53 protein-coding genes, 2 pseudogenes and 1 riboswitch (1 of these 56 cut by a window edge) are annotated in these 57,205 nt (G+C 53.5%); of the genes and pseudogenes, 36 read left to right on the forward strand and 19 right to left on the reverse strand.

Going from position 1 to position 57,205, the window contains the following annotated elements; all coding sequences use genetic code 11:
* Together QJ48_RS07850 and QJ48_RS07855 are read left to right on the forward strand one after the other, a co-directional pair.
* A partial coding sequence (locus tag QJ48_RS07850) for a cell wall metabolism sensor histidine kinase WalK (protein ID WP_054973084.1) occupies positions 1–1,753 on the forward strand: 1,753 nt, incomplete at its 5' end.
* 158 nt (positions 1,754–1,911) lie between these two features.
* Complete coding sequence (locus tag QJ48_RS07855) at positions 1,912–3,300, forward strand: family 16 glycosylhydrolase (protein WP_054973085.1); 1,389 nt, start codon at positions 1,912–1,914, stop codon at positions 3,298–3,300.
* A gap of 104 nt (positions 3,301–3,404) precedes the next feature.
* Here QJ48_RS07855 and QJ48_RS07860 read toward each other — a convergent pair whose 3' ends face one another.
* Together QJ48_RS07860 and QJ48_RS07865 are read right to left on the reverse strand one after the other, a co-directional pair.
* Positions 3,405–5,363: a glycoside hydrolase family 15 protein gene (locus QJ48_RS07860; protein ID WP_054973086.1), complete on the reverse strand. Its 1,959-nt coding sequence runs from the start codon at positions 5,361–5,363 to the stop codon at positions 3,405–3,407.
* Between the two features lie 14 nt (positions 5,364–5,377).
* Complete coding sequence (locus QJ48_RS07865; RefSeq protein ID WP_054973087.1) at positions 5,378–6,403, reverse strand: LacI family DNA-binding transcriptional regulator; 1,026 nt, start codon at positions 6,401–6,403, stop codon at positions 5,378–5,380.
* A 559-nt stretch (positions 6,404–6,962) separates the two neighbouring features.
* Here QJ48_RS07865 and QJ48_RS07870 point away from each other — a divergent pair.
* From QJ48_RS07870 to QJ48_RS07880, 3 genes are all read left to right on the forward strand, one after another.
* Complete coding sequence (locus QJ48_RS07870) at positions 6,963–8,270, forward strand: maltose ABC transporter substrate-binding protein (RefSeq protein WP_054973088.1); 1,308 nt, start codon at positions 6,963–6,965, stop codon at positions 8,268–8,270.
* An 88-nt stretch (positions 8,271–8,358) separates the two neighbouring features.
* Positions 8,359–9,672 (forward strand): carbohydrate ABC transporter permease, encoded by a 1,314-nt coding sequence (locus QJ48_RS07875; protein ID WP_054973089.1) that lies wholly within the window; start codon positions 8,359–8,361, stop codon positions 9,670–9,672.
* Positions 9,669–10,514: a sugar ABC transporter permease gene (locus QJ48_RS07880; RefSeq protein WP_193394410.1), complete on the forward strand. Its 846-nt coding sequence runs from the start codon at positions 9,669–9,671 to the stop codon at positions 10,512–10,514. Before QJ48_RS07875 ends, QJ48_RS07880 begins: the two co-directional genes overlap by 4 nt.
* A 108-nt stretch (positions 10,515–10,622) precedes the next feature.
* On the opposite strand, the gene QJ48_RS07885 is transcribed toward QJ48_RS07880, so the two are convergent.
* The 3 genes from QJ48_RS07885 to QJ48_RS07895 all read right to left on the reverse strand — a co-directional run bounded on the left by QJ48_RS07885 (position 10,623) and on the right by QJ48_RS07895 (position 15,708).
* A complete protein-coding gene (locus tag QJ48_RS07885) occupies positions 10,623–12,365 on the reverse strand; it encodes a glycoside hydrolase family 13 protein (protein WP_054973090.1) in 1,743 nt (580 codons plus the stop codon).
* Positions 12,366–12,543: 178 nt separating this feature from the next.
* A complete protein-coding gene (locus tag QJ48_RS07890; protein WP_157261558.1) occupies positions 12,544–14,700 on the reverse strand; it encodes an alpha-amylase family glycosyl hydrolase in 2,157 nt (718 codons plus the stop codon).
* Positions 14,701–14,973: 273 nt separating this feature from the next.
* On the reverse strand, positions 14,974–15,708 hold the full coding sequence (locus QJ48_RS07895; RefSeq protein WP_054973092.1) for a TylF/MycF family methyltransferase: 735 nt from the start codon (positions 15,706–15,708) through the stop codon (positions 14,974–14,976).
* A 287-nt stretch (positions 15,709–15,995) separates the two neighbouring features.
* On the opposite strand from QJ48_RS07895, the gene QJ48_RS07900 reads away from it, so the two are divergent.
* The 3 genes from QJ48_RS07900 (at position 15,996) to QJ48_RS07910 (ending at position 19,047) form a co-directional block, all read left to right on the forward strand.
* The gene (locus QJ48_RS07900; RefSeq protein WP_237762846.1) at positions 15,996–16,955 is read left to right on the forward strand and encodes an ABC transporter substrate-binding protein; all 960 of its coding nucleotides are present in this window, start codon (positions 15,996–15,998) and stop codon (positions 16,953–16,955) included.
* 189 nt (positions 16,956–17,144) lie between these two features.
* On the forward strand, positions 17,145–17,735 hold the full coding sequence (locus QJ48_RS07905) for a TetR/AcrR family transcriptional regulator (RefSeq protein ID WP_054973094.1): 591 nt from the start codon (positions 17,145–17,147) through the stop codon (positions 17,733–17,735).
* 61 nt (positions 17,736–17,796) lie between these two features.
* A complete protein-coding gene (locus tag QJ48_RS07910) occupies positions 17,797–19,047 on the forward strand; it encodes an FAD-dependent oxidoreductase (RefSeq protein WP_237762842.1) in 1,251 nt (416 codons plus the stop codon).
* A 129-nt stretch (positions 19,048–19,176) separates the two neighbouring features.
* Here QJ48_RS07910 and QJ48_RS07915 read toward each other — a convergent pair whose 3' ends face one another.
* Positions 19,177–20,094 (reverse strand): class I SAM-dependent methyltransferase, encoded by a 918-nt coding sequence (locus QJ48_RS07915; RefSeq protein ID WP_054973095.1) that lies wholly within the window; start codon positions 20,092–20,094, stop codon positions 19,177–19,179.
* A gap of 153 nt (positions 20,095–20,247) precedes the next feature.
* On the opposite strand from QJ48_RS07915, the gene QJ48_RS07920 reads away from it, so the two are divergent.
* The 3 genes from QJ48_RS07920 to QJ48_RS07930 are packed head-to-tail and all read left to right on the forward strand — an operon-like array spanning position 20,248 to position 22,132.
* Positions 20,248–21,072, forward strand: a complete 825-nt coding sequence (locus tag QJ48_RS07920; protein WP_054973096.1) for a TrmB family transcriptional regulator — start codon at positions 20,248–20,250, stop codon at positions 21,070–21,072.
* A complete protein-coding gene (locus QJ48_RS07925) occupies positions 21,069–21,803 on the forward strand; it encodes an AzlC family ABC transporter permease (protein WP_063858041.1) in 735 nt (244 codons plus the stop codon). The genes QJ48_RS07920 and QJ48_RS07925 overlap by 4 nt, the downstream gene beginning before the upstream one ends.
* Positions 21,794–22,132 carry an AzlD domain-containing protein gene (locus tag QJ48_RS07930; RefSeq protein WP_054973097.1) on the forward strand — a complete coding sequence of 113 codons (339 nt, stop codon included), beginning with the start codon at positions 21,794–21,796 and terminating at the stop codon, positions 22,130–22,132. Before QJ48_RS07925 ends, QJ48_RS07930 begins: the two co-directional genes overlap by 10 nt.
* 115 nt (positions 22,133–22,247) lie before the next feature.
* On the opposite strand, the gene cysC is transcribed toward QJ48_RS07930, so the two are convergent.
* A complete protein-coding gene (gene cysC, locus QJ48_RS07935; RefSeq protein WP_157261559.1) occupies positions 22,248–22,784 on the reverse strand; it encodes an adenylyl-sulfate kinase in 537 nt (178 codons plus the stop codon).
* Positions 22,785–22,912: 128 nt separating this feature from the next.
* Between cysC and QJ48_RS07940 the strand changes: the two genes are divergently transcribed.
* Positions 22,913–23,653, forward strand: a complete 741-nt coding sequence (locus QJ48_RS07940) for a sulfotransferase (protein WP_054973099.1) — start codon at positions 22,913–22,915, stop codon at positions 23,651–23,653.
* Positions 23,654–23,721: 68 nt separating this feature from the next.
* Here QJ48_RS07940 and QJ48_RS07945 read toward each other — a convergent pair whose 3' ends face one another.
* Entirely contained in the window at positions 23,722–24,690 is a 969-nt protein-coding gene (locus QJ48_RS07945; protein ID WP_054973100.1) for a class I SAM-dependent methyltransferase, read from the reverse strand.
* Between the two features lie 213 nt (positions 24,691–24,903).
* On the opposite strand from QJ48_RS07945, the gene QJ48_RS07950 reads away from it, so the two are divergent.
* The gene (locus QJ48_RS07950; protein WP_054973101.1) at positions 24,904–25,356 is read left to right on the forward strand and encodes a MarR family winged helix-turn-helix transcriptional regulator; all 453 of its coding nucleotides are present in this window, start codon (positions 24,904–24,906) and stop codon (positions 25,354–25,356) included.
* A 91-nt stretch (positions 25,357–25,447) separates the two neighbouring features.
* Positions 25,448–26,482 carry a serine hydrolase gene (locus QJ48_RS07955; protein ID WP_054973102.1) on the forward strand — a complete coding sequence of 345 codons (1,035 nt, stop codon included), beginning with the start codon at positions 25,448–25,450 and terminating at the stop codon, positions 26,480–26,482.
* A gap of 6 nt (positions 26,483–26,488) precedes the next feature.
* Here the strand turns inward: QJ48_RS07955 and QJ48_RS07960 are convergent, their stop codons facing one another.
* From QJ48_RS07960 to QJ48_RS07970, 3 genes are read right to left on the reverse strand one after another with little or no spacing between them, the layout of a single operon-like run.
* Positions 26,489–27,715, reverse strand: coding sequence for an adenosylhomocysteinase (locus QJ48_RS07960; RefSeq protein WP_054973103.1), 1,227 nt, complete (start codon positions 27,713–27,715; stop codon positions 26,489–26,491).
* Complete coding sequence (locus QJ48_RS07965) at positions 27,703–27,903, reverse strand: hypothetical protein (protein WP_054973104.1); 201 nt, start codon at positions 27,901–27,903, stop codon at positions 27,703–27,705. Before QJ48_RS07965 ends, QJ48_RS07960 begins: the two co-directional genes overlap by 13 nt.
* A 2-nt stretch (positions 27,904–27,905) precedes the next feature.
* A complete protein-coding gene (locus QJ48_RS07970) occupies positions 27,906–28,493 on the reverse strand; it encodes a class I SAM-dependent methyltransferase (RefSeq protein WP_237762843.1) in 588 nt (195 codons plus the stop codon).
* A gap of 183 nt (positions 28,494–28,676) precedes the next feature.
* Here QJ48_RS07970 and QJ48_RS07975 point away from each other — a divergent pair, with 183 nt between their 5' ends.
* Together QJ48_RS07975 and QJ48_RS07980 are read left to right on the forward strand one after the other, a co-directional pair.
* Positions 28,677–29,333, forward strand: a complete 657-nt coding sequence (locus tag QJ48_RS07975; RefSeq protein WP_054973105.1) for a hypothetical protein — start codon at positions 28,677–28,679, stop codon at positions 29,331–29,333.
* A 2-nt stretch (positions 29,334–29,335) separates the two neighbouring features.
* Positions 29,336–30,130, forward strand: a complete 795-nt coding sequence (locus QJ48_RS07980) for a metallophosphoesterase (RefSeq protein WP_063858042.1) — start codon at positions 29,336–29,338, stop codon at positions 30,128–30,130.
* 69 nt (positions 30,131–30,199) lie between these two features.
* Here the strand turns inward: QJ48_RS07980 and QJ48_RS07985 are convergent, their stop codons facing one another.
* Complete coding sequence (locus QJ48_RS07985; RefSeq protein ID WP_054973107.1) at positions 30,200–31,480, reverse strand: zf-HC2 domain-containing protein; 1,281 nt, start codon at positions 31,478–31,480, stop codon at positions 30,200–30,202.
* A complete protein-coding gene (locus tag QJ48_RS07990) occupies positions 31,467–31,955 on the reverse strand; it encodes an RNA polymerase sigma factor (protein WP_054973108.1) in 489 nt (162 codons plus the stop codon). The genes QJ48_RS07985 and QJ48_RS07990 overlap by 14 nt, the downstream gene beginning before the upstream one ends.
* A 206-nt stretch (positions 31,956–32,161) precedes the next feature.
* Between QJ48_RS07990 and QJ48_RS07995 the strand changes: the two genes are divergently transcribed.
* The 9 genes from QJ48_RS07995 to QJ48_RS08035 all read left to right on the forward strand — a co-directional run bounded on the left by QJ48_RS07995 (position 32,162) and on the right by QJ48_RS08035 (position 41,592).
* Positions 32,162–32,857 (forward strand): response regulator transcription factor, encoded by a 696-nt coding sequence (locus tag QJ48_RS07995; protein WP_054973109.1) that lies wholly within the window; start codon positions 32,162–32,164, stop codon positions 32,855–32,857.
* Between the two features lie 4 nt (positions 32,858–32,861).
* The gene (locus QJ48_RS08000; RefSeq protein WP_054973110.1) at positions 32,862–34,334 is read left to right on the forward strand and encodes a HAMP domain-containing sensor histidine kinase; all 1,473 of its coding nucleotides are present in this window, start codon (positions 32,862–32,864) and stop codon (positions 34,332–34,334) included.
* Entirely contained in the window at positions 34,331–35,458 is a 1,128-nt protein-coding gene (locus QJ48_RS08005; RefSeq protein WP_054973111.1) for a hypothetical protein, read from the forward strand. Before QJ48_RS08000 ends, QJ48_RS08005 begins: the two co-directional genes overlap by 4 nt.
* Before the next feature lie 288 nt (positions 35,459–35,746).
* The gene (locus QJ48_RS08010) at positions 35,747–36,502 is read left to right on the forward strand and encodes a polysaccharide deacetylase family protein (protein WP_054973112.1); all 756 of its coding nucleotides are present in this window, start codon (positions 35,747–35,749) and stop codon (positions 36,500–36,502) included.
* A gap of 15 nt (positions 36,503–36,517) precedes the next feature.
* Positions 36,518–37,897 (forward strand): ABC transporter substrate-binding protein, encoded by a 1,380-nt coding sequence (locus QJ48_RS08015; RefSeq protein ID WP_054973113.1) that lies wholly within the window; start codon positions 36,518–36,520, stop codon positions 37,895–37,897.
* Between the two features lie 103 nt (positions 37,898–38,000).
* Entirely contained in the window at positions 38,001–38,597 is a 597-nt protein-coding gene (locus QJ48_RS08020; protein ID WP_054973114.1) for a hypothetical protein, read from the forward strand.
* A 66-nt stretch (positions 38,598–38,663) separates the two neighbouring features.
* A complete protein-coding gene (locus QJ48_RS08025) occupies positions 38,664–39,545 on the forward strand; it encodes a carbohydrate ABC transporter permease (protein WP_237762844.1) in 882 nt (293 codons plus the stop codon).
* Positions 39,542–40,432, forward strand: a complete 891-nt coding sequence (locus QJ48_RS08030) for a carbohydrate ABC transporter permease (RefSeq protein ID WP_054973116.1) — start codon at positions 39,542–39,544, stop codon at positions 40,430–40,432. Before QJ48_RS08025 ends, QJ48_RS08030 begins: the two co-directional genes overlap by 4 nt.
* A gap of 14 nt (positions 40,433–40,446) precedes the next feature.
* Positions 40,447–41,592, forward strand: a complete 1,146-nt coding sequence (locus QJ48_RS08035; RefSeq protein ID WP_162238459.1) for an efflux RND transporter periplasmic adaptor subunit — start codon at positions 40,447–40,449, stop codon at positions 41,590–41,592.
* A 67-nt stretch (positions 41,593–41,659) separates the two neighbouring features.
* On the opposite strand, the gene QJ48_RS08040 is transcribed toward QJ48_RS08035, so the two are convergent.
* Positions 41,660–43,372: a methyl-accepting chemotaxis protein gene (locus QJ48_RS08040; protein ID WP_054973118.1), complete on the reverse strand. Its 1,713-nt coding sequence runs from the start codon at positions 43,370–43,372 to the stop codon at positions 41,660–41,662.
* A gap of 79 nt (positions 43,373–43,451) precedes the next feature.
* Positions 43,452–43,539, reverse strand: a riboswitch (cyclic di-GMP riboswitch).
* A 284-nt stretch (positions 43,540–43,823) separates the two neighbouring features.
* On the opposite strand from QJ48_RS08040, the gene QJ48_RS08045 reads away from it, so the two are divergent.
* The 5 genes from QJ48_RS08045 (at position 43,824) to QJ48_RS08065 (ending at position 49,910) form a co-directional block, all read left to right on the forward strand.
* The gene (locus QJ48_RS08045) at positions 43,824–44,855 is read left to right on the forward strand and encodes a BMP family protein (RefSeq protein ID WP_202813829.1); all 1,032 of its coding nucleotides are present in this window, start codon (positions 43,824–43,826) and stop codon (positions 44,853–44,855) included.
* A 170-nt stretch (positions 44,856–45,025) separates the two neighbouring features.
* On the forward strand, positions 45,026–45,832 hold the full coding sequence (locus QJ48_RS08050; RefSeq protein WP_054973120.1) for a hypothetical protein: 807 nt from the start codon (positions 45,026–45,028) through the stop codon (positions 45,830–45,832).
* An 11-nt stretch (positions 45,833–45,843) separates the two neighbouring features.
* Positions 45,844–47,634: a tetratricopeptide repeat protein gene (locus QJ48_RS08055; RefSeq protein ID WP_054973121.1), complete on the forward strand. Its 1,791-nt coding sequence runs from the start codon at positions 45,844–45,846 to the stop codon at positions 47,632–47,634.
* Between the two features lie 118 nt (positions 47,635–47,752).
* Positions 47,753–48,271, forward strand: coding sequence for an RNA polymerase sigma factor (locus QJ48_RS08060; RefSeq protein WP_054973122.1), 519 nt, complete (start codon positions 47,753–47,755; stop codon positions 48,269–48,271).
* Positions 48,264–49,910 carry a DUF4179 domain-containing protein gene (locus tag QJ48_RS08065; protein ID WP_054973123.1) on the forward strand — a complete coding sequence of 549 codons (1,647 nt, stop codon included), beginning with the start codon at positions 48,264–48,266 and terminating at the stop codon, positions 49,908–49,910. Before QJ48_RS08060 ends, QJ48_RS08065 begins: the two co-directional genes overlap by 8 nt.
* 28 nt (positions 49,911–49,938) lie before the next feature.
* On the opposite strand, the gene QJ48_RS08070 is transcribed toward QJ48_RS08065, so the two are convergent.
* The gene (locus QJ48_RS08070; RefSeq protein ID WP_054973124.1) at positions 49,939–50,511 is read right to left on the reverse strand and encodes a GNAT family N-acetyltransferase; all 573 of its coding nucleotides are present in this window, start codon (positions 50,509–50,511) and stop codon (positions 49,939–49,941) included.
* 30 nt (positions 50,512–50,541) lie between these two features.
* Positions 50,542–51,165: a TetR family transcriptional regulator gene (locus QJ48_RS08075; RefSeq protein ID WP_054973138.1), complete on the reverse strand. Its 624-nt coding sequence runs from the start codon at positions 51,163–51,165 to the stop codon at positions 50,542–50,544.
* A 191-nt stretch (positions 51,166–51,356) separates the two neighbouring features.
* Between QJ48_RS08075 and QJ48_RS08080 the strand changes: the two genes are divergently transcribed.
* From QJ48_RS08080 to QJ48_RS08090, 3 genes are read left to right on the forward strand one after another with little or no spacing between them, the layout of a single operon-like run.
* Positions 51,357–51,809, forward strand: coding sequence for a VOC family protein (locus QJ48_RS08080; protein ID WP_054973125.1), 453 nt, complete (start codon positions 51,357–51,359; stop codon positions 51,807–51,809).
* Positions 51,806–52,588, forward strand: coding sequence for a DNA alkylation repair protein (locus QJ48_RS08085; protein WP_054973126.1), 783 nt, complete (start codon positions 51,806–51,808; stop codon positions 52,586–52,588). Before QJ48_RS08080 ends, QJ48_RS08085 begins: the two co-directional genes overlap by 4 nt.
* Positions 52,589–52,624: 36 nt before the next feature.
* Positions 52,625–53,209 (forward strand): TetR/AcrR family transcriptional regulator, encoded by a 585-nt coding sequence (locus tag QJ48_RS08090; protein ID WP_054973127.1) that lies wholly within the window; start codon positions 52,625–52,627, stop codon positions 53,207–53,209.
* Between the two features lie 55 nt (positions 53,210–53,264).
* Here the strand turns inward: QJ48_RS08090 and QJ48_RS08095 are convergent, their stop codons facing one another.
* Positions 53,265–54,278 carry an iron-hydroxamate ABC transporter substrate-binding protein gene (locus QJ48_RS08095; protein WP_054973128.1) on the reverse strand — a complete coding sequence of 338 codons (1,014 nt, stop codon included), beginning with the start codon at positions 54,276–54,278 and terminating at the stop codon, positions 53,265–53,267.
* Positions 54,279–54,977: 699 nt separating this feature from the next.
* Positions 54,978–55,519 (reverse strand): annotated as a pseudogene (locus QJ48_RS08100) (SMI1/KNR4 family protein).
* Between the two features lie 227 nt (positions 55,520–55,746).
* Here QJ48_RS08100 and QJ48_RS38580 point away from each other — a divergent pair.
* Positions 55,747–55,938 (forward strand): hypothetical protein, encoded by a 192-nt coding sequence (locus QJ48_RS38580; protein WP_157261560.1) that lies wholly within the window; start codon positions 55,747–55,749, stop codon positions 55,936–55,938.
* A gap of 109 nt (positions 55,939–56,047) precedes the next feature.
* Positions 56,048–56,359: a hypothetical protein gene (locus QJ48_RS38035; RefSeq protein ID WP_054973130.1), complete on the forward strand. Its 312-nt coding sequence runs from the start codon at positions 56,048–56,050 to the stop codon at positions 56,357–56,359.
* Here the strand turns inward: QJ48_RS38035 and QJ48_RS08115 are convergent.
* Positions 56,302–56,715, reverse strand: a complete 414-nt coding sequence (locus QJ48_RS08115) for a VOC family protein (protein WP_054973131.1) — start codon at positions 56,713–56,715, stop codon at positions 56,302–56,304. The two genes, QJ48_RS38035 and QJ48_RS08115, sit on opposite strands and share 58 nt — an antisense overlap.
* A 228-nt stretch (positions 56,716–56,943) precedes the next feature.
* Between QJ48_RS08115 and QJ48_RS08120 the strand changes: the two are divergent.
* Positions 56,944–57,205 (forward strand): annotated as a pseudogene (locus tag QJ48_RS08120) (hypothetical protein) (its annotated part continues 59 nt past the right edge of the window); the annotation flags it as partial.

Raw genomic sequence — 57,205 nt, forward strand, 5'->3', positions numbered from 1 at the left:
GATGAAAAGAGGCGGCGTTACTTTCAAGCTGTTCGCGATCACGGCGTCTTTTTTCATGTTGTTCTACGCGATCGTTCTGCTCGGGCAGCTGCTGTTTTTTGAGAAGTTTTACCAGAACCAGCGATTGGCCGGATTGGAAAAAAAGCTGGAGTCCTTCAGCGAGCAGTATGCGTCGAACCGCTGGGACGAGCCGCGCATTACCCGCGAGATGGGACTGTTTATCAGCCAAAATAAAGCCCAGCTCGCGATCTTGAATCCGGAAGGAAAAGTGAAATACGACAATTTTTTTCGCATCGTCATCCGTGACGATAAAGGCGTTCAAGTCAAAGTTTCCTTGATGCTGATGTCCGATTCCGACCAGAAGGAGTTGCTGGCGGCCCATTTGCAGCGCGGCGACCTGGTTCAGGTGGAGGGCGTATTTGAGGACCCGGCCAAAGATTTGATCTTTCCGATCGTTATTCGAAAAGCGGGGATGAAGGATATCGGCAGCGTGGAAACCAGCTCGATCGAAGGTCAGCTGGAGCAAGTGTCCGGCGTCATCACCGACGCGCTGCTGCCCAGCCCGAATCTGTGGAATTTGCGCCAAGGCTTAATGTACCTTGCCATTGAGGAGTGGTTCCCGCTTACCGACGAGCAGAAGGCCGATTTGCAGAGCGGCAGGATGATCGAAAGAGAATGGACGGAGACGCTTACCGGCGTGCGCAGCTTTATCGCGGTTCAGCCCGTGATGCGGGATGGCAAAGTGAGCGAGCTGCTCTTCGCGGTCACGTCGCTGCAGCAGATTAGCGAGGCTTACGACGCGCTGCGGCTGTTCTACCTGTATATCGGAGTCGGGGGCATTGTGCTGATCCTGCTGCTCTCGCTGATTTTTTCCAAATTCGTGACCAAGCCGCTGCTTACGCTTAATAAAATCGCGCTGCGCATGGCCAAATTGGACTTCTCCGCCAAATCGCCCATCCGGAGCACCGACGAGTTCGGCAGCTTGTCCCACAGCTTGAACAGCTTGTCCGAAACGCTGGATCATACGCTCAAGGAGCTGCATCAGGCCAACGAGCAGCTTCGGGCGGATATGGAGCAGAAGCAGCGGATGGAGCAGCGGCAGAAGGAGTTCGTCTCCAACGCCTCCCATGAATTGAAAACGCCGCTCAGCATTGTCAAAGGCTTCGCCGAAGGGCTGCGGGATGGCATCAGCGAAAGCAAGCGCGAGAGATATCTGGAAGTGATACTGGACGAAACGGGAAAAATGGAAGATCTCGTCAAAGATATGCTGGAGCTGACCAAGCTGGAATCGAAGACCATCAAGCTGAAGAAGAGCCGGTTTATGGTGAGCGAGCTGATCGAGGATATCGTCGACAAGCTGTCGCATCATTTGAACGAAAAGGGCTTGAAGGTCGTTCATATGGCAGCGGGCGAGCATCCCGTCTATGCGGATCAATCCAAAATCGAGCAGGTGTTGTTCAACATTTTGATCAATGCGATCCGTCATGCCGTACCCGGCAGCGAAATTACCGTCCGCATCGAGAGCGACGGGGAGCGGCTCAAAGTCTCCATCGATAATGAGGGAGAGAACATTCCCAAGGATCAATTGGATGACATCTGGGAACGATTTTACCGTGCGGAACGCTCCCGTAACCGGAAAACCGGCGGAACGGGGCTGGGGCTGGCGATCGTCAAGCATATTTTGGAGCTGCACGAAAGCCGGTACGGGGTAACGAATACCGAGAAGGGCGTCAGTTTTTATTTTATGTTGTAAGCAGGAAAGCAAATCACGAGGGAAAAGCATCGGTTGACTCGACTCCGGGTTCGGAGCTCGACGAGGCCGGTGTTTTTCATTTTAATTACAGAAAAGGTTGACGCATTCCTGGGGGCTCGTTTATGATAATCCAAATGATGGAAGGGAGGGATTGGGTTATGAATAAAAAGACCAATCGAAGTTTTCGCTTCGTTGTAAGCGCTATTCTGGGTTTATCCATGCTCTCATCCTTGATTTATTCCGTTCCGGCGCCGTCACTTGCCGCAGGGCCGCTTCCGGCCGATATGAATCTGGTGAAAAACGGAGGCTTCGAGCAGGACAAGGCCGACTGGGAGGATTGGGGATCGGCGACAGTGGTAACTACCGACGTTCAAAGCGGTGCCAAGGCACTAAAGCTTGGTCCCACCGAAGGCGGCATGGGGCAAAAGATTGACGGGATAGGCGAAAATACGATCGTTACGTTAAGCGGCGCGGGCAAAGCCGGCACCCCGGGCGAAAAGGCCTGGATCGGAGCGGACTGCCTTGATGCCTCCGACAAGAAGCTGGCAGGCGGCAAATTTGTGCTGGGCTTCGAATCGGCGGCTTACGAGCAGAAGGCGCTCTCGTTCCGGACGGTTCCCGGCACCCGGAAAGTGCAGGTTTACGTTTACAAAAATCCGGATAACGGCAAATTTGCCTATGTCGATGACGTCGCTCTCAAGATTGGCGGCAGCTTGCCCGACGATGATCCGCCGATCAAGTCGGTAGGTCCGCTCCCGCCGCCGCATCCCCCTGGCGTGTTCTTTGACGACTTCAAGAACGGCATCGATCCTGAAAAATGGCTGATCGCGAAGCAGCAATGGGGCGGTCAAGACGTGAACGGCGGCGTGCTTCCGGCCAATGTGGCCGTCACCCGGGACGGCATCGTGGAGCTAACCGGCAACGGAGATCTTTACAGCGGACCGGTCCGGGGAATCAATCGGGACGGCTCGGTGCGGGCGGACGGCAAACGAACCGGAGCGTCTATTGTGACAAAATATGCCTATGCGTCGGGAAGCTATGAAGTGAGAGCCAAAATATTGCCGAAGCTCGGCGCGGTGTCCGCCTTGTGGACCTTTTTCAACAATGGTGAGGTCAATCATGAGATCGACTTCGAAGCGCCCGGTGACAAGAGTCTCCGGAAGATCATGACGACGACCTGGGTCGTCGAAGCGCGGAATACTTCGCAAGTGACGGACTTTCCGGAGCAGATCGACGGCAATTGGCATGTGTACCGGTTCGATTGGCATACCGATCCGAAGCGAGTCGATTTTTACGTCGACAATAAGCTGATTTATACGAGTTATACGAACGTTCCGCGGGCGGCCTCGAAATTTTGGCTTGGCGTCTGGTTTCCTAAGGAATGGGCAGGTACGCCTAACTTTACTACCGACAAGATGTACATCGATTGGGTAAAAATTACGCCGTTTCTGGAGAAGGGGGATGTCCGGGCAGGGAACGGGGAAACCGGCGAAATCGGTCCGGGCACCGGCTGGGCCGGATTGAACGAATATCCCGCTCCGAGGTAAACGCGTCAGGCAACCAATCGGCCGTACTCGCAGCGAAACGTCACCGAACATAAATCAAGCCCTTGGCCGCTCCCGTCGGGAGAGAAGCCAAGGGCTTGTATATTTTAATCCAATTGTCCATGCTCCGCCAGCAGGGTGACGGCTAAAATAAACATCGCGTGCGACCAAGTCAACGGAACGACCCAAGCGGTTTCTCCCGTTTGCTTATCGACCTGTTCGGGCAGCAGCCCTGCCGCCGTCCGGTGATCGAGCGCCCATTGCAGGAGCGACTTGGCTTCGGCGTATTGTCCGCGATGAATGCGGTAATGGCACAGCCACAGCGTCGTTAAAATCCATGGATTGCCGCCAATGTAATGGTCGTTCTCGTAACGCTTGATGCCGCCGACCGAGGGAGACGTCAAATATTGCTCGATCGTATCGGCTGTGCGGGCCATGCGCGGATCATCGGCCGGGAAGACTCCGAACGGAACGGAAATGCCGATCAGGCTGATGTCGACGATCGGGTCGTGCTCCAGAAAGTAAGTCGTATAGCCTTTCGCATTGACGCTTACGGAGGTGCCGAGTCCTTGCTGCTGGGCTTCGCGATATACCGCGTCCGGCACCGCCAGCTTTAAAGCGCGGTAGAAGGCGCCTTTCTCCTCGTTCCAGCACAGCTCGCCGATCGACTGGCGGATGCGCTCCGCCGCGAGACTCCATTCAGTTGCCAGCTCCGGTTTGCCGAGCCGTTCGGCAAAAGAGGCTGCCGCCGTCAAGCCGCCAAAAACCGCGCCCGCCGAATACGTGTGCTCGGCGAATCGCTCTTCCCATAGGTCCATGCTGCAAGCGGGCAATCCGGTTTCCGCATCGATGTAGCCGGTAAGGAAGCGGGCGCCCCGTTCGACGGCCGGCCATACGTTTTGCAGGAAAGCTTCATCTTGCACTTGCAGATAATGCTGCCACATGCCCCAAATAATCGAGGCGCCTTCGTCGATCTGCAATCCCCAGGACGGAGCCAGCCGGCCGTCGTGGTAATGCCGCTGCTGCCAGGAGCCGTCCGGGTCCTGGGCCGTGAGGGTCCATTCGTAAAACTTCGCGGACAACTCCGTCAGGCCGACGCGGTCCAGCGCCGTCGTAATAAACGCGGCGTCGCGGCCCCAGCAGTAAGAATAGCCCCCGCAGCGGGAAAATTGCTCGTCGAACTCGGGAGCGGCCACGACGCTGCCGGACTTCTCGTCGCTCATCAGCTTCATTGCCAGCAGCGAACGCTCGTACAGCTCGCGGATGTCGCTTCGCGATCCGGGGGCAGGCACGGCATCGCTCAGGAACCGGTGCCAGTAGCTCTCCGTGAAGTCGTACCAGTACGTATGCGGCCGGCTTTTGGCTTTGGCCAGCGATTGCTGGGAGGCAGAGCGCGTCTGGCCCGCGGCAATGTATACGGGCACCTCGACTGCCGCGCCCGGCTCCAGCTTTTCAATATGCCAGCACAGCGCGCCGTCCGGTTTCATGTCGATCCCGTTCCCGTTTAAATCGCCGGTCTGCGCGTTTTCCCACACGGCGGCTCCGGCTTGGTATCCTGTGCAAACGTTTGAACTGGAGACCGAAAAAATATACTCGTGCCGCAGGTGCATGAGCGAATCGTGGGTTTCATCGAACTGGGTCGTATGGTAAAAAGGCGTTTCCATCGAGCGGAACGACGAGTAATACATAAAGCGGAACGATACCGGCGCCTCGCCGCGGTTCGTGAACGTATATTGGCGGACGATGAAATCTTCGCCCGGAACGGCGTAATCGACCGTCTCCGCAGACAGCGGGAAGCGATCGGAAACGGCCGTTGTCTTAAACATGTTCGTCCGGGGCACGTAGGAGGCTTCGTGCCGCCAGCCGTCTTCCTCGCCGTCGAACCAAGTCGTCCCCGGTGTGGTCCCCTCGATGTACAGGCCGCTGCGGATTTCGTCCACATGCTGAGGGTAGTCGATATGCGGCCACCACAGGCGGTACATCCGGCCGGTGCGGCCCAGGGAGGCGAGAAAACGGGAATTACCGACGATCGCGTCGATCAAGTAAGGCTTTTTCGTTGTGTACATGTGCTGTATCTCTCCTAGTCTTTTGCTTGAATGAGGGACGATTCCCGCACGATCAGTCGGTGGGGAATGATCACGCGCTTTTGGGGCATAGCTTCGCCTTTTACGGCCCGAATGAGCGTTTGCGAAGCGGTGTAGCCGATCTGGTAAATCCCGATATCCATGGAACTGATCGGCGGCGTCGACAGCTCGGACAACGAGATGTTGTTGAAGCCGACCAGGCTGAGATCGTCCGGAACCTTGTAGCCGAGCTCCGTCAGTCCGCGCAGCACGCCGAAAGCGACGACGTCGTCAATTGTTACAAGCGCCGTCGGCCGTTCGGGGAGACACATGAAAAACGACATGGCTCGGTAGCCGCTTTCCTGCAAAAAGTCCCCCTCGACGATCCATTCGGGGCGAGCTTCGATCCCGGCGTCCTTGAGCGCTTGCAAATATCCTTTCATCCTGTCGCCCGAAACGATCAGATTCGGCGGGCCGCTCACAAATCCGATGCGCTTGTGTCCTTGGGCGATCAAATGGCGGGTAGCATCGTAAGCCGCCTGCACGTTGTCGTTGTCCACCGACAAAATATCGGGAAACTCGTCGCTTCGCCCGATCAGGACAAAAGGGAAGCCGTGTTCGAGCATGAACGAAATGAGCGGATCGCTTTGACGCGAATACAGCAATATCACGCCGTCGACCCGCCGGCCCTTGACAAGCCGGGTAACGGCTTCAAGCTCTTCCCGCTCCGTTGTCCCCGTCGTCATCATGAGATCGTACCCCGTACGGGCCGCTTGGGTAACGATGCCGCGGATCACCTCGGAAAAGAACAAGTTCAGGAACAGCTCTTCCGCCGGTTTGGGCAAAATTAAGCCGATGGTATTTGTCGTTTTGGAGACGAGGCTCTTCGCCATAATGTTGGGGTGATAGCCAAGTTCCTTCAGGACTTCCCTCACCTTGGCGGCGGTCGCCGGACTGATCCGGGGATGATTGGAAAGAACGCGTGATACGGTGGAAGGGGAAACGCCGGCTTTTTTGGCGACGTCGATGATCGTGATTGCCATGGATGCATAACCTCCGGATGTTCTGGTGATAGGAGAGCCGCTTTCTTGCGGGATGTTTGGCAGCAGGACGCTGTCCTGCAGGAATGAGGCTGCGTATGTTCCCCATGGTAACATATCCGAGACGCCAAATGTAGAATGTGAGTTTGTGCAAACGTTTGAACAAAAATACATGCACAAATGCATTCCATTTTAGGTTTAATGTTAGCGCAAAAGCAGGACAGTTGTAAATATGCGTTTTCAAAATGATCACAAAATGGTTTATTTTCCCCAAAATACGGCTTGAGATACTGGAAAGTTGAGAAAATGGAAGGAATAGGGGGATCAGAGTAAGGAATTTTGCCAAAATCGGCTTAAATGGGGTGTGCAAACGTTTTTACAATTTTTCGTGCGCGAGGTATGATGTGTTGTGAATGAAGCGTTTCCAAGCTGGGATATCGACGGAAGTTAAGTTGTTTTTAACAAGTATTGCAGCTTGGCGTGCAAAGGTTTGCGCTATTTGATTTTCGTAAGCGCGAAGGCAGGACGACTATCTTAGAATCTGAAAGGGGTACTCAAAAAAATGGAATTTAAGAAAAAGCTCTTGGCGCTGGTTGCCGTATCTTCCTTATCCGTCTCGATGGTAGCTTGCTCCGGCACGAACAAACCGGAAGCCGAGACTCCGTCCGCGAACAACAATGCGCAGTCGCCGGCGGCAGCAGGAGAAGCGGGTGCTTTGTCACCGGAAGCGGGCGCCAAGCTGGTAATCTGGGAGAGCAAAGATGAACGCGTGTTCACTGATGAAATAGCGAAGCTGTTTACCGAAAAATACAACATTCCGGTTCAGATCGACGAAATCGCTCCAACGGACCAGGTTACCCGACTGACCAACGACGGTCCGGCCGGCGTAGGCGCCGACGTGGTAGTGTTTCCGCACGACCATTTGGGCCGGGCCGCATCGGCGCAATTGATTCTGCCGAACGATTCGTTTGCCGAGGAAACGAAGAAAAACAATACGGACAACGCGATTCAAGCCGTTACCTTCAACAACACGCTGTACGGTTTTCCGCGGGCCGCTGAAACCTATGCGCTTTACTACAACAAAGAGCTGGTGAAGGAAGCTCCGAAATCGTTCGAGGACGTCGTTGCGTTCAGCAAAACGTTCACGAACAAAGACAAAAATAAATTCGGCATCATGTGGGAAACCGGCAATACTTACTTCAACTATCCGTTCATCGCTTCGACGGGCGGGTACCTGTTCGGCAAAAACGGCACGGACAAAACCGATATCGGCTTGAACAGCGAAGGCGCAATAGCAGGGATGAAGGTGTACTCTAGCTTGAGAGAAATTTTGCCCGTGAAATCCGGCGATATCAACCCGGACATCAAGCGGGGACTGTTCACGGCAGGCGATGTCGCGATGGACATCAACGGTCCGTGGGAGCTGGCCGGCTACAAGAAAGCGCTTGGCGACAAGCTCGGCATCGCTCCGATTCCGACGATCGGAGGCAAGCCGGCGGTATCGTTCTCCGGGGTAAAAGCATGGTACGTCAACTCCTTCTCGAAATATCCGAACGCGGCCAAGCTGTTCGCCAAATTCGCTTCCAGCAAAGAAGCGCAGCTTCTGCTGCACAAGAAGGTCGGAGCGATCCCGACGAACAAAGAGGCGCAAGAGGACCCGCAAATCAAGAACGATCCGATCATGTCCGGCTTTGTCGCGCAGTTCAAAAATTCGCAGCCGATGCCGTCGATCCCGGAAATGGACAGCGTCTGGAATCCGCTTGATTCTGCGCTGACGGAAGTATGGAACAACGGCAAAGATCCGAAAGAAGCGCTCGATACGGCGGCTACCCGTCTGAAAGAGCTCATCAGCAGCGGCAAAAAGCAATAACGGACCGGGAGGCCGGGCAAGGGTTCACCCGTCGGGAATACGGCGGGTGATTCCACATTTTTTTCGGGGAGAGGAGCATCGTCGTATAATGTCTCAACATCGGATCACCGCAGCGGTGCTGTCATGCATCGGATTAGGCTTAGGACAATGGTATAACCGGCAATGGCTTAAAGGGCTGGTGCTGCTGCTCATCGAGGTGGCGGCGCTGAAGTATTTTGTCCAAAATTTAGGCCAGGCGCTGTGGGGGATTGTAACGCTTGGCGAACAGGCGATGCATCTGGAGAAGGTGAACGGTATTGCCAAAATGGTTCCCGGCGACCACTCCATCTTTTTGTTGATCCAGGGTGTCATTACCTTGCTGGTGCTTGCCTTGTTCATCCTGCTGTACGTGCTTGTCGTCAAGGATGCGTATCTCGTCGGAAAGCTGCGGGAAGCGGGGGGAAGACCGAATAATTTCATTCAGTCGCTTGCCTTTATCCGGGACAGAAAATTTGCGGAAGCGTTTCTGATGCTGCCGGCGGCGGGCATTTTGTTTTTCACCGTCATGCCGATCATCTTCATGATTCTGCTATCCTTCACGAACTATTCTTCTCCGAACCATATGCCCCCAGCCAAATTGGTCGACTGGGTAGGGTTTCAGACGTTTAAGGACCTTGTCGGACTCAAGACATGGAGCCATACGTTCTTCGGCGTTTTACGCTGGACGATCATTTGGGCGGTATTGTCCACCATAACGACCTTTTTCGGCGGGTTTCTGGTGGCCCTGATCATTCAGCAAAAGGATATCCGCTTCAAAGGGTTTTGGCGGACGATCATGATCATACCTTACGCCATTCCGCAGCTGATCTCTCTGCTGGTGATGCGAAATCTGTTCAACGGCCAGTTCGGCCCGATCAACCAATATTTATCGTATTTCGGACTGGAGAAATTGCCGTGGCTGACGGACCCGATTTGGGCCAAGGTGACGGTTATCGTCGTGAACATGTGGGTCGGCGTGCCCGTTTCCATGCTGCTGATCATGGGCGTTCTGACAACGATCCCGCGCGATATGTACGAGGCGGCGGAAGTGGACGGGGCGACCGCGTTTCAAAAGTTCAGAATCATTACACTGCCGATGGTCATGTTCACGACGGCTCCGATTCTCATTACGCAGTTTGCGGGGAATATCAACAACTTCAATGCGATCTTCCTGCTGACGGACGGCAATCCGGTCGAAGGGGAGTATCAATACGCGGGCGCAACCGACCTTCTTGTCACCTGGTTATATAAGCTGACGCTGAATCAAAGCCAGTTCAACATGGCCTCGGCCGTCGGCATTATCATTTTCCTGATCATCGCTTCGTTCTCGATCTACAATTACCGCAGGACCCGTTCGTTCCGGGAGGAGGATATGATCCAATGATAGGGAGAAAATTAAGCAATGCGATTCGGCTGACGTTCAGCTATCTGTTTCTGATCGTGGCGTGCATATGCTGCTTATATCCGGCGCTGTGGGTCATTCTGGCCTCCTTCCGGCCGGGCCGTTCCTTGTACAGCAAAACTTTGCTTCCCGAGCAATTCGTGTTCGAGCATTACACGGAGCTGTTCACGTCCAAAAGCTTCCTGTTCGGCACCTGGTACTGGAACACGCTCAAAATCGCCACTTTATCGATGATTTTCGGGACGTTAATGGTGCTGCTGTGCGGCTACGCGCTGTCCCGGTTCCGGTTCAAAGGACGCAAAACCGCGCTGTCCACCTTGTTGATTCTCGGGATGTTCCCCGGGTTCATGAGCTTGATCGCCATTTATATTTTGCTGAAGGAATTGAACCTGCTGGATACGCATCTGGCGATGATCATTGTCTATTCCTTCGGCGCTCCGCTGCTCGGAAGCTTTATTGCCAAAGGCTTTTTCGATACGATCCCGCGCAGTCTGGATGAGGCGGCGCGAATCGACGGGGCGAATAACATTACGATCTTCGTCAAAATCATGCTTCCGCTCTCCAAGCCGATGCTCGCCTATGCTGCGCTGACGCAGTTTGTCGGCCCTTGGATCGATTTTATTTTCGCGCGGATGGTGCTGCGAACAAGAGACAAATGGACGCTGGCCGTCGGTCTGTACGACCAGATCAGCAGCAACCAGAACAGCAATTTTACGCTGTTTGCGGCTGCGGCCGTGCTGATCGCGGTTCCGATTTCGCTCCTGTTCATTTATTTGCAGCGTTTCCTCGTGGAAGGGCTGACTGCGGGGGCAAGCAAAGGCTGAGTCGTACGTTGGATGACAAATCGAAGTGAAAAGAGAAGGGGACAAGTCCCGCATACTTGCGGAGCTTGCCCCTTTTTTCGTGCGCAGATTGGCTTTAGGGGCCGTCTTTTATTGCGCCAGCAGAAGACGGAAGCCGTTTGCGGGCAAGCGCAGATGCAATTCACCGCTGTCCGCGATCAGCTCTTCTTCGGTCAAGTGATCCTTCCAACGGTCGCGATCGACCGGCAAAATCAGCGTATCGGCTGCGGAACCCGCATTTACGGCGACGATAAAACGGTCGCTGCCCAGCGAGCGTTCGTAGGCCAGGCGCATATCGTTTTCCTGCGCAAACCGGAAGGTCATGTCGCCCGTGCGCAGCGCTTCGTATTGTTTGCGCAGCGCGATGACTTGCCGGAAGAACGCGAACAGCTCGCGGTCCTGCTTCTCCTCGTCCCATTCCATGCATTTGCGGCAGCCGGGATCGTAGTCTCCGGTCAGACCGATTTCGTCGCCGTAATAGACGCAGGGCGTGCCGGTCAGCGTGAATTGCAGCAGCGTAGCCAGCTTCATCCGCTGCTTGTCTTCATCGCAAAGGGTCAGCAGACGCACCGTATCGTGGCTTCCGAGCAGGTTGAAGGCGGCTTCGTTCGCTTGCTGCGGATAGCTGGCCAGGAGAGCGCCTAGAGCGTAAGCAAAGCTTGCGCCGTCCCGTTCCTTTTTGGCGGCAAACTCAATAATGATATTCGTCAGCGGATAGTTCATCACCGCATCGAACTGGTCGCCCATGAGCCATGGCATGGAGTCGTGCATAATTTCGCCGAGAATGTAGGCGTCGGGCTTGGCCTTCTTCACGACGTCGCGAAATTCGCGCCAGAAGCGGTGGTCGACCTCATTGGCTACGTCCAGACGCCAGCCGTCGATGTCCACTTCTTCGATCCAGTACTTGGCCACCTTCAGCAGGTATTCTTTTACTTCGGGATGCTCGGTATTCAGCTTGGGCATGATCGGCTCGTACGCGAACGTATCGTAAGTCGGAATGCCGTCCTTGACATCGAGAGGCCACTCCCGCACGTGGAACCAGCCGGCGTAACGGGAATCCGGTCCCTTTTCCTTGACGTCGAGGAAGGGAGGGAACGTGTGCCCGCAATGGTTGAAGACGGCGTCCAGCAGCACGCGGATGCCGCGTTCGTGACAAGCCTCGACCAGCTTCTTCAGCGTCTCGTTCGTACCGAAGTGAGGGTCTACCGTCATATAATCGGCGGTATCGTATTTATGGTTGGTGGTCGCTCTGAAGACCGGATTGAAATAAATGGCGTTGACGCCAAGCGCGCTCAGGTGATCCAAATGATCGATGACGCCTTGCAGATCGCCCCCGAAATAGTTTTTGGGCGTCGGCTCGCCGCCCCACGGTTCCATGCCTTCCGGATCGTTGCCCGGGTCTCCGTTGGCGAACCGCTCAGGGAAAATTTGGTAGAAAATAGCATCTTTGACCCAAGCCGGGGGCGCGAACACGTCTACCGGATTCAGGAAAGGGAAATCGAACATTTTGATGCTGTCCTTCGGCGCGTCGCTCACCATGCCGGTCTCGACAAACCAGACGGTTTCTTCCTCCGATTCCAGCCGGAAGGCGTACTTCATACGGCGCATGAGCGGCTGGACCGCTACATGCCAATAATCAAAGAGGGCATCGCTAACCCACTTGGTCATGGGGAGCTCTTCGACGGTCCGGTCCCACGCGTATTTGTCGCCGACGATCAAGGTGACCCGCTCGACGTCATCCCGCTTGGTGCGCAGGCGCAGATGGATCGTGCGCTCGTCGTAGGCATAGGCCCAGTTGGATTTTGGACGATGGTAAACTGCTTCCAGTAACATGATGGCATCCTCCTTGGCAATAAAAAAAGGTACAACCCCGATAGAAATACGAGGTTGTACCTTTTTGCTTGGTAGCATTGCCTTTAATTTTAGTAATACTATAGCATCTCTTCGGCGGAAACTCAAGAGTGATTCGACTTACTCACTGAGTTTTTTTGCCGGCTGCCATCCGGCCGCATTACGGCTGCCAGTTCACCGTTACGGTTGCCGTACCGCTGGAAGGCGTGGTGAACGTATGGTTGGAGCCGCCTTCCCAGGTGACGGAGCTGCCGTTTTTCTTGAAAAATTTAAATTCGATGGCTGTCCCCGCAGGAACGCTGACATCGTAATACCAGGTCGGATAAGCGTACATCACCTTGTTAAACAGCGGACCGATCGCTTTGGCCGGTTCCCATTGACCGAGCTCGCTCACGCTGCCCGTCAAATAAACGTTTTCTCCAAACGTCGTCGAGGCGTTGTTCACCACGAAGCGAACGCTGACCTGCTCTTTGGTCAGGAGGTTGAAGCTGCCGTACACGTTGCTGTCCGCCGCGCCGGCCGTTCTGACTTTGATGCCGTATTTGCCGGCTGCGGCCGCCGGTACGACGACTTTGATCTCGGTATCCTCCCAAGAGACGATATTGGCGCCGGTAATGGCCGTTGTGCCGAAATAGACCGTGCCCTTCGTCGAGCCGAAGCCCCTGCCGTCAATGGTGACGGTATTGCCGGCTTTCGCCATCATCGGGCCGACATGTCCGATCGCCGGAGCCGTTTGCGCAGCCGTGTACTGCCAGACGGATACGCCGCCGGCGGCCAGCGTGAACGAGGATGCGGCACCGCCGCTGCCTACGGTCAGGCCGCTACCGTTAAGCAGTCCTCCCAGCGCATCGGTGTAAGTGCCTGCCGGCAGCGAAGTAACGAGCCCGCTGATCGAGGCGGGGGAGGTCAGGCTGCGGTTGATGGCGACGACCGCCGTGCTGCTGCCGAATTTGCGCTCGTAGATGTAGACGTCGTTGTTGATCCACCGCTGCTGTGTTGTTCCGTAAGCGATCGCCGGGTTCGACTTGCGGAGCGGGGCCAGCTTCTTGATAACGTTATAGGCGGTGGTTCCCGTCGAGAACGAGGTCATCTTCGCCCGGTTGTTCGGATCGCCGTTCCCCGTCATATACTGCTCGGTTCCGTAATAAATGGCCGGTACGCCACGGGATGTCAGCGTAAAGGCAAGCGCCTGCTCCAGCTTCCGGTTGCTTGTGCCCGACAGTTGGAAACGGTCCATGTCATGGTTATCGATGAAGGTCACCTGATCGTTCACTTGGGCATAATCCGCAGCCGTTCCGGTAATCATGCCGTCCAGGCCAAGCATGGAATCCGTATTGTCGCGGAACACTTGCCGCACTTTTTGCCCGAACCGGAAGTCGAGCAGGCTCATGCCGCTTTCGTTGGCGAAATGATGATTGGCCGGATCCACCTCATTCGTGCCCAGAAACCATTCACCGAACGTGAAGACGGGCTTCGTGTTGTAGATGGAAGCCATCCAATTTTTTTGCCAGCCGAAAGGCATATGCTTGACGGCGTCCACGCGGATGCCGTCAATCCCGAGATCCAGCCAGGTCCGGATCGCTTCTTTAAAATACGTATCGATGAAGCTGTTATTGTGGTCCAGATCCGCAAGATCGAACAGGTTTTTGTAGATCCCGTTTTCCAGCGTCGAAAAGTCCGTTCCGCCGTTATGGTGGAAATAACGTTTCGTATCTCCGGTATAGCTTCCGACCAAGGCGCCGTTATTGTACAGTTTGCCGTTTTCCGCGAAGGCGGTGTTCGTCTCCATGGCAGGGGACGTATGGTTCGGCGCAAAATCGATAATGACCTTGATGTTTTTGGCGTGAGCGGCGTTAATCAGGTTCTGAAAATCGGTCATGCTGCCGAAGGCGGGATTGGTCTTTTTGAAATCGCGCGCCCAGTAGCCATGGTAGGCGGTGCTGTTCGCGTCGGAATAGTTGATGACGGAATAAATATTTTCGACAGGCTGAGAAATCCAGATTGCGGTTATGCCCATGCCGGTCAAGTAGCCGTCATTGATTTTATTGACGATGCCCTGCCAGTCGCCGCCGCAATACAGCTTCAGATTGCTGCTGCAGGTACTGTCGAACGCATTCCCCGTCGGATTGTTGCCCGGATTGCCGTCGGAAAACCGGTCGGTCACGATCTGGTAAATAACGTCCGTCGAAAAGTTTTGTTTGTTGGACACGGACGTATCCGGAGAGGCCGACGCCGCCGGCGAAAGCGGGGGCAGGGCCGCGGTCAGCGACAATGCAAGAACGGCTGCAAGAAATTTCGGGAATGTTTTCAATATCATGTCCTCCTGCTTCCTAAATTTTGTGCAAAATGAAACGCTTACATTTTTGTCGTTTGATCCGGCTTCCGATGAGTCACCCCCTTTAAAGCGAACAACCCCGGCGTCTCCTAAGAGATACCGGGGTTGTTTTTCAAACCGATAACGATATCGGTTTAAAAAATGCATGGCCCTTATGTTGATTTTCTACAAGTTTATTGTAAATTCGATTGTATGAATTTGTCAATCGAGAGATTTTTTTCTTCAGCAGGTCCTCGCAGTGTACGGCACGAACCTTTACGGCTTCGTCTTGCGCCAATACACGCCGGTCGTATCGATCGGAATGAGCGGCTCTTCGATGTTGTGCGCCTTCCTGTAATCGTGTACCGCGGCCGAGCAATAACCGATCGAATAGTCGTCGATAATGACATAGCCGCCGACAGATACTTTGGGGTACAGGTTCGTCAAGCTGTCCATCGTCGAGGAATACATGTCGCCGTCCAGCCGGGCGATGGCGATTTTCTCAATCGGAGCCGTCGGCAGCGTATCTTCGAACCAGCCTTTCAGGAAGCGCACTTGATCGTCCAGCAGATCGTACCGCTGAAAATTTTTGATCACTTCGGGTAACGAGACTTTCAGAAACTCCTGTTCGTGAAATATAGACCCCTTATCGATGGGATAGCGGGCTTCGTCCGGGGCAGGCAAGCCTTCGAACGAATCGGCCACCCAGACGCGCCGGTTCTTCACGCCGTTTGCTTTCAAGAAGCCTCGCATAAAGATGCATGCCCCGCCACGCCATACTCCCGTCTCGATAAAATCGCCTTCAATGTTGTCCGCGAGTACGGAGTCCATATGCCGATGCAAACTGTCCATGCGCAGCCTGCCGATCATACTGTGCGCGATTATCGGCCAGTCCAAGCCTTGCCTGCGGTTCTCGAAGGTAGCGCCGGGTTCGTGTTCCAGCCATATTTCATACAAAATCGTTTTCTTCAGCAACTCGAGATACAATTCTTTCGCCGTATCGCTCGGCATGCTCCCACTTCCTCTCGGTGTCATTCCACTAAATCCAATATATTCGGTTCCGCTGGCAAGGTGTGAGCGTTTGTCCTTCGCAATTCGTTTCGGGACTGCGCGAGTGGGCTGGGAAGGCCGGCACAGACGAAAATGTATTGACAAAACAGCTAATATCAGGTAATTTCATTCATGACAATGATAATCATTATCATTTTTGTGGCACTGTTTATTAAACACATTGGGGGAGAGCGTAATTGTTAAAACAGTTTCGATTTAGAATGTCTGCTTTTTTTCTGCTTTGCATGATGATCGTCCTTGCGGGCTGCGGAACGAAAGCGCCGGAAACGGGCGGGAACGCAGCTAACGGTACCGACAGCAAAGGAGCCGCTTCTTCATCCGCACCTGCGGCCAAAGCGGACGAGGTACGGAAGATCAAGCACATTATGGGCGAGACGGAAATCAAGGGAACGCCGAAGCGCGTGGTCGTCCTGACGAACGAAGGAACGGAAGCCGTGCTCGCGCTGGGCATCAAGCCGGTCGGAGCCATTCAATCGTGGGAAGGCGAGCCTTGGCACGATCATATCAAAGCGGAGATGGACGGCGTCGCGGTGCTCGGCTATGAGGATCAGCCGAATCTCGAAGCGATCGCTCAGCTCAACCCCGATCTTATTCTTGGAAATAAAACGCGGCACGAGAAGATCTACGAGCAGTTGTCGAAGATTGCGCCGACCGTTTTCTCGGAAGATTTGACCGGCAGATGGAAAATAAACTTTAATTTTTACGCCGATGTGTTGAACAAGAAAGCCGAAGGCGAAAAGGTAATGAAGGAGTTCGATCAGCGCGTAGCTGACGCCAAAACCAAGCTTGGACCGAAATTGGCGAGCAAAGTGTCCATCGTCAAATTTTCGTTCAAAGGCACGCAAATCTACAAGAAGGATACGTTCAGCGGCGTGCTGCTTGAGCAGCTCGGGTTCGCCCGTCCGGCATCACAGGACAAGCCGGAGTTTGCCGAAATGATCTCGCAGGAAAAAATGGATCTCATGGACGGCGACATTTTGTTCTATTGGGTGTCCGAATCCAAAGGGAAAAACGATATCTCGAACAAAGCGAAAGAATGGTTCGACAGTCCGGTGTTCAAAAACTTAAACGTCGCCAAAAATAATAAGGTGTTCAAGGTGAATGAGACGATCTGGAACACGGCGGGCGGCATTAAAGCGGCCAATTTGCTGCTGGACGACATCTTGAAGCGTTTTGAAGTGAAATAGCATCCGCTCAGGCGCAAAAAAAGTCGGAATTCCTGTTTTAGATAGGAGATCCGGCTTTTTTGCACCGGAGGGAGGCTCCTGGTAAGCGGACTCCTATAGTAATTGACAAATTCGCCGGGGTCATATATCATTTTGCTAAGTGATCACTTAATGAGTGTGGAGTCCATTGCGCAAAAAGGATGAGTTCCGATGAAAACAAAAACAAGCCGCCAGCAGCAGGCGTTGGAAACGAAAGGCAAGCTGATCGATGCCGCCCTCCAGACATTTTCCCGCAAAGGCTTCAGTGAAAGCACGACCAAAGACATTGCCAAGGAAGCCGGAGTTACGGACGGCCTGATCTATCACTATTTTCAATCCAAGGAAGATTTGCTGTGGGCCATTCTGGACAAATACACGCTCCTGCATTCGATCCGGCAAGCGCTGGCGGCCATGGACAAGCAAGCTTCGCTAGAGCACAATTTGACGGCGTATTTTCAAACCTTGTTCCGCAATTTGCGTGAACAGCAGGATTTGATCGTGATGTGCTTCGGCGAGGCTCAGCGTAATCCCGAGGTACGTGCCCGGGTGGAAGAAATTATACGCACAGGCGTCGAGCTGCTGCATTCGTTTGTTGCGCCGCTGGTTCGTTTGGACCCGCAGGAGCTGCTGGTCGCGATCCGCAATGTGCAGACGTCTATGGTTTTTTATTTTTTAATGACCGCCCGGTTCACCGACGATGACACGCAGAGTACGGAGTATATCCGCACCTCGGTCAAGCAGTTTTTGAAAATTGTCGCGTAAATTTTTTTTGACAATTTCATTGATTAATTACTTAATAAACGAAATTGGAGGCTGGCTTGCTATGAAACATATGAATTCAGTGCGGAAAATAATCGATGTGGACGTCGCGGTCGTCGGCGCCGGACCCGGGGGCTGCATGCTGAGCTATTTGCTTGCGCGGAGCGGCGTGAGAACGGCGCTGCTGGAGCGGCATAACCGTTTGGACCGCGAATTCCGGGGGTATTTTTTTCAACCGTCCGTCGTCAAGCTGTTCGATCAGATCGGTGTGCTGGAGAACATCTTACATATTCCGCATCAGCATGTGTCCAAATTTACGTTTATCGATCACGGCAAAACGCTGTTCGAGGTCCGCTTCGACGAACTGGAACCGCCTTACAATTACGGTCTGAACATTCCGCAGCCTCCGCTGCTTGAGTTTTTCATCGGGCAGGCCGCCCGTTATCCTAATTTTACGTACTTTGGGGGAACGGCGGTGACGGACCTGATCGAAGAAGAAGGCGCGGTGCACGGCTTGATCGCCAGAAATCACGAGGGCGACGAGCTGGAAGTGCGCTGCCGGCTTCTTGCCGGGGCCGACGGACGCCACTCCACGATTCGAAAGCTGGCGGACCTGAGCCAAACGATGGGGGAGTTCGAGTTCGACTTCGTGTGGTTCGATATGCCCAAAGTTCCGGACAAGGATTACCCGCTGCAAATTCAAATCGAAGACGAAGGCATGCTGATCTATATTCCAAAAGGCGAGGATCAAGTACAGGTCGGCTGGGTGATTCCGAAAAAGACGTATCCTGAGCTGGTGAAAAAAGGAATCGAGGATTTCGTCCGCACTTTAATTGCCGTCGAGCCGGATCTCCAGAACGTGCTGCCTCATCATCTCAGGAGCTTTAAGCAATGTTCGGTGCTGGACATTCAAGTTGGCATGACCGATGCATGGGTGAAGGACGGTTTGCTTCTGCTCGGAGATGCGGCGCATATCGCTTCACCGTTTTCCGGGCAGGGCAACAGCCTGGCCATTCAGGACGCGGTCGTCGCGCACGATACGGTGATGAAGGCGTTGGAATCCGGAGGCCACGGCATTGTGCCTGCCGAGCTTCTGAAAAGGTACGAGCTTTACCGCAAGCCGGCGGTAGCTGAAATTCAGAACATGCAAGCGATGCAGGCCCGTTTGATCGCCATGAAGGCTCCGGCGCTTCTCAGACTGCGGCGCGTGCTCGCACCGGTGATGAGCCGGACGCCGTTTTTTCACCAGATGAGAAATAAAATTGCTATGGGTGTTCAGCAGGTGGACGTGAACACCTCGTATTTTACGAAGTAAATTCTTTGATACCGGGCCTGAACCTCCGATTCGGGAATTCGGCGCCGGAAGAAGCCAATACGCCGGATTCTTACGACGCGAATCCCAAGCGACAATGTTAAGTTGCCGCAGATCTATGCTATGGATCGCTCATTCGACAACCGCGTTTGCAAAATGCGAGTGTTCGTATGCGTAATAGCCGTCGGTGCGTCCTTGAAAGTAGTGTCCTTGGATGTGGGCTGGGCTCCAATGCTCTTGAAGACGCAAGCGGATGTCCAGCAGTTCGTCCGGGAGAGCGGACGGATCAAGACCCGTTAGCATAGGCTCGCCTGCACTTCGCAGCATCTCCTGCATCAGCTTTACGCGCTTGGCCGTCCGTTCGGCGTCGAAGGCGTCCGTATCCCAGTAATCGAATGTGACCGAGCTGCCCGGCGGGCAGAGGCTGGCGATTGAATGCAGCGTGGAGAATACCGCTTCCCGGGGCAAGTAATGGATGACACCCAGCCAACTAAAGAAACTTAATGACTGCGCATCGAACGACGATCTGGCTAGCGCCGTCTCCAAATTCTCCTTCGTAAAATCCAACGGCACAAAGTGGAGGTTGGACGGGAGCTCCCATCCCAATTCCGTAAGCCTGCGGCGCTTAAAGGCTTGCGTAGCAGGATGGTCGATTTCGAACACTTGGATATCCTTTAACGTCTCCGGATTCCTGAACGCAAACGTATCCATTCCGGCTCCGAGGATCAAATACTGTTTAGTCCCTTGCCTGATAGCGCTCTCAAGACGATCCTCCGCATACCGTGCCCGGCTGAGAAAGAGAGAGGTCGGAAAATAGTTTTGCAGCATGCACGCCACTGCCGCCGTCCGGTCTTCGCAAGTGGCAGCGCGTTCAGGATCGACGAGCTGAAGCGTCGTTACCATCGTCTGTTCGAATGCGGCGTGTTCCTCTTCCTTCAGCAAAAGATGGGCCAGAAAATCATTGAAAATTTTTGGCCTTTCGTGAACGGCATGATAGCCCCGCAGGTATGCGCTCATCAGGGCGGAGCGTTTGACTTTTGAATCTTCCATTGTCATCCTCCTTTACTAACCAATTGATGGAAAAGGGAATATTAAACAATTATAAACCGTTTTCAGCAGTAGGGACATATTTTTTTTGACAACTCGGAGTTGTTTCGTTTAAAGTAGGTAGTATACTAACTACTATGAATCGGAGGGTGATCTATGGAAGACGTGTTCAAGGAACTGCAAAAACTCGGTTTTTCCCCATACGAGTGCAAGGCATACGTCGGCCTGCTGAAGTCGCACCCTGTCACCGGCTACGAAATAAGCAAGCGCTCGGGCGTGCCCCGGTCGATGATTTACGAGGTGCTCGGGAAGCTGATGGACAAAGGCGCGGTTCACCTTGTCCCATCCGAGCCGGTAAAATATGCTCCGGTGCCGGCAGACGAATGGATCGGCCGGTTGAGGAAGCAATTCGACCAGTCCTTTGCATATTTGGAGAAATCGTTGACGATGCTGCAGCAGGAGCGGGAAATGGATGTCATCTGGCATATCCGCAGCGACGAATCAGTCATGAACGAAATCGCGGATCTGATCGGCAGAGCCGAGAAGGAGCTGTGGCTTTCGGTCTGGGAGCCGCAGGTTCCCGAGGTTAAGGCGTCGGTGGAGCGCCATCTCCGGGAGGGAGTTCCTGTGTTTTCCGTTCTGTTCGGAGCGCCGGAGACGCAGATCGGGACGACGTTTCACCATGACTACATGACGCCGGAGGTGGTGAAAGATCGGACCGGAGGGTATTTGACGATTGCCGCCCGGGACGGTGAAGAGGTGCTGATCGCCAACTTTTCGGGCGAATCGACCACTTGGGCGGTCAAGACGCACGACCCGGCCCTCGTGCTGGTAGCGACGGAATATGTCCGGCATGACATCATGATCGAAGAAATCACGGCCCAATTCGGTCCGGAGAGGCTGGATGCGCTGTGGCGGAACAATCCGGCTCTGACGCATGTCGTGACCGGAAAGCGGCTGGAGTCTCGGGAGGAATCATGAGCGAGAAACAAATGCATGCGGTTTACCCGGGAAGTACCGGAAACGAAGAAGGGTTTATTCAAGGCGTGAAGGACTGTTTGCCTACGGTGCTGGGCTATTTGAGCATCGGCTTCGCGGCCGGCGTCGTCGAGAAAACGGCAGGGATGTCCCTTGCCGAAATTGCGCTGATGTCCTTGCTGCTGTATGCCGGTTCGGCGCAGTTCATCGCTGCCGGCATGATGGCGGCGGGCAGCCCCGCCACGGCCATCATTTTTACCGTATTTTTCGTCAACCTGCGCCATCTCCTCATGAGCGCAGCGCTGGCGCCTTATTTCCGGCATCTGCCGGCATGGAGAAATGCAGGGATCGGCTCCCTGTTAACCGACGAGACGTTCGGCGTAGCCGCTTCCCGACTAACGGGCAGGTCCAAGGGCAGCGAGAAGTGGATGTTCGGCTTAAATGTGACCGCCTATCTCAACTGGCTTGTCGCCAATGTGGCCGGGGGCATTTTCGGTCAATGGATTCCCGAACCGGAAAAGTTCGGACTTGACTATGCGTTGCCTGCCATGTTCATCGGCCTGTTCATGCTTCAACTGATGGAACGCTCGAAGCCCGGCGTAGATCTCCTCGTTGCATTTAGCGCCGTGGCGACGGCCATTGCCGGAAGTGTTTTTATATCCGAAAGCGCAGGCGTGCTGATCGCGATCTTGTTTGCCGCAAGTATAGGAGTGTGGATTGAAAAATGGAAATAAGACCGAGCTTTCTATGGATGCTTCTGGGAGCGTCGCTCGTGACGCTGCTCCCGAGAATTTTGCCGCTTATCGTACTGAGCCGCATCCGGCTGCCGGATTGGGGGCTGCGCTGGCTCGGTCATATCCCGATTGCCGTGATGTCCGCTTTGCTGGCGCAAGAGCTGCTTGTATCGAAAGGCGCCTTCTCGCCGCAGCCCGTCGCCCTGCTTGCCGCCGTTCCGGCATTTGCCGTAGCTTATTTCACGCGGAGCTTGTTAGGCACGGTTGTGACGGGCATTGCGGCAACGATGCTGTTCCGTTATCTTTCCTCGCTGCTTGCTTTATCATGAAATGAGCATCAAGTGGGGACAGGAGTTCCGCGGATGATTCGGGTCGGTTCTGGACGGTGGGAAGCGGGACAGACCTGTCCTCTTTTTTTGAAATCGAGGCGAAGAGGCGGTTCACTCAGACGCGCGCGTTGATGTACCCCCTCGCGATTAAATACTCCACGACTTTGGCTGCGCATGCTTCTTCGGTTTCCTGTTCCGTATCGACGACAAGCTCGGGCTGCTCCGGCTCCTCATAAGGATCGGAAATCCCCGTGAAATGAGCAATTTCCCCGTTTATCGCCTTTCGATAAAGTCCTTTGACGTCCCTGCGGATGCATTCCTTCAGCGAACATTTCACATATACCTCTATGAAAGGAGCGGTTTCCCGGCGTACATAATCTCTCATGGACCGGTAAGGGGATATAAAAGAGGCCAGTACGATAACCCCGTTGCGGGTAAGCAGCTTGGCCACGTAGGCCACCCGCTCGATGTTGCGGAACCGGTCTTCGCGCGAGAAGCCGAGATCGGCACAAAGCTGCCGCCTTACCTCGTCGCCGTCCAACCGCTCGACGGGGAATCCGGCGGATACGAGCTTTTCTTCAACCAGCCGGCAGATCGTTGATTTTCCGGCGCCGGACAAACCGGTTAACCAAACTGTAGCTCCGCTAGACATATGCATTTCTCCTTCTTTTTAATATTTGACGAACATAGACATATAAGAAAGAAGCATGAAGATGGCACCTATGGTTAATGAACCGCATTCGGATTTGGATGCCATATTGAATGAAAAGGGGAATTGAAATGGATGTCATCATCTCGGCCGTCGCTAACCGTACGGGCTCAACCTTGGTCCAGCGCATCTTCAATGCCCGCCGGAAAACGCTGATTTGGGGAGAGCACGGGGGAATCGTGTCCGAATTCGTCAGAATCGGCGAGCTGGCGGGATACTTTTCGATCCAAGGCAGGGAGGAAAAGGAAGCCTACTTCAAGAGCGGCGAGGATCCGAACACTTGGATTGCCAATATGTCGCCCGATTTGGAGCGAATCAGGGAAGGGGTCGGGCAAGCCCTCAAGGCATGCTTCAGCGCCATGTATGCGGAACACCGTGACACTCATGACCGAATCGGCTTCAAGGAAGTCCGTTACGGGAAGCCGGAAATCGAACTGCTGAAATCATGCTACCCTGATGCCGTTATCGTACTGTTGGTCCGTCATCCCGTTGCTGTATGGAAAAGCGAAACGTCTTACTGGTCGGGGGATGCGGGCTTGTTCGCCAGGATCTGGAACGAGCGGGCGCTGCAGTATGCGGAGCTTCACGATCCGGACCGGGGCATTCATCTGCTGCGGTACGAGGAGCTTGTCGAACGGGACGAGGCTGTGCTCAGCCTATTGGCGGAGCTGGCCGACGTGTCGCGCGACGAGATCGACAACGTGCTGGACGTGAATTTGAACAGCACCCGTTCCGAACGGTCGGCCATTGACATCGAGCAGATCCGGGCGTTGTGTAAGGAAGGGATGGAGCGGCTTCGCTACATCGATTAAATGGTCAATCAGGAGACTTCTTCGTTGAAAAGGCTCCTGACTTTGCCCGAGAACCTGCCTCGTAGACGCTAAGCTTGAGGCTTCCGCAAGGTGGTCATCGAGAAGCCGCAGCCTTGCAGCAGCGTATCGATAAACCGGTTTAAAGCAGGGTTGCCCGTATCCGCAACGCGGGATTGCGTGACCTCGTTGCCGTAGATTTGCAGCAATTGGTCGGTTAAAAATTTGTTGAACCAACCCATGACAAGGTCCGCTGCGATGCGGCTCGTCGGATTGTCGATGTCGGCGAACGCCGAGCAGAATTCCTCTCCCCAGAACCGGCTGTTAAGAATGTTGCTGATATTGAGAAGAGGGCGGATCGGAAAAGGGAACGCTTGAACGATTTCGAAGTGCTTGGAAAACCGGTCGAGGATATCTTCCAACGTTTCGACGCCGATATGTCCTTCCATGTACACGTATTTGCGCACGATATCGTCCGGGTTCCTGGGGTTGCAGTTCAGATAGTCGATAAACCCCGACTCAATCCCGTGAAATCCGTACCCGCCGGGCTTCGTAATGCGGCTTAGTTCCGCAATCATTCGATCCTTGCTCCGGAATTCGACATGACCGAAGAAGTCCATCGTATAAATGAAATCGAACTCGTTGTCGGCATACGGCAGCCCTTGCACGACATCGTGCGTCACAGCATGGTCGAAACCATTCTGCCTGGCGATCTCCATGCAGCTTGAGCTCATATCGACGCCGAACAATTCAATTTCCGGAAAAAAATGCTTCAATCTCGCGCCAAAGGTTCCGGAGCCGCATCCGACTTCGAGCGCCTTGACCGGGTTGTTTGCTGTGTCGGACAAGCAGCGGCGAAGCGCTTCATACAGGTAATGCGCTTTTTGGTAGACAAGCGTATTCCGCGTTGCCCGACTCTCGTTCGCTACGACCCCCACCACATTGCCGTATGCGTATCGTTCCTGATAATAAGCGGCAGGGTCGATATCGAAAAGGGCGTAGGTAATATCGTCCTTCGTAAAAGGAGATTTTTCGCTCAACGTTCATTCCTCCTAGGATCGTGCGCAGCCCGCGCAATCGCATAAATCACTATATTCCGCGACCTCATGCGGCGAAACCTCAAAGAAGGACTTCTTGCGATTTTCGCATCCGATCCGGGATTGATTTATCGGCTGGCTTCGGTAAATTTGACATGAGGCCGGGAAAACGGATAAACTATTAGTGAAGTTAACTTAATAGTTAAGGTGATCAAGATGAATGAACAGCTGATCCGTTACGTGAAAGAGATCAACAAAGCCGAATACGATACCAATGTGATGCTAACGCTGGAATATGCCGCGTTGGTCGATGAGACGATTACGGATAAGCAGCTCATTGTGCTCGGTATGGTTCATGAGCACGGCCGGCTTAATACGGGCGAGATTGCCGAAAAAATGGGAATTACGCCGAGCGCCGTCAGCCAATTTCTCGGCAAGCTGGAGAAAGCGGGGTACATTAAGCGGTCGATCAATCCGGGCAACCGCAGGGAGATCATCGTCGAGCTGGATCGGCGGGGCATCGAGTATATGGCCCGAAACGAGCAGATCGAGCGTTCCATTATCGAACGTTACTATTCGAAGCTGGGGATGGACGATATTTTGACTTTGAGAAAAATTGTTTTGAAGCTGAAAGCGATTGTTGAAGAGGAACAGGCGAAAGGAAACTAATTTTTTTTTGGACCATTATTAAGTCGGCTAAATAATTAATAAATGTTAATCGTATATAACGAAACGGCTCCAAGAGAGGAGATCAACTCGAATGCGCGTGAATCATACGACGAATTTTGAACAAGCTGTCGAACGTATTGTTCAGCCTTATGTCAGCAAAAGGAAGCATGCGGTGCTGTCGGTCGGCATCTTGCGCGGAGGGGAGAGGCTTGTGTTTGGCTTCGGGGATTTGCGGCCGTTCGGAGCGGTCTCCTACGACAACCTTATGTACGAAATCGGTTCGATCACGAAAGTATTTACCACCTCGCTGCTCGCGCTGCTGATCGCCGAGGGCTCGCTCCGCCCGGACGATTCGCTGGGGAAGTTCGAACCATCGATTCCCGGCCGTCATCCGGTGACGCTTGCCCATTTGGCCACGCATACGTCGGGGCTGCCGGGCTATCCGTTCTTCAAAGCATGGCGCAACCGTTTCGATAAATCGCAGCATCGCGATCCATACTGCCACTTTACGCTGCAGGAAGCTATTTCCTATCTGCAAAACGTTCCTCCGGGCAAAGTGGGGCGAAAATTTCGTTATTCGAACGAGGGAACGGGGATACTGGGCCGGCTTCTGGCGGGATGGCTTGGAACGGACTACGAGACGGCCGTCGCCGAACGTCTATGTGTGCCGCTGCATTTACCGGACACCGGCATCACGCTGACTTTGGCGCAGCAGGCGAGAATGCTTCCGGGCTATGCGGGGAAAGACGTGCAGCGGCCCGAGACGCTGCTGCGCGATTATGCCGGGGCCGGAGCGCTTCGCTCCACGCTCAACGATCAGCTCACGTTCCTGTCCGCCCATTTGGGCGGCCATCACAACGAAGAGCTGTGTCACGACCTGTTGATCAGCCAACAGGCCTATGCGCGACACAGCAAGACGATCAGCGTCGGTCTGGGATGGATCATCGACGAGCGCGGCAAGTTCGCTTGGCATAACGGATCTACGCATGGGTTTTCCAGTTTTATGGGGTTTCATCAAGACCGGTCGTCCGGCGTCGTCGTGCTCTCGAATTACCGGTCCGGTCTCTTGAGCGATTCTGTCGACCGGATCGGCATCGACTTGCTCGATCTGTTGAAAAAGCCATAGCCGGACCTACCGGTCCGCAGCCTCGTCGATATTCGCTCCGAGCGATTGAAGCTTTAAGACAGCGATTTCCTCTTCCAGCGAGTAAGGCGGCTTCATGACTTCATTGCCCAGCCGGTCGCCATGCTCATTCATATATTGGAGCGACAAAGCCAGCATGGCCAAGCGCATATCGGTTATCTCTGCGCAGTCATCGTCTGCGGATTCCTTGTTCGCGGGCGGCTTTGCGTCATAAATATAAATTTTCCGACCGTCAATCAGCTCGTACCGCTCCAGATTTTCCCGAACGGTGCGGTGCGATACGGCGATATCCGCAAGCTCGTTCGTATTGATCTCGCCGCCGGGAAGTCCTGCCTGACAGAGCAGGACGCCGTCTTTCATCAAAAAGTAATGCTTCCCGCCGATCGTATCCGGAGCTCCGGTCGCAGTGATCAGAAGGTCTCCGATCAATGCAGCTTCCTGCAAGCGCATGACTTGGCAGCCGTCCATAAAAGCTTCGACCGCCTTCAAGGGATCGATTTCCGCGACCACGACATGGGCGCCTAGGGCTCTGGCCTGCATGGCGATCGCTTTGCCGCGCCGGCCGTAGCCTGCGACCACGACGGTTTTACCCGCTGCGGCGAAATCCGCCGTTTGCAGCATGTCATCCCATACGGACGGTACGGTTCCGCACCGGCGGTCGAACGGATCCATGCCGAGGGCATCGTCTAGGACGATCATCGGAAACGGAAGCCGTTGTTCCTTTTCCAGTCTCGTCAGACGCAGCAAGCCGGCTCTCGTCTGTGCTACGCCGCCGCGAATGCCCGCCAGCAAGTCCGGGCGCTCCGACTGAAGCGTGCCGATCAGTTCCCCGTTATCGTCGACGATCAGATGAGGCCCCGCCTCCATGGTGCAAATAAGCCGTGTCTTGGCAGACGCCGGCTCCGAATCGGATTCGGCGATCACGGTTATCCCGTCGGCTGCCAAGGCGGCGCTTATCTCGCCATCGTTCGAAAGGGGGCCGCCGCCGGTTACCACTTCCGCGCCCCCTGCCTGGAGCGTCTTCCCGAGACAGGCCGTCGCCGCTTCCAGAGGAAGAGCGAGGACGATCTTCAGTCCCTTGAGCGGCTGCCCGAGCGCGAACCGTTCCCGGATTCGGCCCAGAACGGGCATTTGCGAGCTTGCCCGGCTGATCTTAAGTCGTCCTTCCTGCGCCAAGGCGCTATTGTCAATCCAAGTGCGGACTATGGTTTGCATTGTTCGTCATCTCTTCCTTTCCGCGGTAGGATTAGAAATACGCAAACGAGCAGTAGTACGATCATCCAATAAGGAGATTCGAGCCAGCCCAGCGCATAGCCATAAATGAGATAGCCGAGGTGTTGAAACGGAATCGTTTCGCCCGTCGCCATCCGTGAGAGCCAGGAGAGAAGCGACACGATATCCATCGTCAGCTCTCCACCTTACGGCAAACATACACGAACGCCGGAGGGACATTGAACGGGACGAAATGAATTCCTTCCATGGCAAATTGTCTGCCGAACTGCTTGCGCATTTGCTGCGAATATTGAAAAGCGACAAACCGTCCGCCCGGTCTGAGAGAGGCCGTAATTTCGCTGAGGAGCCGATCGCGCAAGCTTTGCGGGAAATTGAAATACGGAAGTCCGCTGATCACGCAGTCGAGCGAATCGATGCCTTCTGTCCGTAGAACGGATTGCAAACATCGGGCATCGTCATAACAGGTGCAGTCGGCAAATCTCTCCTGCAACCGACTGCGCAGCTCCGCATCTCTTTCGAACAAAAGAACGCGGGTATTGTCCTTTTTGGCCTTCTGAATATATTCCGTAATCGCGCCTGTACCGGCGCCAAGCTCCGCGACAGCGTTCACTTTCTCCCAGGCCACCGATTCGACCATCTTTTTCGCCAAAAACGCGGAGCTTGGCGTCACGCTGCCGATTTGCTGAGGCGCGCGTGAAAACTTATATAAGAACAGAAGCTTTTCCTGAAGCGTGCCCATGCCGATGTCTCCCTTCTCCATCTGCTTTCTTCATCGTATCGAATAAATCTTCAGAACGAGTGCAGAAATTTCTAAAGGAATTCTGAAGAATTTATAAAGCGGCATTAATCCAAACTATTCGGTGTTTGGGTTTACGGCAACATTTTTGTTAAAATGGTACATGTGCTGCACGTACCGAACTTATCTGGAAGAAAGGGGATTGAGATGTCATCACGGACTGCTTTGCCGCCGCCGGATGATTTAAAGCGGCGTTTGCAGACTCTTGCGGCGTTGAACGTAATTTTATGCCCGGAGGAATGGCTCCGGTATCATACGTTTGTTTCGAATTGGGGTCCAAACGTCTCGCTTGCAAAAATCGACAACGGCGCCGGAGACCACTTGTTCGTTTTGTTTGCGCCTGAGGGCGTCATTTTGAAAGGGTTCGACCACGAATCCGAGCTAAGCCCGCACGCCCGAGACGAGTATGCGGTATGGCCGGGAATCTACGATGGGGCGCCGGAAGCTTTGCTGGCTTTCCTCGCGGATGAAGCGCTGGAGAAAGAAGACGTAACCTTCTGCATATGGCGCGAAACCGGTGATTCGCAGTGGAGAATGGGGGAGGTACGGATACCGAAAGGCGCAGACGACGGCTCGGATTTTTTGCTCGGAACGATCTTCGAAACGCCGGAGGACTATGCCGACTGGGCGGAAGGCTACTTCGACATGCCGATTCCGGTCGAGCCGGTCAAAGCTTTGTATGCGGCCCCCGCGATCAGTGTAGAGGCGATCCGTTCTTTGAATCCGGATCGAAACGTAGAGGAAGCTCTTCCGGACCTTGAAGCTTTAGGGATTACGGTGACGGACCGGGAGAGGTTATCGTGATCATGAGGATCGAATCGCTTGGCGCGGAGCCTGTAGAATGCTTCGCCTATCGGACCGCGGCCAGCTCGGACGGTATCGCGGAAGCGCAGCTGCCTGTGTACATGGGGCAGATGAGTGCTTTGCCGTCATCGGTCGACGCGCTGATCGTGACCTCCGATTTGCAGGGGATGATGCGGACCATTGATGGGAAAGACGTCATGCTCGGCGAAGGACTCCCCGACTATTTGTCGCTGCTGATCGGCATCGAACGCCCCGATATTGCTCCCGATCGGATCGGCGTTCTGCTATGCGGCGATCTGTATGGCGACCTCCGGCGAGGAGGCAGCGGAGACCCGACGGGCGTATGGGTTCAATTCGGCGAAACGTTTCGCTGGGTCGTCGGAGTGGCCGGCAATCACGACCTGATGGACGATGACAAGAAGCGGCAGCTTTCCGGCCGAAGCAACATCTGTCTGATCGACCTGCCGGGAATCATCGAATTCGGCGGCGCGGCATGGGGCGGTCTCGGAGGCGTGATCGGCAGACCGGACAAGCCGAACCGGATGACGGAAGCGGACTACCTGCAAGCCTTGCGCAAGCTGCTCCATAAGCGGCCTCATGCGCTGCTGCTTCATCAAAGCCCGGATGTGCCGGAGCGGGGATGCGCAGGCAGCCCCGAGATTCGCGCGGTACTGGAAAGCGGGCCGGAAGCACTCGTGTTCTGCGGTCATACCCATTGGAACGATCCGCTGGCTTGCCTGCCCGGCGGAACGCAAGTCTTGAATGTCGATGCCAAGGTGTGTATTTTTACAAGATAGCGGAAGCAGGGGGACGCAACAAGAGACACCGGCCACATCGGGCCGGTGTCTCTGTTCTATAACCTGTGGCTAAGGCTGATCCTTTCGCCGCTCCGGATCGAACGTCCGGTAGCTGCCGTGCAAATCCTGCTCCGTTGTCAGCTTGGTCAGCTCGACGGTTTGAATGTTCCCGCTCGGGTCCATCGCTTTCATCTCGACGCTGTGATAATTCAGCTTCCGCTCTTGCAGTGTACGCAGAATAGCTGCGCTTTTGGTCAAAAACGCTTCCTTCGTCATCTTCTCGTATCTTGCATCGGACGCGCCGAATAGGATCTTGTAGCGCAGCTTCCCGCTCTCGCTGGTCCGCAGCTTCTCCGCTTTGTCCAGTTTGTCGGGGGACAAATAATAGAAGTTGGCGTCCAATTCGTCCTGCGTAATCTCCAGATTGGCTTGCGGAGAAGCTTGCACGTTGAGCGAAGGCATCGGATCGACCGCAGCGGCAATCGCAGTTTTCAAATCGTCGCTGCGTTCTTCGCTAAATTGGTTGTCCAGCTTGAATTTATACTCGTCGGTCACGCTGCCGTCCCGGTAGAAGCCGATGCTCGCCGTCTGCCGCACGCCGTTCATCACAAACTCGAACTTCCCGTAATGCCGCCTGTCTTTGAAGTTGAAGAACACTTTCTTGAAGTCGAGCGTCCCTTGTTCATACGTCCGCTTGACGTAATCGTTCGTTTGAAGCAGCGCTTTTGCATATCCGACCGGATTGCCCCAATAAGAGAAATGACCGGCGCAGCCGAAGTAAAGGATCGCCGCTCCAAGCGCCATTAATCCCGCTTTGGCTACGAGTTTCGCCTGCTTGAGCCCATGCTTTACCAACAGCGCAGCCCCGACGCCGGCCGCCGCATTGACAAGAGCGACAACGGTAAAGAACGGAATGTAGCTCGAATTGTTCTCGCTTAACAGCCCGCCGAGCAAGCCGAACGGAATTGTTGACGCAACAATCGGCAGCGAACGGGAGTAGTACAAGCGGCACACGAATGGAGTGAGGATCAGGAACGGAATCGTTGACAGAAAGTGAACCTCTGCACCGCTGATGATGCAGGTCATCAGCATCGCCACCAGTACGCTGACCAGCTTGATCCTGCGCTGATATTTGCCGAGCTGCGCGATCAGCTCCTCAATCTGCCGCTTCTTGTCCGGCTCGGGCCGGCTCTGCTCGTGGCTCTCGTAATCCTGCTTCATCGTCTCATAATAGCGGCGGCACTCCTCGCAATCCGTAATATGCCGTTCCACAAGCATGGCGCTCTCTTCACTCGCGAGCCCCTCCACATAGAGCGGCATTAAATCTTTCACGATACTACATGTGTTCATCCTCGCCGTACTCCTTTCTCAGCTTTTCTTTCATCCGGTAAAAATTAACGCGGCAGTACGTTTCGGTCCGGTCGGTCAATTGCGCAATTTCCTTGAAAGATAGCCCATGGAGCAGCCGCAGCCGCATAATATCCCGATGGGGCGGATCGAGCCGATTCAACCGTTCCATGATTTGCTCAGCCAGCACCTTGTCGCTAAAATCCGTATAGGCAGCGAGCTCTGCTTCGGGAGAATCGTCCAGCGGAAGCTGAAGTTTGTTTTTTCGCAGGCTCCGGTACAGCTGATGCTTGGCGATGCCGAACAACCACGTTTTGATCGAAGAGTCGCCCTTGAAGCTGTCCATATGCCGGAGCGCTTCGAGGAACGTATTTTGTATCATGTCATCGATATGGTCGGGATTCGGGTACCGGGTAACCAGGAAGCGATACAAATCGTCATAATAAAGCAGATAGATCTTCGTTATCGGATCATACATTAACGCACCTTCTTGTCGGCTCGGTTTCGTAAAAGCTTCTTCTCTCACATATTAGTGCCCGCATGCCCCGTTTTCGTTACAGCCGTTATATCCAAAATTGTAAAAGAGCCCGCACGTTTTGTCAGCCAAATCTGGCGCTTTTAACATCGAAGTGGATCGAAAGCCACGAGGTATGCTACCATGTTCGGTAGAATGGAGTGGACAAGATGGACAAAGTGAAAATTTTAATAATCGAAGACGAAGAAGCGATCGCGGACTTGCTGGCCTACGGCTTGAATAAAGATGGCTTTCTTACGTCTATCGCCCATACCGGAGCGGACGGGCTCAAGGCCATCGAGCACTTCCAGCCGGATTTGCTGCTGCTCGACTGGATGCTCCCGGACGTCAGCGGGCTCGATATATGCAAAAAGGTCACGGAAACCCGGAACATGCCGATCATCATGCTGACGGCCAAATCGGACATTACGGACAAAATTGTCGGCCTGGAGTTTGGCGCTGACGACTATATTACGAAGCCGTTCGACCTCCGGGAAGTGATCGCGCGCATCCGGACGATACTTCGGCGAATGACCCAGGCCCATAAACCTGCGGAGGAATCGGCCGACGAGCCGGTCCGCTTCAAAAATATTGAAATCACCGAAAGCGAGCGGCTGGTCCGGAAAAATAACGAGATCGTCGAGCTGACGCCCAAGGAGTTCGATCTGCTGATGACGCTGTACCGGCACCGGGGCAAAATCTTTACCCGGACGGAGCTGCTGGACTTCGTATGGGGCTACGAATATGTCGGCGATACGCGGACGGTCGATATTCATATCCAACGGCTGCGCAAAAAGCTGGAGGCGGGCGACGTGATCGTGACCGTGTTCGGGGTGGGGTATAAATTTGACAAACAGGTGGACTAAAGGTATGATCCCGGCTCCGACCATCAAAGTAAAATTTTTGTTGGGACTCTTTGTTATTTTTGCCGCCTCGTTTTTGTTGCTCAATCACTTTATCGTGCAGATTATCGAGACCAGCAACGAGAAGATCATTACCCAAGATTTGATCGGCCTCAAGAAGAACAGCAGCGTCTATGTGAAGCAGGCTTTTATGATCAATCATTTCGGCAACGACGAGATCTATTTCCGCCAAATGGCGAAAGACGTGGTGGAAGAGCTTCGGCAGGTTACTTCCAGCGAGATTAGCGCTTACGGCGTGAATGGCGAGCTGATCTATGCATCGGGTAACTGGAAGAATTCCAATAAGACGGGCGACGATCTGGACCATGCCTTGAACGGCAAAACCTCGTACACAATCAACTACACGGACAGCACGGCGGAAGCTTACTACTCGTACCCGGTCGTCATCGATGGGAAAAAGGTTGGGATTTTGCGCTTCGCCAAAGACTTCTCCTTGCTGTATGAGCAGAGCAGGCATATTTTGGATGTTATTTCGTACGTTACGATCGCCATCTTCGCTGCTGCGTTTATCTTTTCGTATATTTTATCGCGCAACATCACGATCCCGATCGTCAAGCTGACCAAGGCTTCGACGGAAGTGACGAACGGCAATCTGGATATCCGCCTTTCGTTCCGAAGGAAAGACGAAATCGGCCGGCTGGCAGATAATTTCCGTACGATGATCGAAAAGATCAAGGCCCAAATCGGGCGCATCCAGAAGGACCGGGACCGCTTGGAGGAATTGAACCGCCATCGCAAGCAGTTTTTCGACAATGTGACGCACGAGTTAAAAACGCCGCTGACGTCCATCCTGGGCTATGCCCAAATGATCAAGGAAAACGGGCAAACCGACGAAGCCTTCTTCGACAAAGGAATGAACCATATCGTCGACGAGAGCAAGAGGCTCCACGATATGGTCGTTAAATTGTTGGAGCTTTCCCAGGAAACGTCCGACCTGGAAGCGTTCGAGCCCGTCTTGGCCGGACGGCTGCTTCAAGACGTCTGCGAGGGCATGAAATTCAAAGCCGAGCGATACCGGAAAACGATTCGCTGCGAGGTGGAGGACGGGCTGTGGGTTGATGGAAGCGAGCCCAAATTAAGGCAATTGTTCATCAATATTATCGATAATGCGATTAAGTACGGCTTTGCGCATACGGCGATTTCGGTCAAGGCGAGGCTTGTCACAGACCGCGTGCACATGACGGTTGCGAATCAAGGGGAAGACATCCGCCCGGAGGATTTGGCGAAAATTTTCGAGCCGTTCTACCGGGCCGATATGCGGAAGTCCAAAGAGATGGGCAGCTGCGGCTTAGGGCTCAGCATCTGCAAAGCGATTGTTGACGACCATCAGGGGAGCATCGAGATCCGGAGCGCCGATCAGGAAACGAGCGTGGCGATTGAACTCCCTTACACGAAGCCGAAGAGAGGAAATACAGAATGAAGCGGATATTCCTGTGGGCGGCGGCGTATGTTCTGCTGGCCGTTATCGTCACCGGCTGTACGGGGGCGCTGAAATCGAAGACCGTTATTATTCCCGATGCGGAAGAAGGCCGCGAGCTGCAGAGCTTAGGCGAGACATTCGAAGTGAGCAAAATTTATAGGCTGCCGGAGAACGAGGAGGGCGAGCTGTACGGCTGGACCGACAAGGAGCATGTGCTTGGATATTTTAGTAAAAGAGGCCGGGAGCGAAGCTTCGAGCAGTTGGACTACGAACTCAAGACCCGGCAGCCCTTGCCGGATATCCATGGATTTGTGCACGGCGTCAAAGTATCTGCGGACGGCGCGTATGCTTCGTTTTCCGTTCAGACCGGCGGCAAAGAGAAATTAATGCTGCTTCGTTTGGCGGATCAAAAGCAAACCGTCCTGCGGGAATGGGCCAACAAAGAGGGTGTTGTCGTGTCGGGACAGATGTCGTGGTCGAATAACGGGCGTTACGTCTCCTTTGTGCAAGAGAACGGGAACCAGGAGGCTGTCATTGGCGTTTATGACGTGACGCGTCAGGAAGCAAAGGAATTCAAGTTCCCTGGAAAAACGGAGAACCATCATTTTTACTCCGTTCAGGTTTCGGATGACGGGGCGAGCGCGTTACTTTTCAAAATAGCGGCTCGTCAGGCATACATCGTTTTCGGTTCATTTCAGGGCGATGCCTTCGTAAGCCAGTATGAGCATCCCGTAAGCAGCGAGGGAAACGGCGATTTTGTGAATGACGATCAAATCGTCTTTGTCGGGGAGGAAGGTTCGTTAACGTTATTCGACCGCCGGAATGCGAAGACAACGATTTTGCTTGAACGGAGCGGCGTGTTTCAGCTCTCGCGCGATCGCAAATATATCGCCTACTCCAAAGGCCGCGAAAATCTGTACGTGGCCAAGCTGCAAGGAAACAATATCATGAACGAAAAAGAAATCTACAAGGGAATCGTTCCCGAGCAAATCGAGTGGAGTCCGGACAACCGGAGGATGCTGCTGAACGGCAGGAAATTGTACGAATCTCGTCCTGTCGTCAGCGCTCCGAGTCCCGCCCCTTTTTCCCAGAACAGCTCCTTTTTTATCATCGAATTTAAGTGAAGCGTCCCCGTGTCTTGCCGCGCATGAGGATAGCAGGTGTGGTTCAAGGTGAATATTTCTCAAAAAAAGTCCCGCCAGTACGACTGGTCAGGGACTTTTTGCGTTATTCAACTCTCACATTGTCCACAACGAAAACCTGAGGACCCGTTATTTTGCCGGATTTTGTACCATGTTGTCTATCGTTGTCCATCTCGGTTACATTTTGTTTACAACTCGGAGAAGTTTTGGTAACAAGGCTGACTTATAACTAGGTTCATGGAAACAAATTTCATAGAAAGGTAGAACGAGATGAAGAGGACAAGACGACTGCTGCGTTTACGGATCGGTATCGTTGTGCTCGCGGTGCTGTCCGGCTATTTCATCGCCGATGCGATGCTTCCCCAGACGGAGGCAAAAGTTAGAGAAGTAAAGGGAGAGCAAATTCAGAGTCAGGCGAACCTGAAGCCGCCAAAGAAGGAGAAGCAGGTCGCATTGACCTTTGACGATGGCCCGGATGCGAAATATACCGTCAAAATTTTGGATATCTTGAAAAAGCATAAAGCAAAAGCGACTTTTTTTGTCGTCGGCTATCAGGCGGAGAAACACCCGGACGTTCTATCCCGCATTGTCAAGGAAGGGCATGCGCTGGGAAATCATACATGGAGCCACAAGGATCTGACCAAGCTGAGCGGGCAGCAAATCGAGAATGAACTCGTCAAGCTGAACAAGGTGATCCAAAACGCAACGGGCGAGTTCCCCAAGTATGTCCGGACACCTTACGGAGCGGTCTCCAAAAAAGTAACCGAAGCCATCGAGCAAAACGGTCAGCATAATGTGCTGTGGAATGTCGATACGCGGGATTGGGCGGGAGCGACGCCGGAGAACATGCTGAAGAACGTCAAAGCGAATCTGAAGCCCGGGGGCATCATTCTGATGCACAGCTTCGGCGGCAAAAAGGGCGATCTGAGCAATACGATCGAATTGCTGCCCAAGATGATCGAGGAGTTGCAGGAAGAAGGCTATTCGTTTGTGACGGTAGATGAATTGAAATTGAAAAGCTCTTAACAGGAGGAACAGAACATGAGAAAAGCATGGCTAAGCCTAAGCGGCTGCCTATTGATGATTGCGGCGACGGGCTGCAGCGCCGGTGGAGGCCCTGGAGGAGCGGCGCAGCCGGAGGGTGGCCCGAACAAGAACGAAGCGCAAGCGGAAACGGCAAGCAAGACCGCCGAAGCCGCTCAAACGCAGGGCGGCAAAAAGACGGTTGTGCTCTCGACGTTTTTTGAGGACGATTTTTTCAAAGACGCGAAGCGCAAATATGAGGAAAAGCACCCGAATATCGAGATCCAGCTTCACTATGTCCCGACGGACGATAGTCGCGGCGAGGAGAATCTGGAAAACTTTATAAAAAAGACGAACACGCAGATGTTATCCGGGAAAGGGCCGGATCTGGTGGAGATGGACCGATTGCCTATGGATACCTACGTGAATAAGAAAGTGCTTGCCAATTTGAGCGACATGATGGAGAAGGACCCCGAGTTCAAGAAGGATCAATATTTTCACAACATCTTGGATGGGATCAAGCTGAACGGCAGCGTCTACGGGATGCCGATCAATTTCTTCTTGTACGGTCTTGTCGGGGACGAAGAGGCGATCCGGAAAACGGGGGTGACCTTCGACGACGCCCGTTGGACCTGGAGCGAATTCAGCGAGACCGCCAAAGCGCTGGCGAAAAAAGGGGATCAGCGTTATGGTTTTATGAGCTATCCCGCCGGACTGTTAAATGAAATGGTGAAAAATAATTTTTCCTTGTATGTTGATCAGGTAAACCGGAAAGCTAACTTCCAATCTGAGCCCTTTATCAACTTAATGAAGCAAGTGAAATCGATGTTTGACGAGAAGGTCGTGACGGAAGAGCCGCGCCAAGCGTATTTCAGAATGACGGATATCGTCTCGCCCGCGGATTATATTTTGACGCCGAAGGAAAATTTCGCTCAACCCAAGCTGTATTCCAGACCGAAGGGGGAGGGCCAAAAAGCCGGAGATTTTTTCCGGACTTACCGGACGATGGGCATAAACGAGAAATCCGCCGTGAAGAAGGAAGCCTGGGATTTTATCAAATTTCTGATGTCCGAGGAGATGCAGCCTTCACCGGAACGAGCCGGCTTTCCTCTGAACAAAGCCGTATTTCACAAGCAGGTGAAGCAATTGCTTCAAACCGGAACCGTCAAGGCTCATGAGCTCGGACCGCTCAAGGGCAAGACGTTCAAAGTGACCGAAGCGGATTTTCAGGGATTGGAGCAGCATCTGTCGGGGGCCGTTTATCAGGTGGCGTTCAAGCCTTCCAAGCTGGAAGACATTATTATCAGAGAGTCGGAAGCTTTCTTCAAGGGCCAAAAGTCCGCGGAGGACGTGGCAAAGCTAATTCAGAATCGGGCGACGACTTTCTTGAACGAATGAGAAGATCGGAAACATTTTATTTACAAGTTGGAGAAGTTTTCGTTACATCCTCCATTTATAACTGAGAATAGGCATGGACAATAACAAAGGAGTGAGAGACAAGATGAAAAAAACAGGAGTGCTACTGCTCAGCTTCACCTTAATCGCGATGTTGGCCGCTTGCAGCAGCGGTGCCGTTAAGCAAGGTAATAAGGGAGGCAGCTCTGCAAATCAGACAAAGACCGGGCAGCAGGACGGTTCATCGACGGAGGGCAAGACATCGACCGAGAGCAAGACGCTGTCGGAGGATAAAACCTCCACCGACGATAAAACAGCGGCCGGAGATAAAGGGACGAACGATGAGAAATCGCCGGCAGGAGGCACGGCAGCTGCTGGCGCATCGCCCGGAGGCGGAGCGTCGTCCGGGGTTGGAGCGTCACCGGATGCGAAGGCTCCGGCGGAAAGCAAAGGAACGGCGGAGAGCAGGGCTTCTGCAGACAGCAAGTCTTCTCCGAGAGCAGCGGAGTCAAAAGGTACTGTGGTTTCTCCGGGAGCGGCACCGTCGTCAGGCGGAAAGGCGGGGTCGGAACGCAAGCCATCATCCGAATCCGGGCCGGTGAGAGGGAGCAAAGCTCCGGCGGAAGCGAAGCCATCCGGAACGGATCAAGTGCCGGCAGGCTCCGCGCCTGCGAGCGTAGTCCAGCCTGCGACGTCGTCGTAAACAGGGGAAATTTGAACGAATAAAGGGCATGGACGCGGGGGCGCCGTTGGCTTTCCCGCGTTTTGCATGGAGGCCGGCATGAAATTTCCCGCATTCCTCAAGAAAGACACGGTACTGGCTCTGCTGTTCCTTGCGCCGAGTGTTGGCGGGTTTGCGCTTTTTTATGCAATCCCGTTTGTAATGGGGCTCGTTTACTCCTTTATGGACGGCACGATGGACGGAAAATTCGTAGGCCTCGCCAATTATCAGGAGCTGCTGGCCAGAGGTTCGTTTCTGAATGCCGCGTGGAACACCGCTCTCTTTACATCCGTCAGCGTACCGTTGATGATCGCTATTTCTTTAGGGCTGGCGCTGCTTTTGAACGGAAATGTGTTTTTTCGCCAATGGCTGCGAACTGCCTATATTTTACCGCTTGTCGTGCCGGTCGCCTCGATCGTGCTGATCTGGCAAATCGGCTTCGACTGGAACGGTGCGGTCAACGGGTGGCTGGACCGCTTCGGGATTCAGCGGATCGACTGGATGAAATCGGAATGGGCCATCGTCGTCATCACGGCGATTTATATATGGAAGAACATCGGGTACAACATGATTTTGTTTTTGGCTGGGGTTCAAGCGATTCCCGAGAGCTATTACGAAATCGCCCGTCTTGAAGGGGCGGGGCCGTTCACGAAGCTGCGGATTACCCTTGTCTATTTAATTCCGACGATGTTTTTCGTCGTTCTGATGTCGATTATGAATTCGTTCAAAGTGTTCAGGGAAGCGTACTTGCTGGCCGGCGGCTATCCGCACGACAGCATTTATATGCTCCAGCATTACATGAACAATATGTTTCTTTCGCTCGATATTCAGAAGCTAACGGCGGCAGCAAGCCTTATGGTCGGCTGTATTATGATCATCGCGCTTGGATTATTCAGGATGGAACGCGGTTTCCGGAGGTTTATGGAATGAAGCTGGGGGAGAAGAAAGCGGCGCTGCTGCAAAAATGGCTGATGACCTTCGTGCTGCTCGTCCTTGCTCTGGTGATGCTGTTCCCTATCGGGATTACCTTCACGAATTCGCTCATGACGGAGCGTGAGATCGGCATTAACTACGATCTGGTCGGAAAAATGCTGGGCGCGGATTCCGGAAGACAACACGAATTTGTCAATTTAAAGCTCATCCCCGATTGGGTATCGCTGGAGCAATTTAACAAAGTGCTGATCCAGTCTCCGAAGTTTTTGTTTCTGTTCTGGAACTCCGTGCTCATGGTCATGCCGATCGTATTCGGTCAAACGGCCGTTGCCGCCTTGGCGGCCTATGCTTTCGCCATGCTTCGGTTTCCCGGCAGGGACTCGTTGTTTCTTATTTATATTATGGCGATGCTGATGCCGTTTCAGGTGACGCTGGTACCTAACTATATTATGGCTGATAAGCTCGGCATCCTGAACAGCGTCGCCGCCATTATTTTGCCGGGCGTATTTGCGACCTACGGCGTATTCCTGCTGCGGCAGTTCATGCTGCACATTCCCGCTCCGCTAATCGAAGCCGCCCGGCTGGACGGAGCGGGAGCCGGAACGATTTTTCTTACGATCGTTCTGCCGCTGGTGAAGCCGGGACTGGCGGCGCTGACGGTTTTACTGTTCGTAGATTACTGGAACATGGTCGAGCAGCCGCTTATTTTTTTGGAGGACCCGCTCCGGCATCCGCTATCCGTCTATTTGGCGAGCATTCAGGAGGGGGCGCGGGGCTTAGGTTTTGCCGCTTCTTTGCTCTACATGAGCCCGGTTGTTCTGCTGTTTCTGTATGCGGAGTCTTATTTTATCAGAGGAATCCAGTCATCCGGCATTAAAGGATAGGAGAGATGCATACGGTGGAGCCGCAAGGGATGGAGCTGGCGGAGGCTCGCAAAAAACGAAAAGTGGTGGCGGTTTCGGGGGCGTTCTTCGGTCTGCTGCTCGTGCTCACGTTATTCAGCAATACGCTGCAGGCGATCACGCTGCCCAAGGTTCGGACGGAAACACCGGTTAAGGGAAAGCTGGTTCACAGCATCGAAGCGAACGGTACGCTTAAGCCGGTAGAGGAAGCTGAATTAAAGAATGAGACCGGCTGGAAGGTGAAGGCCGTTCATGTCAAAGCGGGGGATGCCGTCGTCAAGGACCAGCCGCTGATTACGTATGACAGCAAACCGGCCGATCGGCAAATTGCGGATGAGCAAACCGCCTTGAAACAGCAAAAGCTGCAGCTGGAAGGGCTGTTCGAAAGCTTCGTCGAAGCGAACCGGACCGGGGATTCTACGGTGATCGGCAAGGCCAAGCGGGATATCGAATCGCGGCAGCTCGACATCGACGTCCGCGAACGCAAGATTCAAGCATTGCAAGAAGACTTGGCGGCCCAGCGTCAAATTGTAGCTCCGTTTGACGGAATCGTCACAAGCGTCCGCGCGACCGAGGGGCTTCCTTCTACGCCGGGCCAGTCGGTTGTCCGCGTATCCAATGCGAGCCGGGGCTACGGAATGTCCGTGCCGGTGGCGGCCGACCTCGCAGCGCTTCTGTCCGTCGGGGAAAAGATTGAGGTGGAGGTAAAGGACCAGACGGTCCAAGTGATGGAAGGCCGGATTGAGGAAATCACTGATACGCAAATGGAGATGGCAGGTGGCGTAGGGGAGAAGCAAGATGCACCTCCGGTCATGAAAACGATCCGCATTGCCGTTCAGGGCGAAGGCCTGAAAGGAGGGGAGCGGGCGGCCGTCCGGCTGCTAAAATCGGTGTCGGCTGACGAGCAGCTTGTGATTTCGAATGAGGCTATCCACAAGGATCGCGAGGGGAAATTCGTCTATGTGATCGAAGAGAGGAAAGGCCCGCTCGGCAACGGCTTTTATGTGCGCAAGAGCTATATTCGGACCGCCGATGCGAACACGAATCAGACCGCCGTCCGGGAAGGCATCTTGCCGATTGATCAAGTCATCGTCGAAACCAGCGAGCCTTTGCAGGCAGGGAACCGGGTACGACTACAATAACGGGAAAGGCCCTTCCGCTAGGCGAAGCGGTAGGGCCTTCTTATAACGCAGCGACTGAGGCAGAGGGCTAGCTCTTAAACCGCAGCGTAATGTCATGCATTTCTTGAGCCATCTTCGTCAGCGCGTTGACGGCATCCGAAATTTCCTCCATCGTGGCGAGTTGCTCTTCCGAAGCGGCGGCTACGCTCTCCGTCCTTGAGAAGGCGGCTTCCGATATGCTCTTCATCTGATGAAGGGAAGCTGTGATCTGCTCGGTCCCGGCCGACATTTCCTCCGAAGCGGCGGATACCTCTTGCATTTGATTGGCTACTTCCTGAACCGCAACCAAGATGTTGCGGAAGGCTTCTCCGGCTTCCTTCATGACGATACTGCCGTTCTCCACTTCCTGGCTTCCTTTGTCCATCGCCACAACAGCCGTCTTGGTCTCGCTCTGAATCTGCTTAATGATGCCGGAAATTTGCTCGGCCGATTGGCGCGATTGCTCAGCCAGCTTCCGCACCTCGTCCGCCACGACGGCGAAGCCCCGCCCGTGCTCCCCGGCTCTTGCCGCTTCGATAGCGGCATTGAGAGCGAGCAGATTCGTTTGTGCGGAAATATCCGTAATGACGTCGACGATCTGTCCGATCTCTTGGGAGCGGATTCCCAATTGATTGACCATCTGAGCGGATTCACTGACCGAGGTGCGGATCAAATCCATCTGAGACACGGCATTTTGGATCGATTTGTTGCCTTCTGCCGCTTCTTTGGAAGCTTCTGCGGACATCGCGGAAACGCTGCTGGAAAATTCGGCGATCCGGTTAATGCCTGTAGCCATTTCCTCCATAGCCCGAACGCTTTCCGTCGTGCTTTGATATTGCTGGTCGGCGCCGCCGGCAATTTCTTGAATCGCCTGCACCACTTGGTTGGTCGATTGAGTGGATTGTTCGGAGCTGGCGAGCAATTGCTCCGAGCTGGCGGATAAATTTTGCGCTTCCATGCTGATCTTCACGATAAGCGTTCTTAAACCGGCGATCATCCCGTTAAAATCGTTGGTGAGCAGGCCGATTTCGTCTCGGGACCGATAGGTACCGCTAACCGTTAAATCCCCGTCTTGCGCTTGAGCCATCAATTGTTGAATATGGCGGATCGGGCGCGTGATCATGCTTGCTATGCCATAGCCGATCAACGAGCACAGCAGCACGGCCAATAAAGTAACGACCACGATAACCGTCGTAGCGAATTTGGAGCTTTGAATGCTTTTCTCGTAGAACACTTTGGCGTCTTCTTCGTTGTATTTGACGACATTTTCCAGATTCTTGATCATATCGGCGCGGATCGGTTTGAAGGAGGTGACGTATTCTTTATACGCCTCTTCTTTATTGTTCGCGACCGCGAGCGCGTCGACTTTTTTCTTTGCTTCGTTATTTTTCGGAATCAAATTGATAAAGGCTTGGTACTGCTCCTGTGCCCGCTCCGATAACGGAAGCTGCTCCAGCTGCTTGCGCACTGCTTGGTTTTTGTCCCGCGTTTGGGTAATTTGCTGCTGGATTTGCTTGATGAACGCTTCGTCCTTGGTGAGCAGCATTTCTAGCTGCAGGGAATCCATCTGCGAGTTGCCGAACAGCAAAGCTTCGACAAGGGTGTTGGGAACCAGCTTCTCCTCGTACATGGCGCGCGCGTTGTTCCCCATCGTCTTCATGACCACGTAACCGGTAATGCCGATGACCAGCAGAAATACGATCGCGAGGCTGAGCAGCCCCAAGATTTTGGTGCGGATTTTTACATTTTGTAGAAACTGCATCTCACAAGCATCCTCCATTGCGTTAAAGTGCAATAAAAAAACCATCCCGAAAAAAAGGATGGACGGATCCCAACCAAATTTCGGCGGCCCGGCTGCCGTAGATTGAATCTCTCCTTAGGCCCGTGGCTTTGCGTCCTTTTCTTTCGAAAAGTTTGCCATTGTCGTATTTTGTCGTATTATGGATGTATAGCTTTCCGCCAAAGTATAATATAGCCCTACGGAAAAGACAAGACTTTTTAACTAAATCCAAATACTTATATTCGGACGGGGCAGGAATCCGCAGATAGGTTTAATGTCACGTTTAAATGGTAATGTATTCCTGTTTTGGACCGGTTTCATAGACTTTCGACATAGAAAATTTATTTTTCGTCACTATTTGACAAAAATCGAAGTCTGGTTTATTCTCGGTTGTGTCCGGACAAAACTAATTTTTGGAATGAGGGAAAGCATCTTGAGAAAACTTCTTTCAAAGCTGGCTTTGTCGAGTTTAGCCATCATGATCCTGATATTCTCATCCGGCTTCTCAAGTGCGGAGGCCAGCAACGAGCATGCGAAGAAACAGAAAAAGCTTAAAGTCGCTTTGCTGCTGCCCGGTCCTGCCAATGACGGCGGCTTTATGGAATCCGCTTACCGCGGACTGATGAAAGCGAAGGAAGACTTCCGCCTGAAAGCGACCTATGTGGATAATGTCCCGCACGATACGGCGAAAATTGCCGATGAGCTGCGCAAGCTGGCCAAGAAGAAGCCCGATATGATCATCGCCCATGCCGGGCAAAGCTCGGAAGCCGTAAAATTGGTGTCCAAGGAATTCCCGAAAATTAAATTTGTAAATACGCAAACGAACTTGACCGGCGACAATTTGTCCAGCTACCAAGTGAAGCAGGAAGAATCCGCATGGCTTGCAGGCGCTGCTGCAGGGCTGCTGACTAAATCCAATGTCGTTTCGCATATTTCCGGCGCGCGGGTCACTCCCGGATTTCATGGGCGTGCCGCATTTGCCGGGGGCTTGAAATACACGAATCCGAATGCAGCATTCCTGACCACCTTCACCGGTAACCAGGACGATGCCGCTTTGGCTAAAAAAGTCGCGCAAGCGCAAATCGCTGCCGGCTCGGATATGATCTTCACTATGTTGAACGTTGCCCGTTCGGGCGTGACGGAAGCCGCGCGCGAGAATGGCGTGTTCCAATTCGGCAACGTGCGCGATTATTATGCGGATGCGCCCGACGTCTTCATCGGCTCCGCGATTTCCGATGCCAGCTTCACGGTATACGGCGCAATCAAGGATCTGGCCGAAGGCAAATGGAAGCCGAACACGGTCGTGAAGATCGGACTCGAAAATCCGGATGCGGTCCGTCTGGCGCTTGCTCCAACCGTTCCGCAGGAAGTGAAGGACAAGATCGCCGAATTTACGGAGAAAATCAAATCCGGTGAAATTGTGATTCCTTCGCAATATACGGGGCCTGAATTTGAAGTAAAATAAACGTCTCACATGGAAACAAGCACTGCGGTAGTTGCTGCCGGGTGCTTGTTTTTTTGCGGGGAAACTTACAATCCGTTCCTAAAACTAACATTTTACTGGGGAGCGGCCGATAAAAGGTAGAGTTCGTTTTTTGGGGAGCTTAACGATAACGCCACAGAGGAGGAGAGGGCATGGAAACTTCCGAGCGCTTCAAATTCAACAGCAGGCTGCCGTTCGATCCCGGGTTTTTAAAGCAGGAGCATGCCATTGATATCGAAGACCAGACGCTACTAAGCTTAAGTCAATATCAGGAATGCTGGAATATGGACGAATACGTATATCGTATTCTGACTACGGAAGAAATCGTGGAAATGCTGGATTTTTTACAGGACTTGGCGTGTCACCGGGGCATCTGCCCGCTGCTTACGGACGATCAGTCCAATTACATAGGCTTGTATACCGACGGCCCGCTGCGAGATAAAATAGGCTACTTGAATCACGAAGAGACCGATTTATCGCCGGGATTCCGGCATATGGAACGGTTCATCGCGAAGAGCCTGCAAACTCCCGGAGCGGAGTGGGATCTGCTGGAGCGGGATTACCCTGTCGTGTCCGACCGGGACGAGCAGCATGCGCACAGCGAGATTGACCTCAATGTCATTCAAGAGATTGATCGACTCCTCTTGCAGGAAGAGCTTGACGAGGATTACATGCAGCAGCTTATTTTTTCCAAATTGACGATCATGCCTTATGCGGAATCGGAACGGATTTGCCGCTATCTGACCTCGGATGATATGTTTATTCAGGAAAAAGCCGTTATGCTCCTAAGAAAAAGAAATTATACGCCGGCGGCCCGTGCTTTGTTCGAGGTTGCCCAAAACGGGATGCATAACGGAAGGATGGCAGCGATCTTCGCGCTGAAGCAATTCCGTACGGAGGAAAGCAAACGGCTGCTGAAGGAATTGGAAGCGGTGCTGCCGAAACAATATTTTACGTAGGAGTGAGAGCATTGGAACACGCACATACCGAAGGAGAACACTGTTTTCCTTCGCCCGAGCAGGATTTCGACATCTATAAGGCGGCTCGAAGCGAAGGGGATTTCCAGCACGCTTTGTATCATCTGGCCTGTGCGTTGTCGACCGATCCGGCTAACGTCGAATGGCTCCAATCCTTGAACGATTGGATTGATTCGGGCGAAGACCTGCTGCCTTTTGTGCCGGTCGAAGACAACAATTATTTCGCCGTTCTGGCGGTAAGAGCTTATATTTACGCCCGGGTGAACAGCTTTAACGAAGCTTTTGGCCTTTTGGGACAGGTGATCAAAGTAAAGCCCGAGGTCCCTTATCTGGTGTGGGTATGCGAATGGGAGACGCGAATCGCCGGGGTGGATCATATCGAAGCGGATACGATCATTGGATTCGTCAGCGGAGTGATGAGATCCCTCGATCTGCTGGAAGGAAACGAACGGCACCAGGTGCTCGCCGCTTTAGTGTCCGTGCTCCGAAAGATATGCCAGGCGCATCCTAAAGCTTATATGTTGTTCTGGCTGCTATCTTCGATGCACCGGAGACAGGAGGATGTTCTGGCCGCATTTGCGGCAGCCAAAACGGCCTACAAGCTGAATAAATGCTGGAATACGGCCATTGGGATGGCGCTCTGCTTCAGAGCCCAGGGCAACATCCGCAAGGCGGCCGGCTTTTACAAAAAAGCAGGCAGGCTCGACCCCGGGAAAGAGGCCGGCTATCTGGATCTGGGCGATCTGTATCTGGAAAACGGTTTATACAAAAAAGCACTGAAAGCTTACAACAAGGCTGCGAATATTCAGCCCGATCACGAATGGGCGATGCCGTCCATCCTTTACTGCGAATATATGATCAAACAAGACGCCGAGCGCTTGGGGAAAATCGAAGCTTATTATAAGGCGAACGCTTCGAACGGCAGAGCGAGAGAGCTGCTCAAGCCGTTATTGTCGATCGCCGAGCTTCCTTTTGTCGATTACATCCCGGAGCCGCGGGAAGCCACCATCAACGTGCTGCGTCAAGTGGCGGAGCAAAGCCCGGATCTGGAAAGCGGCGGGACGATCAGCCTGACGATTAATCATCTGGAGGCGCCGAGCGCGATCCGTGCGATGGAGCTTTATTTGAACAAATTTGGCAGAAGCGCTCATCCGCCCAAGCTGAATTTGACCATCGACAACGTCCCGGAGCCGGACCCAAGGCAGCCAATCGCGGAGAACGGCGCTATGCTATGGAGTTACGAGGGGCCCATCGCACAGCCGGCTATGCCCAAGCCGTCGGTCCAAGCAGCCGATGCCGCACGCCGATTGGCGATGACTCCGTACCAAATCGAGGGTTGGTACCGCACCGCCGGCGAACTTGCCCAAAGTCTCACCCCTGCGCACCTGCCGGACTTATTCGCCGTCCTGACTCATCCGCCGAAGCCGCCCGAATCGGTATCGAGCTGGCGCTGGCTCCAGCGCATTCAGTATGCGGCGGTATTCCTTATGGCGCAGCTTAGCCCGTCCAAGCCTTCCGAACCCTTGCTTTCCCTATGCTATGGTCAGTCGGACTGGCCGGTCAATGCGGCGGTGGCCGTTTTGGCTTATGAGGCGCAAGGCGATCCCGAGCTGGAAAAAGCGGTATCCGAATTGTTTCTTCGGCTCATGGAGCGGATTCCGGAAGAAGGCTATTGCTTCTTTACTTATGCGCTGGTTTGCAGTTGGCTGCGGCTTGCATCCATCGATGTTAAACTCAGAGAACAGCTAGAGCAATGGAAGAACGATCTCGAGCAGCCAGAATAGGCTGATTGCCATGCATGACCGATTCGGGAGGATCGGTCTTTTTTTTCATTCTGGAAAAACGAACCGAAATCCCCATTTGTTTGTCTTATTAGTGTAACGCGAAAGGGGGGAGCGAGGGTTGACCGACCGGGAGTTATTCGATACTTACCGCAGGGACGTGTACTATTTGTGCCACTATATGCTGCACAACGCCGCCGATGCGGAGGACATCTGCCAGGAGGTATTTCTGAAGGTGTTCCAGACGGACCGGCAAGGCGTCGAACGGATCAAGCCATGGCTGCTGCGGATCGCCGTGAATATGTGCAAAAGCCATCTGGACCGCAGGAAGCGGGGCGTGCTGAAGGAGCTGAAGCATTTTCTGCTGGAGCGCAGACGCGATTCGGAAGCGGCGGACGCAGCGCTGGAGCGGAAAGAAACCGAGCTGGAGACGGAGCGGTGGCTCCGGGCATTGCCGGTCAAGAATCGGACGGTAATGACATTGCGGTATATTCACGAGCTGAGCTTGCAGGAAATTGCAGAGACGCTGAATATCCCGCCGGGTACGGTAAAATCCAGATTGAACCGAGGGCTGCGGCAGATGAGAAGAGAGCTGGGAAAGAGCAATCCAGATTTGAAAGGAGCGGAATGTCTTGAATAAGCTGACGGAAGAGCAATTGCTGGAGCTTGCGCGCAAGGAACGTCCCAAGCTTCCGGATTTTGAGGCGATGTGGGAAAGAATTCAAACGAGTACGAATCTGCAAAATGCTTCTGTAGCGCCGAGAAGCAGAAGTTTGGCCCGCAGCCGGAAGCGTCTTATCCCTTTGGCTATTGTGGTATCCTCGGTCATCGTGGCTGCGCCGGTCGTTGCCGGGGTATCGATGGGCTGGCCGGTGCTGTTTGACCGGCTGGGCTTTACGACCGCAATGGAGTCCGGCTTGGGCAACCCGCTGGACATCACGGTAACGTCGGCGGGCGCGTCTTTGGCTCTTCATGGTGTTGTCACGGACGACCGCCGGACGGATGTTATGTTTACCTTAGACGTTCCGTCAATGCCAGACTATCACATCGTTGATTTCGAGTACAAAACGATAACGAATTCCCGAGGCGAAACGATGCCGCTGAACGTCCTCGCCCGCCAAGCGGATTCGCCGAACCGGATGGTAGGCCTGCTGGAAACGCAAAATGGACTGGGAAACAAGAAGGATCGGCTTAAGCTGTCGCTGAAAAATCTGATATTTTACAAATACAAAGATACGGAGCTTGACGCAATTTTGATGTCGCTAAAGGATGGGGACCGGGTGGACAGCCGGACCCGTTTCGGAACGCTTGAGATCGTTTCAGTCGCAAGGGAAGGCGACAAGCTTACGCTGCGCTATGAAATTCCGATCAGCGGACCGGAGAATGGAAAGCTGAATCCGGGGCTGTTCGTTAAGGTAGGGGAGAAGCGGCTAGATTCGAGCTATTCCGCGACATTGCCGACGGAGAAATCGGGGATTTTGCTCCAGCAAAACACATGGCGTCTGTCGGATTCCGAGCTGAAGAGTGCCAAGCTGTACTTCACCTATTTGGACACGGTACAAACGCTCGAAGGGACGTGGGAGACGTCATTGGAAGCCGATGGAAGAAAAGCGAGCCAAGCGACGTTCCGCAAACCGCTTGATCCGACGACGGTTGCTAACGATTCGGATATGGATTTGAAGGAGCTTGTCGTAACTCCGCTGGAAGTTCGTTTGATGTATAATAATAAATTCGAGACCAAATCCCCGGATCTGGAGAGAGTAAATTACGATACCATACAGCTTGTGCTGAACGGTAAAACGATTGATGGAGGAAGCTGGTCTACGGAAAAGAGCGGCTGGTATCTCCGCTTTCAGCTTCCGGAATGGTCCAAGGATTGGTCCCAAGCGCCGATGAAGCTGCTTTTGTCGGATGCAAGCATCCACAGACGCTCCAAAGCGTGGCTTCCGCTGGAGACTCCGTCCGAAACGAAGCGAACAATCGAAACGAAGCTCGACCAGTTTCCGGTCACGTTTACGTACTACAAGGAGGGAGAGGATCTGATCGTCGAATCGTACTCGACCGATCCGGACTTTATCGCCGTCGCCCAAACTGCCGTGAAGCAGGGCGGAAAGTTTGTTGTCCCTGAGATGAATTCTTCACCCCCGGGCGGCAACGGCACGAGAAAAGAAGTAGAGCGGTACCCCGGACTGCTATCCAAGCCGGGTAAACTGGAATTGAGCCCAGGTTTCTACGTCTTCAAGGACGGCAGCCGCAGGGTGGAATTGACCCTTAATTAAATGAAATGCGGGGGATGGATCCGCCAGATCAGGCTTTTGTAACGGCTGCTTCGAAATCATCGGGGCAGCCGTTGACGTACTCATGCTGAAGCAGCCCCATATGAATAATGTCGTGCCATGCCCCTTCTCTGAACAAGCTTTGCCGGGAAATTCCCTCCCGCTGGAAGCCCAGTTTTTCATAGAGCTTGATCGCTCTATCGTTGAAGGAAAATACTCTTAACGAGACCCGGTGCAGGTTCAGCTCCAGGAACGCATAGTCAAGCAGCAGCTTTAAGGCCTCGGTTCCGTAGCCTTTACCCCAATAAGCTTTGTTGCCGATATCGATGATGCATTCGGCATTCCGGTTTTTGGAATCGATGTTGATTAAAGAAGTAATCCCGAACGGCGTTTCCGAGATTTTATCGATCAGAATGTAGCTTTTGGAGGAAGGGGAGCCCAGGATGACTTGATGAACGAATTGCCTCGTTTCTTCCAGATCGTAGATATCGAGCGAAGGATTTGTGGAACGCATAACCTCCAAATCGTTTCTCCACGCATGATACAGCTCCGCATCAGCTGCCGTCGCCTTTCTCAACACAATTCTTTCCGATTCGAACAACATAGCAAGCACTCCTTTAGGGTAGGATGGAAATTAAATCTGGTCAATCGGGCGGAGCAATTCTTTCAACGAAAAGAGGAAGACGGTCAACTGTTCCTTCACAAGAGTGGTTTCCGCTCCGAGTTGGAACGTATCCAGCATTAAGCCGTCCATAAACGAAACAAAATACAAGGCGACCGCTTCCGGAGAAAGTCGAGGCCGGAATTCTCCCCGCTCCGTCCCTTTGACAACGACCGATTCGATAGCCTCCTTGATTCGCAAGTAACGCTGCGTGATGTACGGGAAGCTTTCTTTATTTAGCCTGTATCCGGGGGATAGAAAAAACTCCGCCTTGGCCAGCAGCAGCGTTTGCCCGGCTGTCTTCAGGCTGTGCCGCTGACGGTTGACCCAGTCGGTTATCTGGGGCCAGTGGGGCGAGGAATCGGCCAATTCGAAGAAGAGGATGTCCTGCCGATCGTCGAACTGCAGCACTTCGATAAACGCATGCTCGATATTGTCGAAGTAGGAATACAGCGCGCCTCTGGACACCCCGGCTTCGTTCATGATCGATTGCATCGTCGCCTGCGAATAGCCCTCCCGGATAAACACGCGCCTTGCCGCTTGCAGCAGCTCGTGCTTTTTGTCCTTCTTGTACTGTTCGCTTACTTTGGGGGACAACGGAATCAGCTCCTCCTGACAATAAAACGACATTGATGTCGCTTTTGGTTGCAAGGTCATTATAAACGACATGGTTGTCGTTTTTCAAGTCGTTAATGGTCGAAAGTGGAATTTTTCATTTACATACATACTGTATGTATGTTAATATGCAACTAGCATAACTATTCTTAATTCCAAAGGGGATCACGGCGATGAAAACAAACAGCTTCTACCCGGTTATTTTGACGGAGCAGGTTGCGGCGAGCGCGGCTTTTTACAAAACGCTTTTCGGTTTTGAAACGGTATACGAAGCGGATTGGTACGTGAGCTTGCGGATGTCCCAGGCCAGCGCTTCCTACGAATTGGCAATCTTGGACGCTGCGCATCATACGATACCCGAGGCCTACCGCAGACCGGTGCAGGGCTTGATTCTTAATTTCGAAGTGGACGATGTCGATGCGGAATACCGGAGGCTCATTATCGGGGAGAAGCTGCCCTTGAAGCTTGAGCTGCGGGACGAAGAGTTCGGACAGCGGCACTTCATAACGTGCGATCCTAACGGCGTCTTAATTGACGTGATCAAAATTATCCCGCCTTCGCAAGCGGAAAGCACGCAATATGCCGAGAAAGTTTGGGCGGATGACGAAGACGGAGGAGAAGCATGAGTGAAACCGCAGCCTTGAAGCATTACTTCGGGGCCGAGCTGGCGCATCGGCTGTCCAGTCTGATCCAGCCTCATGCTTCGGGCTTTCCTGCACAAGCTTTTACCGATTCCGTGGCCGCGCAGGTGGGACCGCTGGAGTTGAAAGGCAGAGTCGCGGTCATAGCCGATGAGCTGCGGAAAGCGTTGCCTCCGGATTATCCGGAGGCTTTGCGCATTCTGTTAAACATTCTCGGACCGGAAAATGAAACCGAGGAAGGCATGTTTAAGAACGGATATTTTTTAATGCCTGTTGCCTATTTCGTGGAAAAATACGGGCTGCCGCATTTCGGGCTTTCCATAGAGGCGCTTTACGAAATCACCAAACGGCATACGTCGGAATACGCGATACGCCCTTATTTGGAGCACCATTTGGAGGTTAGCTTGCGCCTGATGAACGACTGGACGCATGATCCCAGCCTTCATGTGCGCCGCCTCGTCAGCGAGGGAACCCGTCCGCGTCTTCCTTGGGCCAAACGAATCGGAGTCCTCCGGGGAGACCCCGCGTGCAACCTGGCTCTGCTGGAGCCGCTGATAGACGATCCTTCCTTATACGTCAGGAAATCGGTCGCTAATCATTTGAACGATTTGACGAAAGACCACCGGGAGATTACGATAAACTGGATTCGGGATCGATTGAACCGCGGAGGGAAGCACGTCGTTTGGATCGCCCGGCACGGGTTGCGTTCACTGGCGAAATCCGGAGACCAAGAAGTATTGGAGCTGCTGAGAAGCTTCGACTAACCGGGCAGACGAACCGGAAGGAGGGAGCATTGTTCTGTGAAAAAAAATAGAGAAGAAACCGATGAAACGATTCGCAAGCTGACCGCCATTGCCAGAAGGCACTTTACGGAAAAAGGGTATGCGGATTCCGCTCTGGAAGAGATTGTAAGCGAGGCGATGCTGACGCGGGGGGCACTCTACCATCATTTTGGGAATAAAAAAGGATTGTTTCACGTCGTTCTGGAAGCGGTGCAGAAGGAGGTCGCGGAGCAGGTTGAGGCGGAGGCATCCCAAAGCGACGATGTGTGGGAGCAGCTGTTGTTCGGGTGCCGCGCCTTCGTTAAGGCGGCGGTAGAACCCCGGAGCCAACGGATTCTGCTGATCGATGGCCCTGCCGTGTTAGGCTGGGACGTCTGGCGCAAAATGGATCAGCAGCATTCGATGCGGCTGCTGCGCGGGCAGCTTCAAATAATGAAAGAGCAAGGGTGCTTCCGGCCTGCATCCATCGAAGCAATGACGCATTTTCTGTCCGGCGCACTGAACGAATCGGCGCTGTGGATTGCGCAGATGCCGGATCAGCGGCAAGCGCTGGAGGAGACCATGACGGTCATTGCCTTATTGGTGGAAGGGTTCAAGCGGTAAACAAACAGACCGTTCCGACAATGGAAACGGTCTATTTTGCGATAAACAGGCTATATCAGTTCTTGTTCGCCTTGTTCTCTTCCGCTCTCGCAAGCAGCATGTCCACAATGAGGTCAATCTGTCCTGTAATGGCAATCGGATCGTAGCGATAGAACGTATCAAAGTCGTTCATGAACAGCGTATTATTCTTTACCGCATTCAGACCTTGCCACACCGACGAGGCCTGCAGCTGCTTCAATGCCTCGCCTTTTTTCTCGGGGTCGTAGGTCGTCAGAAACATGTAGTCGGCCGCATAGTTGGGCAGCACCTCCATCGACAGCTGCACGGAGCCGGTGTTGCCTTTCACCTCCGAACGGACCAAGTCCGGCATCTTCAGCCCCAGCGCGTTATACACTGTTTGGCCGCCCCGTCCGGCGTTGTCCCCGAATACCCATAAGGTGCCTTTATCGGTCAGCTCGTAAAGCCCGACGGTGGCGGTTGAATCGATGACCCCTTTTAATTTCTCGCGGCCTTGCGCTGCTTTTTGATCGAATGCCTTGATAAATTGCTCCGCTTTTTGCGGTTCGCCGGCAATATCGCCGAACAGTTTCACCGTTTCGTAAATGTTGGAAGTCGTGCCGTAAGGGATATGTAGGGTAGGAGCGATTTTGGACAGCTCTTCATAGTTTTTGTCATACATAACGACGATTAGGTCGGGAGCAAGCTCCAGTGTTTTCTCCACATTCACCGGCGTGCCTACGTCGACGGCTCCTGTGAGCCGCTTCTTCAGAAACGGATTGTCGAAGGTGGTGGGTTCGACGCCGACCACATTGGCGCCTACGGATAGCAGCTCGCCGCCGTAAAAATCCGTGACGATCCGTTTAGGTTTGACCGGGATGTTGATATTGCCTTTGACCGTGGAGAAGCTGCGGGTTGCGGCGGCCGATGCTTCCGTCGACGGCTCCTTGGCAGCCTGCTTGGCCGTGGCGGGATTGCCGGCAGTCGTTGCCATACCGCCGCAAGCGGAGAGCAGCGTAAGGAGTAATAAATAAATCAGGCCGGCGGCCCAAAGCGGCTTGTTCTTAAACATCATTTCCCTCCGTGAGATCGATTATTGAAAATGAGAATCATTATCGGTAAAGATCATATCAAAAATGATTCTCCATCGTCAATACGAATCGTGAGCGTCGGGACCGCCGCGTAAGAAATAAGTAAGAATCGGGAAAGAAAAAAGACAGTGGTGCCGGATACAATGAAAAGGCGAACAGGGGCTGTGCTCCCCAGCATATCCGGAAAGGGTGAACGATCAGGAAGAGATTTTGGGAAATAGGTTTAATCGTATGTAATTTTGGCTTGGTTTGGCTGCTGTGAGCGCTATTTTACGTACGGAGGGGATTGAGCATGTTAGCTTCCATTCAAAAAGCGGACGGCGGTTATACGGCCCGTTTTTAGCGTCATCTGAAGCATTCCGTCGATCAAATATGGTCGATTCTAACGGACAACGACCGGCTTGCCGAGTGTTTTCCCCAGCTTCGGATCGACGAGCTGCGCGAGGGCGGGCTGGCACGTATGTCTGGATGTGATCGACGCGCTTTTGTCAGGCAGAGCAACCGGGTTCCGACAAGAGGAATGGAATACATGGCACGAGCAGTACGTCCGGATCTTGACGCCACTCGGAAGTGCCGACGAATAAGGAGCAGGAGAGGGGCGTTACCCGATCGAGGGATACGAAACTGCGGCCCGAGGCCTTGGATTCAAGGGCGGGCCGCAGTTTTTCTATTGTCGAGCTCTAATCCAGCTCCTCATCCATCGATGTGGTTCCCCTGCACAGCTCCGGGAACGAACGGGCTACTTGTTTGCAATCCTCATAGCCAAGATTGCCGGAATGCGCCGCCAAGATCAGATACTCGTCCTCGTTCATGTCTTCTCTCATATCCATAATATAATGATTGCCGCAGCCGTCCATCCCGATAGAGACGGAGCCGGCCATGTATTCGGGGAATTCGTACACCAAGTTGTATTCTCTCAATTCCTCCGTGCCGAAAAATTGAAAATAGCGCTCCCCGGTTTGAAACTCCCCGCCGTTCGAATAGCGCAAAAAGTCCAGGAGCTGTCCGGCAGCTTCTTCTGCGGCAGATCCGACGGATCAAACGGCTTGTACTGCGCATGAAGCGGATGATTCGCAGGAAAAGGATTCGTCTGCCGCTCCGCAATCTCGGCGATTTCTTGCGTCGACAGCTTCTCGTTCCACGTCCTTACTAAGCGGTCAAGCTCGGCTTGAGTCGCTCCTTCCCGCTTCAGATAAGGCTTTTCAAACACGTTACTCCACATGGACAATTTCCCCCAATAGTACGCTGCTCGATTCGTGTCAGCCTATTATATAGTACAGCGAAGCTGGGCATCAACTCGTTGAACGGGCTATTGGGGGGTTAAAGGCACTCACCGGGGCATTATTTTGCCGCTGCCCCAGAAGGCGTAAGCAGCTTGCCGATTTGCTGCGAAAATCCGTCGTATGTCGCGACTTCCGTATTGTTGAGGGACAGCAGCTCGCGGATTTCGTGATTTTTCAAAAAAGGAACAAGTGGCTGGTCGAACTGGCGTGGATCGATTACATAAATTTCCTTATAGTGCGGCAGCAAAAAAACGCATTACCGTACGAATCTTTGACGACGGCGATCCTGCGGTCGCCGGTTGATTTCCGGCAGCTGCTCGCGGAGACACTCGACGCCTACCGGACGGCGTTCCGGTGATGCAAAGCGGCATCAAAATCAAGCACTTGACGAGTTCGGCGGCGAGCCTGGAGTCCGTATTCCTTCAGATGACCGGACGCAAGCTGCGGGATTAGGAGGAGGCAGGGAGATGTATTCGTTTTACTTTATCTTGAAGCGGGACTTCATCAATCTGGCGCTCAACCCGGTTCTTTTGTTGACCAATACGGTATTTCCGCTGCTGCTTGTGCTTGTCCTCGGTTATTTAAGCAACGGCGCATACAGCGGAGAAACCATGAACGGCTACGATTATTACAGCGGAAAAGATCAAAGACTCATACCGGCGCATGCCGGATATGAGTCTTTGTTTGTAGGCCGTGGTGCGGCCAAACGGGCGAACCGCTTCTATTCTTCGTGGTTGAACTGCCACTGGATACCGAATTTATCGGTTAATTGGCCGTAGCATTTACTCCAGAACGTTTCTTGCAGCTCCATGCCTACCTTGCCGCCTTCTTTGAGCTTATTGAAATACGTTTTAATTTCATCGATGTTTTTGCTCATTACGGAAAGGCTGATGTTGTTTCCGGCGGTAAAAGGCATACCCGGGAAAACGTCGGAAAACATCAAGTCGCTTCCGTTAACGGTAATGCGGGCATGCATGACCAAATGCTTGGCTTCCTCCGGCAGCGCGTACTCCGGGTTAGGCGGCGTATCGCTGAAGGTCATGATTTGCGGTTTTCCCGTTCCAAAAGCCTCCGCGTAAAATTCGACCGCTTCACGACAATTTCCGTTGAAGTTCAGATACGCATTGATAGCCATTAATTTCGCTCCTTCGTTCGAATGGGATGGTATGTAAGCACGGGCTATGTTCACACTTTCGTCACTAGCCTTGCCTCTACCAGTATACCTCGAACCGGAGCCATTTTAAACAACTTCCTCATGTCGTCCATCGGCATATTTTTTTGAAAACAAAAAGTACCTGCTCTTCGAAGGGCCTGAAATTATATAATCGGCATATGGAAAATTTCAGGGGGACCCGAACATGACATATTGCACGGGGATACCGGTGTCCATAATTTCGTGTTTCACAAATTCGAGCTGACAGGCGTCATCGATCCGTCTCCCATAGCTGGCCCGGTTATCTATGATTTTACTTATGCTTTTTGTTCTTCTCCGGACGATTTGAACCTGGATACCTTGTTTGCCGCCTTCGAACTCCTTCGTCATAAGCCAATAAATAAATCAAGGCTGATCGAAGAAACGATCTTTCAATTGTACTGCCGAATCGGAATCAGCGCGAAAGTCCATC

The organism is Paenibacillus sp. A3 (assembly GCF_001399685.1).
GTDB lineage: Bacteria > Bacillota > Bacilli > Paenibacillales > NBRC-103111 > Paenibacillus_G.

Bases quoted from the DNA above. Each gene is read 5' to 3' on its own strand.
- QJ48_RS08080 (WP_054973125.1), top strand. From the start codon at position 51,357: ATGAAAACAAACAGCTTCTACCCGGTTATTTTGACGGAGCAGGTTGCG.
- QJ48_RS07870 (WP_054973088.1), top strand. From the start codon at position 6,963: ATGGAATTTAAGAAAAAGCTCTTGGCGCTGGTTGCCGTATCTTCCTTA.
- QJ48_RS07985 (WP_054973107.1), bottom strand. From the start codon at position 31,480: ATGAACACATGTAGTATCGTGAAAGATTTAATGCCGCTCTATGTGGAG.
- QJ48_RS07875 (WP_054973089.1), top strand. From the start codon at position 8,359: ATGTCTCAACATCGGATCACCGCAGCGGTGCTGTCATGCATCGGATTA.
- QJ48_RS08000 (WP_054973110.1), top strand. From the start codon at position 32,862: ATGATCCCGGCTCCGACCATCAAAGTAAAATTTTTGTTGGGACTCTTT.
- QJ48_RS07965 (WP_054973104.1), bottom strand. From the start codon at position 27,903: ATGGATATCGTGTCGCTTCTCTCCTGGCTCTCACGGATGGCGACGGGC.
- QJ48_RS07930 (WP_054973097.1), top strand. From the start codon at position 21,794: ATGGAAATAAGACCGAGCTTTCTATGGATGCTTCTGGGAGCGTCGCTC.
- QJ48_RS38035 (WP_054973130.1), top strand. From the start codon at position 56,048: ATGTATTCGTTTTACTTTATCTTGAAGCGGGACTTCATCAATCTGGCG.
- QJ48_RS08030 (WP_054973116.1), top strand. From the start codon at position 39,542: ATGAAGCTGGGGGAGAAGAAAGCGGCGCTGCTGCAAAAATGGCTGATG.
- QJ48_RS08095 (WP_054973128.1), bottom strand. From the start codon at position 54,278: ATGTTTAAGAACAAGCCGCTTTGGGCCGCCGGCCTGATTTATTTATTA.
- QJ48_RS07955 (WP_054973102.1), top strand. From the start codon at position 25,448: ATGCGCGTGAATCATACGACGAATTTTGAACAAGCTGTCGAACGTATT.
- QJ48_RS07855 (WP_054973085.1), top strand. From the start codon at position 1,912: ATGAATAAAAAGACCAATCGAAGTTTTCGCTTCGTTGTAAGCGCTATT.
- QJ48_RS08085 (WP_054973126.1), top strand. From the start codon at position 51,806: ATGAGTGAAACCGCAGCCTTGAAGCATTACTTCGGGGCCGAGCTGGCG.
- QJ48_RS08025 (WP_237762844.1), top strand. From the start codon at position 38,664: ATGGAGGCCGGCATGAAATTTCCCGCATTCCTCAAGAAAGACACGGTA.
- QJ48_RS08115 (WP_054973131.1), bottom strand. From the start codon at position 56,715: ATGGCTATCAATGCGTATCTGAACTTCAACGGAAATTGTCGTGAAGCG.
- QJ48_RS08010 (WP_054973112.1), top strand. From the start codon at position 35,747: ATGAAGAGGACAAGACGACTGCTGCGTTTACGGATCGGTATCGTTGTG.
- cysC (WP_157261559.1), bottom strand. From the start codon at position 22,784: ATGTCTAGCGGAGCTACAGTTTGGTTAACCGGTTTGTCCGGCGCCGGA.
- QJ48_RS08050 (WP_054973120.1), top strand. From the start codon at position 45,026: ATGGAAACTTCCGAGCGCTTCAAATTCAACAGCAGGCTGCCGTTCGAT.
- QJ48_RS07940 (WP_054973099.1), top strand. From the start codon at position 22,913: ATGGATGTCATCATCTCGGCCGTCGCTAACCGTACGGGCTCAACCTTG.
- QJ48_RS08005 (WP_054973111.1), top strand. From the start codon at position 34,331: ATGAAGCGGATATTCCTGTGGGCGGCGGCGTATGTTCTGCTGGCCGTT.
- QJ48_RS07920 (WP_054973096.1), top strand. From the start codon at position 20,248: ATGGAAGACGTGTTCAAGGAACTGCAAAAACTCGGTTTTTCCCCATAC.
- QJ48_RS07970 (WP_237762843.1), bottom strand. From the start codon at position 28,493: ATGGAGAAGGGAGACATCGGCATGGGCACGCTTCAGGAAAAGCTTCTG.
- QJ48_RS07880 (WP_193394410.1), top strand. From the start codon at position 9,669: ATGATAGGGAGAAAATTAAGCAATGCGATTCGGCTGACGTTCAGCTAT.
- QJ48_RS07910 (WP_237762842.1), top strand. From the start codon at position 17,797: ATGAAACATATGAATTCAGTGCGGAAAATAATCGATGTGGACGTCGCG.
- QJ48_RS07890 (WP_157261558.1), bottom strand. From the start codon at position 14,700: ATGATATTGAAAACATTCCCGAAATTTCTTGCAGCCGTTCTTGCATTG.
- QJ48_RS07990 (WP_054973108.1), bottom strand. From the start codon at position 31,955: ATGTATGATCCGATAACGAAGATCTATCTGCTTTATTATGACGATTTG.
- QJ48_RS07975 (WP_054973105.1), top strand. From the start codon at position 28,677: ATGTCATCACGGACTGCTTTGCCGCCGCCGGATGATTTAAAGCGGCGT.
- QJ48_RS07980 (WP_063858042.1), top strand. From the start codon at position 29,336: ATGAGGATCGAATCGCTTGGCGCGGAGCCTGTAGAATGCTTCGCCTAT.
- QJ48_RS07885 (WP_054973090.1), bottom strand. From the start codon at position 12,365: ATGTTACTGGAAGCAGTTTACCATCGTCCAAAATCCAACTGGGCCTAT.
- QJ48_RS07900 (WP_237762846.1), top strand. From the start codon at position 15,996: ATGATCGTCCTTGCGGGCTGCGGAACGAAAGCGCCGGAAACGGGCGGG.
- QJ48_RS07915 (WP_054973095.1), bottom strand. From the start codon at position 20,094: ATGGAAGATTCAAAAGTCAAACGCTCCGCCCTGATGAGCGCATACCTG.
- QJ48_RS07865 (WP_054973087.1), bottom strand. From the start codon at position 6,403: ATGGCAATCACGATCATCGACGTCGCCAAAAAAGCCGGCGTTTCCCCT.
- QJ48_RS07860 (WP_054973086.1), bottom strand. From the start codon at position 5,363: ATGTACACAACGAAAAAGCCTTACTTGATCGACGCGATCGTCGGTAAT.
- QJ48_RS07950 (WP_054973101.1), top strand. From the start codon at position 24,904: ATGAATGAACAGCTGATCCGTTACGTGAAAGAGATCAACAAAGCCGAA.
- QJ48_RS07895 (WP_054973092.1), bottom strand. From the start codon at position 15,708: ATGCCGAGCGATACGGCGAAAGAATTGTATCTCGAGTTGCTGAAGAAA.
- QJ48_RS07995 (WP_054973109.1), top strand. From the start codon at position 32,162: ATGGACAAAGTGAAAATTTTAATAATCGAAGACGAAGAAGCGATCGCG.
- QJ48_RS07905 (WP_054973094.1), top strand. From the start codon at position 17,145: ATGAAAACAAAAACAAGCCGCCAGCAGCAGGCGTTGGAAACGAAAGGC.
- QJ48_RS08015 (WP_054973113.1), top strand. From the start codon at position 36,518: ATGAGAAAAGCATGGCTAAGCCTAAGCGGCTGCCTATTGATGATTGCG.
- QJ48_RS08040 (WP_054973118.1), bottom strand. From the start codon at position 43,372: ATGCAGTTTCTACAAAATGTAAAAATCCGCACCAAAATCTTGGGGCTG.
- QJ48_RS07960 (WP_054973103.1), bottom strand. From the start codon at position 27,715: ATGCAAACCATAGTCCGCACTTGGATTGACAATAGCGCCTTGGCGCAG.
- QJ48_RS07925 (WP_063858041.1), top strand. From the start codon at position 21,069: ATGAGCGAGAAACAAATGCATGCGGTTTACCCGGGAAGTACCGGAAAC.
- QJ48_RS08070 (WP_054973124.1), bottom strand. From the start codon at position 50,511: ATGTTGTTCGAATCGGAAAGAATTGTGTTGAGAAAGGCGACGGCAGCT.
- QJ48_RS08020 (WP_054973114.1), top strand. From the start codon at position 38,001: ATGAAAAAAACAGGAGTGCTACTGCTCAGCTTCACCTTAATCGCGATG.